54 protein-coding genes and 1 riboswitch (1 of these 55 cut by a window edge) are annotated in these 56,400 nt (G+C 71.4%); of the genes, 40 read left to right on the forward strand and 14 right to left on the reverse strand.

Going from position 1 to position 56,400, the window contains the following annotated elements; translation table 11 throughout:
- From ACGFRG_RS17815 to ACGFRG_RS17900, 18 genes are all read left to right on the forward strand, one after another.
- Positions 1–507, forward strand: partial view of a hypothetical protein gene (locus ACGFRG_RS17815; protein WP_101390352.1) — the 3' portion only. The gene continues 87 nt to the left of window position 1, outside the view; only the last 507 of its 594 coding nucleotides appear in the window; the start codon falls outside the window, past its left edge; its stop codon occupies positions 505–507.
- 285 nt (positions 508–792) lie between these two features.
- Positions 793–1,233: a 30S ribosomal protein S16 gene (gene rpsP / locus ACGFRG_RS17820; protein ID WP_361420273.1), complete on the forward strand. Its 441-nt coding sequence runs from the start codon at positions 793–795 to the stop codon at positions 1,231–1,233.
- A gap of 2 nt (positions 1,234–1,235) precedes the next feature.
- On the forward strand, positions 1,236–1,475 hold the full coding sequence (locus ACGFRG_RS17825; protein ID WP_361420271.1) for an RNA-binding protein: 240 nt from the start codon (positions 1,236–1,238) through the stop codon (positions 1,473–1,475).
- 119 nt (positions 1,476–1,594) lie between these two features.
- Positions 1,595–2,209 carry a ribosome maturation factor RimM gene (rimM, locus tag ACGFRG_RS17830; protein WP_393264825.1) on the forward strand — a complete coding sequence of 205 codons (615 nt, stop codon included), beginning with the start codon at positions 1,595–1,597 and terminating at the stop codon, positions 2,207–2,209.
- Positions 2,209–3,030 (forward strand): tRNA (guanosine(37)-N1)-methyltransferase TrmD, encoded by an 822-nt coding sequence (gene trmD / locus ACGFRG_RS17835; protein ID WP_393264828.1) that lies wholly within the window; start codon positions 2,209–2,211, stop codon positions 3,028–3,030. The genes rimM and trmD overlap by 1 nt, the downstream gene beginning before the upstream one ends.
- 132 nt (positions 3,031–3,162) lie before the next feature.
- Positions 3,163–3,513, forward strand: coding sequence for a 50S ribosomal protein L19 (gene rplS, locus ACGFRG_RS17840; protein WP_361420262.1), 351 nt, complete (start codon positions 3,163–3,165; stop codon positions 3,511–3,513).
- Positions 3,514–3,591: 78 nt separating this feature from the next.
- Positions 3,592–4,374 carry a signal peptidase I gene (gene lepB, locus ACGFRG_RS17845; RefSeq protein ID WP_393264831.1) on the forward strand — a complete coding sequence of 261 codons (783 nt, stop codon included), beginning with the start codon at positions 3,592–3,594 and terminating at the stop codon, positions 4,372–4,374.
- 298 nt (positions 4,375–4,672) lie between these two features.
- Positions 4,673–5,821 carry a signal peptidase I gene (lepB, locus tag ACGFRG_RS17850; protein ID WP_393264834.1) on the forward strand — a complete coding sequence of 383 codons (1,149 nt, stop codon included), beginning with the start codon at positions 4,673–4,675 and terminating at the stop codon, positions 5,819–5,821.
- A 103-nt stretch (positions 5,822–5,924) separates the two neighbouring features.
- Positions 5,925–6,641 (forward strand): signal peptidase I, encoded by a 717-nt coding sequence (gene lepB / locus ACGFRG_RS17855; RefSeq protein WP_393264929.1) that lies wholly within the window; start codon positions 5,925–5,927, stop codon positions 6,639–6,641.
- Between the two features lie 91 nt (positions 6,642–6,732).
- Positions 6,733–7,482 (forward strand): signal peptidase I, encoded by a 750-nt coding sequence (gene lepB, locus ACGFRG_RS17860; RefSeq protein ID WP_393264836.1) that lies wholly within the window; start codon positions 6,733–6,735, stop codon positions 7,480–7,482.
- A complete protein-coding gene (locus ACGFRG_RS17865; protein WP_393264838.1) occupies positions 7,472–8,020 on the forward strand; it encodes an NUDIX hydrolase in 549 nt (182 codons plus the stop codon). The genes lepB (ACGFRG_RS17860) and ACGFRG_RS17865 overlap by 11 nt, the downstream gene beginning before the upstream one ends.
- 56 nt (positions 8,021–8,076) lie before the next feature.
- Positions 8,077–8,385 carry a DUF2469 domain-containing protein gene (locus ACGFRG_RS17870; RefSeq protein WP_003965949.1) on the forward strand — a complete coding sequence of 103 codons (309 nt, stop codon included), beginning with the start codon at positions 8,077–8,079 and terminating at the stop codon, positions 8,383–8,385.
- Between the two features lie 106 nt (positions 8,386–8,491).
- Positions 8,492–8,854, forward strand: a complete 363-nt coding sequence (locus ACGFRG_RS17875; RefSeq protein WP_393264840.1) for a YraN family protein — start codon at positions 8,492–8,494, stop codon at positions 8,852–8,854.
- Positions 8,855–10,471, forward strand: coding sequence for a YifB family Mg chelatase-like AAA ATPase (locus ACGFRG_RS17880; RefSeq protein WP_361420247.1), 1,617 nt, complete (start codon positions 8,855–8,857; stop codon positions 10,469–10,471).
- A 39-nt stretch (positions 10,472–10,510) separates the two neighbouring features.
- Positions 10,511–10,684, forward strand: a complete 174-nt coding sequence (locus ACGFRG_RS17885; protein WP_393264843.1) for a hypothetical protein — start codon at positions 10,511–10,513, stop codon at positions 10,682–10,684.
- A gap of 86 nt (positions 10,685–10,770) precedes the next feature.
- On the forward strand, positions 10,771–11,937 hold the full coding sequence (gene dprA / locus ACGFRG_RS17890) for a DNA-processing protein DprA (protein ID WP_393264846.1): 1,167 nt from the start codon (positions 10,771–10,773) through the stop codon (positions 11,935–11,937).
- Positions 11,938–12,179: 242 nt separating this feature from the next.
- On the forward strand, positions 12,180–13,022 hold the full coding sequence (gene whiG / locus ACGFRG_RS17895) for an RNA polymerase sigma factor WhiG (protein ID WP_361420238.1): 843 nt from the start codon (positions 12,180–12,182) through the stop codon (positions 13,020–13,022).
- Positions 13,023–13,110: 88 nt separating this feature from the next.
- Entirely contained in the window at positions 13,111–13,668 is a 558-nt protein-coding gene (locus ACGFRG_RS17900) for a TetR/AcrR family transcriptional regulator (RefSeq protein WP_393264932.1), read from the forward strand.
- A 69-nt stretch (positions 13,669–13,737) separates the two neighbouring features.
- Here the strand turns inward: ACGFRG_RS17900 and ACGFRG_RS17905 are convergent, their stop codons facing one another.
- Positions 13,738–14,160, reverse strand: coding sequence for a murein hydrolase activator EnvC family protein (locus tag ACGFRG_RS17905; protein WP_393264849.1), 423 nt, complete (start codon positions 14,158–14,160; stop codon positions 13,738–13,740).
- A gap of 534 nt (positions 14,161–14,694) precedes the next feature.
- On the opposite strand from ACGFRG_RS17905, the gene rpsB reads away from it, so the two are divergent.
- The 9 genes from rpsB (at position 14,695) to ACGFRG_RS17950 (ending at position 24,560) form a co-directional block, all read left to right on the forward strand.
- The gene (gene rpsB / locus ACGFRG_RS17910) at positions 14,695–15,591 is read left to right on the forward strand and encodes a 30S ribosomal protein S2 (RefSeq protein WP_361420232.1); all 897 of its coding nucleotides are present in this window, start codon (positions 14,695–14,697) and stop codon (positions 15,589–15,591) included.
- Between the two features lie 119 nt (positions 15,592–15,710).
- Positions 15,711–16,547 carry a translation elongation factor Ts gene (gene tsf / locus ACGFRG_RS17915; protein WP_361420229.1) on the forward strand — a complete coding sequence of 279 codons (837 nt, stop codon included), beginning with the start codon at positions 15,711–15,713 and terminating at the stop codon, positions 16,545–16,547.
- Positions 16,548–16,716: 169 nt separating this feature from the next.
- Positions 16,717–17,496, forward strand: coding sequence for a UMP kinase (gene pyrH / locus ACGFRG_RS17920; RefSeq protein ID WP_188275318.1), 780 nt, complete (start codon positions 16,717–16,719; stop codon positions 17,494–17,496).
- Between the two features lie 117 nt (positions 17,497–17,613).
- Positions 17,614–18,171 carry a ribosome recycling factor gene (frr, locus tag ACGFRG_RS17925; RefSeq protein ID WP_030758692.1) on the forward strand — a complete coding sequence of 186 codons (558 nt, stop codon included), beginning with the start codon at positions 17,614–17,616 and terminating at the stop codon, positions 18,169–18,171.
- Entirely contained in the window at positions 18,171–19,292 is a 1,122-nt protein-coding gene (locus ACGFRG_RS17930) for a phosphatidate cytidylyltransferase (RefSeq protein WP_361420225.1), read from the forward strand. The genes frr and ACGFRG_RS17930 overlap by 1 nt, the downstream gene beginning before the upstream one ends.
- Positions 19,293–19,457: 165 nt before the next feature.
- Positions 19,458–20,573: a 23S rRNA (adenine(2503)-C(2))-methyltransferase RlmN gene (gene rlmN, locus ACGFRG_RS17935; RefSeq protein WP_361420222.1), complete on the forward strand. Its 1,116-nt coding sequence runs from the start codon at positions 19,458–19,460 to the stop codon at positions 20,571–20,573.
- Positions 20,574–20,592: 19 nt separating this feature from the next.
- Positions 20,593–20,702, forward strand: a riboswitch (TPP riboswitch).
- Positions 20,703–20,785: 83 nt separating this feature from the next.
- Positions 20,786–21,883, forward strand: coding sequence for a thiamine ABC transporter substrate binding subunit (locus tag ACGFRG_RS17940; RefSeq protein WP_393264856.1), 1,098 nt, complete (start codon positions 20,786–20,788; stop codon positions 21,881–21,883).
- 53 nt (positions 21,884–21,936) lie between these two features.
- Positions 21,937–23,547: an iron ABC transporter permease gene (locus tag ACGFRG_RS17945; RefSeq protein WP_361420216.1), complete on the forward strand. Its 1,611-nt coding sequence runs from the start codon at positions 21,937–21,939 to the stop codon at positions 23,545–23,547.
- Positions 23,547–24,560, forward strand: a complete 1,014-nt coding sequence (locus tag ACGFRG_RS17950; RefSeq protein ID WP_361420213.1) for an ABC transporter ATP-binding protein — start codon at positions 23,547–23,549, stop codon at positions 24,558–24,560. Before ACGFRG_RS17945 ends, ACGFRG_RS17950 begins: the two co-directional genes overlap by 1 nt.
- Before the next feature lie 149 nt (positions 24,561–24,709).
- Here the strand turns inward: ACGFRG_RS17950 and ACGFRG_RS17955 are convergent, their stop codons facing one another.
- The 5 genes from ACGFRG_RS17955 to ACGFRG_RS17975 all read right to left on the reverse strand — a co-directional run bounded on the left by ACGFRG_RS17955 (position 24,710) and on the right by ACGFRG_RS17975 (position 29,809).
- Positions 24,710–25,627 carry a hypothetical protein gene (locus tag ACGFRG_RS17955; protein WP_361420209.1) on the reverse strand — a complete coding sequence of 306 codons (918 nt, stop codon included), beginning with the start codon at positions 25,625–25,627 and terminating at the stop codon, positions 24,710–24,712.
- Positions 25,628–25,814: 187 nt separating this feature from the next.
- Positions 25,815–26,966, reverse strand: coding sequence for a hypothetical protein (locus tag ACGFRG_RS17960; RefSeq protein WP_361420206.1), 1,152 nt, complete (start codon positions 26,964–26,966; stop codon positions 25,815–25,817).
- Positions 26,948–27,694, reverse strand: coding sequence for an ABC transporter ATP-binding protein (locus ACGFRG_RS17965; protein ID WP_393264860.1), 747 nt, complete (start codon positions 27,692–27,694; stop codon positions 26,948–26,950). Before ACGFRG_RS17965 ends, ACGFRG_RS17960 begins: the two co-directional genes overlap by 19 nt.
- 190 nt (positions 27,695–27,884) lie before the next feature.
- On the reverse strand, positions 27,885–29,264 hold the full coding sequence (locus ACGFRG_RS17970) for an aspartate aminotransferase family protein (protein ID WP_393264863.1): 1,380 nt from the start codon (positions 29,262–29,264) through the stop codon (positions 27,885–27,887).
- Positions 29,249–29,809 (reverse strand): Lrp/AsnC family transcriptional regulator, encoded by a 561-nt coding sequence (locus ACGFRG_RS17975; protein ID WP_361420197.1) that lies wholly within the window; start codon positions 29,807–29,809, stop codon positions 29,249–29,251. The genes ACGFRG_RS17970 and ACGFRG_RS17975 overlap by 16 nt, the downstream gene beginning before the upstream one ends.
- Positions 29,810–30,025: 216 nt before the next feature.
- Between ACGFRG_RS17975 and ACGFRG_RS17980 the strand changes: the two genes are divergently transcribed.
- Positions 30,026–31,489 (forward strand): gamma-aminobutyraldehyde dehydrogenase, encoded by a 1,464-nt coding sequence (locus tag ACGFRG_RS17980; RefSeq protein ID WP_393264867.1) that lies wholly within the window; start codon positions 30,026–30,028, stop codon positions 31,487–31,489.
- A gap of 204 nt (positions 31,490–31,693) precedes the next feature.
- Positions 31,694–32,866: a spermidine/putrescine ABC transporter substrate-binding protein gene (locus ACGFRG_RS17985; RefSeq protein WP_393264935.1), complete on the forward strand. Its 1,173-nt coding sequence runs from the start codon at positions 31,694–31,696 to the stop codon at positions 32,864–32,866.
- Between the two features lie 54 nt (positions 32,867–32,920).
- Here the strand turns inward: ACGFRG_RS17985 and ACGFRG_RS17990 are convergent, their stop codons facing one another.
- The 5 genes from ACGFRG_RS17990 to ACGFRG_RS18010 form a co-directional block, all read right to left on the reverse strand.
- The gene (locus tag ACGFRG_RS17990; RefSeq protein WP_393264870.1) at positions 32,921–34,132 is read right to left on the reverse strand and encodes a serine hydrolase domain-containing protein; all 1,212 of its coding nucleotides are present in this window, start codon (positions 34,130–34,132) and stop codon (positions 32,921–32,923) included.
- Between the two features lie 174 nt (positions 34,133–34,306).
- A complete protein-coding gene (locus ACGFRG_RS17995) occupies positions 34,307–34,978 on the reverse strand; it encodes a response regulator transcription factor (protein WP_361420188.1) in 672 nt (223 codons plus the stop codon).
- A 3-nt stretch (positions 34,979–34,981) separates the two neighbouring features.
- Positions 34,982–36,187 carry a histidine kinase gene (locus ACGFRG_RS18000; protein WP_361420185.1) on the reverse strand — a complete coding sequence of 402 codons (1,206 nt, stop codon included), beginning with the start codon at positions 36,185–36,187 and terminating at the stop codon, positions 34,982–34,984.
- Entirely contained in the window at positions 36,169–36,873 is a 705-nt protein-coding gene (locus tag ACGFRG_RS18005; protein ID WP_361420182.1) for a glycerophosphodiester phosphodiesterase, read from the reverse strand. Before ACGFRG_RS18005 ends, ACGFRG_RS18000 begins: the two co-directional genes overlap by 19 nt.
- Positions 36,874–36,893: 20 nt before the next feature.
- Positions 36,894–37,967, reverse strand: a complete 1,074-nt coding sequence (locus ACGFRG_RS18010; RefSeq protein ID WP_393264874.1) for an adenosine deaminase — start codon at positions 37,965–37,967, stop codon at positions 36,894–36,896.
- A 95-nt stretch (positions 37,968–38,062) separates the two neighbouring features.
- On the opposite strand from ACGFRG_RS18010, the gene ACGFRG_RS18015 reads away from it, so the two are divergent.
- The gene (locus ACGFRG_RS18015) at positions 38,063–38,809 is read left to right on the forward strand and encodes a DUF4190 domain-containing protein (RefSeq protein ID WP_361420176.1); all 747 of its coding nucleotides are present in this window, start codon (positions 38,063–38,065) and stop codon (positions 38,807–38,809) included.
- A gap of 115 nt (positions 38,810–38,924) precedes the next feature.
- On the opposite strand, the gene ACGFRG_RS18020 is transcribed toward ACGFRG_RS18015, so the two are convergent.
- Positions 38,925–39,473 carry an NADAR family protein gene (locus ACGFRG_RS18020; RefSeq protein ID WP_361420173.1) on the reverse strand — a complete coding sequence of 183 codons (549 nt, stop codon included), beginning with the start codon at positions 39,471–39,473 and terminating at the stop codon, positions 38,925–38,927.
- A 181-nt stretch (positions 39,474–39,654) separates the two neighbouring features.
- On the opposite strand from ACGFRG_RS18020, the gene ACGFRG_RS18025 reads away from it, so the two are divergent.
- From ACGFRG_RS18025 to ACGFRG_RS18055, 7 genes are all read left to right on the forward strand, one after another.
- Positions 39,655–41,196, forward strand: a complete 1,542-nt coding sequence (locus ACGFRG_RS18025) for a gamma-aminobutyraldehyde dehydrogenase (RefSeq protein WP_393264938.1) — start codon at positions 39,655–39,657, stop codon at positions 41,194–41,196.
- Positions 41,197–41,273: 77 nt separating this feature from the next.
- On the forward strand, positions 41,274–42,524 hold the full coding sequence (locus tag ACGFRG_RS18030) for a spermidine/putrescine ABC transporter substrate-binding protein (protein ID WP_393264878.1): 1,251 nt from the start codon (positions 41,274–41,276) through the stop codon (positions 42,522–42,524).
- Between the two features lie 62 nt (positions 42,525–42,586).
- Positions 42,587–43,741 (forward strand): ABC transporter ATP-binding protein, encoded by a 1,155-nt coding sequence (locus ACGFRG_RS18035; RefSeq protein WP_361420167.1) that lies wholly within the window; start codon positions 42,587–42,589, stop codon positions 43,739–43,741.
- A complete protein-coding gene (locus ACGFRG_RS18040; protein ID WP_188275340.1) occupies positions 43,738–44,658 on the forward strand; it encodes an ABC transporter permease in 921 nt (306 codons plus the stop codon). The genes ACGFRG_RS18035 and ACGFRG_RS18040 overlap by 4 nt, the downstream gene beginning before the upstream one ends.
- Positions 44,659–45,453, forward strand: a complete 795-nt coding sequence (locus ACGFRG_RS18045; protein WP_361420162.1) for an ABC transporter permease — start codon at positions 44,659–44,661, stop codon at positions 45,451–45,453.
- A 37-nt stretch (positions 45,454–45,490) separates the two neighbouring features.
- The gene (locus ACGFRG_RS18050) at positions 45,491–46,912 is read left to right on the forward strand and encodes an FAD-dependent oxidoreductase (protein ID WP_361420159.1); all 1,422 of its coding nucleotides are present in this window, start codon (positions 45,491–45,493) and stop codon (positions 46,910–46,912) included.
- Positions 46,913–47,082: 170 nt separating this feature from the next.
- Positions 47,083–47,550, forward strand: coding sequence for a hypothetical protein (locus tag ACGFRG_RS18055; RefSeq protein WP_361420156.1), 468 nt, complete (start codon positions 47,083–47,085; stop codon positions 47,548–47,550).
- A gap of 72 nt (positions 47,551–47,622) precedes the next feature.
- On the opposite strand, the gene ACGFRG_RS18060 is transcribed toward ACGFRG_RS18055, so the two are convergent.
- Both ACGFRG_RS18060 and gabT read right to left on the reverse strand, forming a co-directional pair.
- Positions 47,623–48,414, reverse strand: a complete 792-nt coding sequence (locus tag ACGFRG_RS18060) for a phosphatase PAP2 family protein (protein WP_393264883.1) — start codon at positions 48,412–48,414, stop codon at positions 47,623–47,625.
- A gap of 157 nt (positions 48,415–48,571) precedes the next feature.
- Positions 48,572–49,906 carry a 4-aminobutyrate--2-oxoglutarate transaminase gene (gene gabT / locus ACGFRG_RS18065; RefSeq protein WP_393264886.1) on the reverse strand — a complete coding sequence of 445 codons (1,335 nt, stop codon included), beginning with the start codon at positions 49,904–49,906 and terminating at the stop codon, positions 48,572–48,574.
- 321 nt (positions 49,907–50,227) lie between these two features.
- On the opposite strand from gabT, the gene ACGFRG_RS18070 reads away from it, so the two are divergent.
- The 3 genes from ACGFRG_RS18070 (at position 50,228) to ACGFRG_RS18080 (ending at position 56,312) form a co-directional block, all read left to right on the forward strand.
- Positions 50,228–52,606 carry an ATP/GTP-binding protein gene (locus ACGFRG_RS18070; RefSeq protein ID WP_393264888.1) on the forward strand — a complete coding sequence of 793 codons (2,379 nt, stop codon included), beginning with the start codon at positions 50,228–50,230 and terminating at the stop codon, positions 52,604–52,606.
- A gap of 129 nt (positions 52,607–52,735) precedes the next feature.
- Positions 52,736–54,280, forward strand: a complete 1,545-nt coding sequence (locus tag ACGFRG_RS18075; RefSeq protein ID WP_361420144.1) for a PucR family transcriptional regulator ligand-binding domain-containing protein — start codon at positions 52,736–52,738, stop codon at positions 54,278–54,280.
- 586 nt (positions 54,281–54,866) lie between these two features.
- Entirely contained in the window at positions 54,867–56,312 is a 1,446-nt protein-coding gene (locus ACGFRG_RS18080; RefSeq protein ID WP_393264891.1) for an aldehyde dehydrogenase family protein, read from the forward strand.
- Positions 56,313–56,400: the final 88 nt, after the last annotated feature.

Below are 56,400 nucleotides of genomic sequence, written 5' to 3' on the forward strand. Positions count from 1 at the left end.
GCCGCGCCCGAGTCCCTGATCGGAGAGTCGTCGTCCGCCTGCGGCGCCGAGCTCTCCTTCGAGCGACTGCTTCACGAAGCAGTCCACGGCATTGCCGCCGCCCGGGGTGTCCGCGACACATCCCGGGCCGGCCGCTACCACAACCGCAGATTCCTGGCCATCGCCGAGGAGTTGGGCCTCGACCACCCCGAGGAGCCGCATCCCAGCAGCGGATTCTCGCTGGTCGCGCTGAACCCCGAGGCGCGGCGCCGCTACCGGCCGACCATCGAACGGCTCCAGCGCGCCCTGAAGGCCCACACCGTCGCCACGGCCGCCGACACCAAGCGCTCCTTCAGAGGCCCGGCCGCCCGGCACGGCTCCTCCGGCGGCGGCGTCCGCGTCAAGGCGGTCTGCGACTGCGGCCGCAACGTGCGCGTCGTCCCGTCCGTGCTCGCCCAGGCGCCGATCGTCTGCGGCGGCTGCGGCAAGCCGTTCCGCATTCCCGAGGTCGTGGCGGCGGCGAGCTGAGCCGGAGCCTGCCCGCTGGATCCCGCCGGGGACGGACCCGTCGCCGGGCGGGGGCGGCGCGGGCCCGCCGGCCGACGGTGAGCCGCCGGTCGGCCGCCCGGGGGTGCCCCACGGACCCCCGGCGTGCCCGGCGCCGGCATGTGGCACAATGACTAGCTGTACTCGACAGCCGCACAGGAACCCTCTCGCCTCCGGCTGACGCGTCCATCGGGCACTTTGAGTACCGCAACCCCACGTGGCATCCCGTTGTGCCCCACCACGTCAAGACCAGGAGACACCACTCCAGTGGCAGTCAAGATCAAGCTCAAGCGCCTCGGCAAGATTCGCCAGCCGCACTACCGCATCGTCATCGCCGACTCGCGCACCCGCCGCGATGGCCGCGCGATCGAGGAAATCGGTCTGTACCACCCGACGTACAACCCGTCGCGCATCGAGGTCGACTCGGAGCGCGCCCAGTACTGGCTGTCCGTCGGCGCCCAGCCGACCGAGCCGGTCCTCGCCATCCTGAAGCTCACCGGCGACTGGCAGAAGCACAAGGGCCTGCCGGCCCCCGCGCCGCTGCTGCAGCCGGAGACGAAGGAGAGCAAGCGCCGCTCCTTCGACGAGTTCGCCAAGTCCCTTGAGGGCGACGACGCCAAGGGTGAGGCCATCACCCCCAAGGCCAAGAAGGCTGACAAGAAGGCGGACGAGGCTCCGGCCGACGCCGCCGAGTCGACCGAGGCCTGAGCATGCTCGAGGAGGCTCTTGAGCACCTCGTGAAGGGCATCGTCGACAACCCCGACGACGTGCAGGTCGCCTCGCGCAACCTGCGCCGCGGGCGCGTGCTGGAGGTCCGGGTCCACCCCGACGACCTCGGCAAGGTGATCGGCCGCAACGGCCGCACCGCCCGCGCTCTGCGGACCGTCGTGGGGGCGCTCGGTGGCCGTGGCATCCGCGTCGACCTCGTCGACGTGGACCAGGTCCACTGAAAAATCTGGTCGTTTCATTTTGATGCGCCGGCTCGGGCCGGGGAGGGCTTCGGCCAGCCCCGGCCCGCAGTCGTCTGTAGAGCACATGCCGCAGGGCACCGACAGGAGAGTTGAACGACGTGCAGCTGGTAGTCGCGCGGGTCGGCCGCGCCCACGGCATCAAGGGCGAGGTCACCGTCGAGGTGCGCACCGACGAGCCGGAGCTGCGGCTCGCGCCCGGCGCCGTACTGGCCACGGACCCGGCGTCCACCGGGCCGCTCACCATCGAGACGGGCCGCGTCCACAGCGGCCGTCTGCTGCTGCGTTTCGCGGGCGTGCACGACCGCACCGCCGCCGAGGCGCTGCGCAACACGCTGCTCATCGCCGACGTCGACCCGGACGAGCGCCCTGAAGAGGACGACGAGTACTACGACCACCAGCTCATCGACCTCGACGTGGTCCTCGCCGACGGCACCGAGGTCGGCCGGATCACCGAGATCTCGCACCTGCCGTCCCAGGACCTGTTCATCGTGGAGCGCCCCGACGGCACCGAGGTCATGATCCCGTTCGTCGGCGAGATCGTCACCGAGATCGACCTGGACGAGCAGCGGGCCGTCATCACCCCGCCGCCCGGGCTCATCGACGACCGCGCGGAGATCGTCTCCACCCGGGACGCCGAGGCGGAGGCGGCCGCGGCCGCGGCCGAGGCCTCCGAGAAGGCCTCCGCCAAGGACTCCAGCGGGGACGACGCCTGATGCGGCTCGACGTCGTCACGATCTTCCCCGAGTACCTGGAACCGCTGAACGTCTCCCTCGTCGGCAAGGCACGCGCGCGTGGCCAGCTCGACGTCCAGGTGCACGACCTGCGGCAGTGGACGCACGACCGGCACAACACGGTCGACGACACCCCGTACGGCGGCGGCCCCGGCATGGTCATGAAGACCGAGCCGTGGGGCGACTGCCTCGACGACGCGCTCGCGAGCGGCTTCGAGGCGGGCGCGCACGGCCCCGTCATGGTCGTGCCCACGCCCAGCGGCCGCCCCTTCACCCAGGAACTCGCCGTCGAGCTCTCCACCAAGCCGTGGCTGATCTTCACGCCCGCGCGCTACGAGGGCATCGACCGCCGTGTCATGGACGAGTACGCGACCCGGATGCCGGTGTACGAGGTCTCCATCGGCGACTACGTCCTCGCGGGCGGGGAAGCCGCCGTCCTGGTGATCACCGAGGCCGTGGCGCGACTGCTGCCCGGCGTGCTCGGCAACGCCGAGTCCCACCGCGACGACTCCTTCGCCCCCGGCGCCATGGCCAACCTCCTGGAAGGGCCGGTCTACACCAAGCCCCCCGAGTGGCGCGGCCGGGGCATCCCGGACGTCCTGCTCAGCGGCCACCACGGCAAGATCGCCCGGTGGCGGCGGGACGAGGCGTTCCGGCGCACCGCCGAGAACCGGCCCGACCTGATCGAGCGGTGCGAGGCGTCCGCCTTCGACAAGAAGGACCGCGAGACGCTGAGCATCATGGGGTGGCAGCCCACCGCGGACGGTCGATTTTGGCGCAGGCCCCCAGCCGTGGAAGAATAGGCGGCTGCTGTACGCCCGACTGCGCCCCTGCCACAGGGGGACCGTCGCACACCGGGTGGCACAGCTCCCGAACTCTCAACGAAAACCCGCCCGGCGACCTGTGGCGTCGTGCGAAGAAAGCAGACGAAGAACATGTCTCACCTGCTCGACTCCGTCAACGCGGCCACGCTGCGCACCGACGTCCCGGCCTTCCGCCCCGGTGACACCGTCAACGTTCACGTCCGCGTGATCGAGGGCAACCGCTCCCGTATCCAGCAGTTCAAGGGCGTCGTCATCCGCCGCCAGGGCGCGGGCGTCTCCGAGACCTTCACGGTCCGCAAGGTCTCCTTCTCCGTCGGCGTCGAGCGCACCTTCCCGGTGAACTCCCCGATCTTCGAGAAGATCGAGCTCGTCACCCGCGGTGACGTGCGCCGCGCGAAGCTGTACTACCTGCGCGAGCTCCGCGGCAAGGCCGCGAAGATCAAGGAGAAGCGCGACAACTGAGCTCCGGCTCGGGGGTGAGCCACCGCTCACCACACTCGCGTACGGGTCCACAGGACGGGCGGATAGGCTCTGCCCCCGATGGACACCGAAGCACAGCACACGGAGCGCGACCTCCCCTCCACCCCTCAGCCGGGGCCGGAGCGGGGGTCGCGCTCCGCGCGTTTTCCCGCCCTCGCCCGCTACCTGGAAGGGCCCTGGCGCAAGGCCGTGGCCCTGCTCGCGCTGTGCCTGCTCTTCCTGCTCCTGTTGAGCCACTTCGTCGTCCAGCCCTTCGTCATCCCCAGCGGATCCATGGAGCCCACCCTGAAGGTGGGCGACCGGGTGCTGGTCAACAAGCTGGCCTACCGCTTCGGCGGCCATCCCGTACGCGGTGACGTCGTCGTCTTCGACGGCCGCGGCTCGTTCACGGACGAGCCGCCGGAGGGGAACCCGGTGGGCCGGGCCCTTCGTTCAGCGGTTGCGTCCCTGGGACTTCGCGAGTCCGAGGGGAACGTGTACGTGAAGCGCGTCGTCGGCGTCGGCGGCGACCGGGTCGTGTGCTGCGACAAGGGCGGGAGGCTCCAGGTGAACGGGACACCGGTGACCGAGGCGTATGTGTACCCGGGCGACACCCCGTCCCAGGTGCCGTTCGACATCGTGGTGCCCGACGGCACCCTGTTCGTCCTGGGCGACCACCGCTCCCGCTCCAGCGACTCCCGCGACCACCTGGGCTCACCGGGCGGTGGCATGGTGCCGGTCGACCACGTGGTGGGGCGCGTCGACTGGATCGGCTGGCCGGTCGGCCGCTGGGCGGAGGTCCCCGGTTCCGGCGCCTTCGCGCGCGTGGGCGCACCGGGCGGGCCGGGCGGCGCCCATGGGTAACCGGGGGCGCCCGCGATCGGGTGCCCGCTCGACATCCCGCTCGGCCCCGCCGCCGGCCGAGGAGCCGCTGCCCACGGGGACACGGAGTACGTCACGGCTCGCGCCGCCGGTTTCCGAGGCGGCGCCTGCGGCTGAGGGCTACGACATGGGGCTCGCCCCGGCTGCCGAGGGCTTCGGTCCAGGGCCTGCCCCGACGTCCGGTGGCTTCGATACAGGGTCCGTTCCGACGGCCGACCGCTTCGATCCAGCGTCCGCCCCGGCAGCCGACGGCTTCGAACCGGCCGGGCCCGCCGAGCCGTTGACGAGGCCGTCCGAGGCCGGCGGAGGCTACTTCGGCCGCCCCCCGGGTCGGCGGGCCCAGCAGGGCCGGGCCGACCGGCGCAGGCTCGCCCGCAAGGTGAAGCGGCGCCGACGCAGGTCCGCCGTGCGGGAGATACCCCTGCTCGTCGGGGTGGCGCTGCTGATCGCCCTCGTACTGAAGACGTTCCTCGTGCAGGCCTTCGTGATCCCGTCCGGCTCGATGCAGGACACGATCACCATCGGCGACCGGGTCCTGGTCGACAAGCTCACGCCCTGGTTCGGCTCGAAACCGCAGCGCGGGGACGTGGTGGTCTTCAAGGACCCCGGCGGGTGGCTGAAGGCCGAGAAGAAGACCACCGGCGGCAGCGACCCGGTGGTCGTCAAACAGGTCAAGCAGGCCCTGACGTTCATCGGACTGCTGCCCTCCGACAACGAACAGGACCTCATCAAACGGGTCATCGCCGTCGGCGGGGACACGGTCAAGTGCTGCGACGCGGGCGGCAAGGTCACCGTCAACGGCGTACCGCTGGACGAGCCCTATGTGCAGGCGGGCAACCCGCCCTCGACGATCCCGTTCGAGGTGAAAGTGCCGCCGGGCAGGCTCTTCGTGATGGGCGACCACCGCTCGAATTCGGCCGATTCCCGCTTCCACCTCAACGAGGCGTACCACGGGACGGTCTCCGAGGACGGGGTCATCGGACGGGCCGTCGTCATCGCCTGGCCGTTCGACCGCTGGCGGCGGCTGGAAGAACCCGGGACATTCGGCTCGGTGCCGGACGCGCCCGGCAGGTCGGACACCGCGCTCGGTGCTTCGCATAGGGTGTCCTCCCGGGATCCGGCTGCGGATCCCGACAAAGCGCATGAATTCATGTCAATCGATTCGATGTCGAACGAACCGATATCGAACGAAGCGATCCGGCCCCCGAGCCCTGCGGAACTCCCGCTCGTTATGGGAGTGGTGGGCCTGCGTCTGTCATGGCGCGGGCGGTGGCACGGAGTGAGGAGTGGATGTGGGGGATTTGGCGGTCGGCGCACGATCCGGACACGACGAGCCCGAGGAGCGGCCGGACCGGCCCGCCGATTCTCCCGCGCAGGCTCAGGCCGACAGCGGCGGTGGAGGCATCGAGGGCGGCAGCCCGGGCGGTGACGGGGAGCCGGCCGGCGGCGAGGGGCGCAGCCCCAAGAAGCCGCGTTCCTTCTGGAAGGAACTGCCGCTGCTCATCGGCATCGCGCTGATCCTCGCCCTGCTGATCAAGACGTTCTTCGTGCAGGCGTTCTCGATCCCCTCCGACTCGATGCAGGACACCCTGCAGCGCGGCGACCGGGTGCTCGTGGACAAGCTGACGCCGTGGTTCGGCGCCACGCCCAAGCGCGGCGAGGTCGTCGTCTTCCACGACCCGGGCGGCTGGCTGGAGGACCAGAAACCGGCCGAGCCCAATGTGGTGCAGAAGTTCCTCAGCTTCATCGGGCTGATGCCGTCCGCCGAGGAGAAGGACCTGATCAAGCGGGTCATCGCGACCGGCGGCGACACGGTGGAGTGCAAGAAGGGCGGCCCCGTCAAGGTCAACGGCCATGCCCTGAACGAGCCGTACATCTTCCCCGGCGACAGCGCCTGCGACGACATGCCGTTCGGCCCGATCAAGGTCCCCAAGGGCCGGATCTGGGTGATGGGCGACCACCGGCAGAACTCGCTGGACTCCCGCTACCACCAGGAGCTGCCCGGCGGCGGCACCGTCTCCGACGACGAGGTCGTGGGCCGCGCGTTCACCATCGCCTGGCCGCTCAACCGCATCGACTGGCTGGGCATCCCGGGCACCTTCGACCAGAAGGGCCTGAGCGGCATGGCGTCGAGCGCGCCGGTCGCGGCCGGACTGGCCGGTGCCGTGCCGATGGTGCTGTGGCGCCGCCGCAGGCTCACCCGCGCGAGTGACGCGATCGGCCGCGGCGACCTCGGCCGAGAGGGCTGACCCGGCGGGATACCGACAGGTAGGGTGCCGTCCCAGATCGTCGATCTCCGGACCCGCGCGCGGCGCGGGCGGCCGGGGGAGGAGCACTGGGATGAGCGGAACAGGACGTACGGGCGACGGCCGCGGCCGCGGTCTCGGCAATCTGCTGTCGGGACTGGCCGTGGCCGTCGGCTGTGTGCTCTTCCTGGGCGGCTTCGCCTGGGGAGCCGTGGAGTACAAGCCGTACACGGTGCCCACCCAGTCCATGAACCCGACGGTCAAGGCGGGCGACCGCGTGCTCGCGCAGCGCATCGACGGCGGCGATGTGAAGCGCGGCGATGTGGTGATCTTCAAGGACAAGGTCTGGGGCAACGTCCCCATGGTCAAGCGGGTCGTCGGCATAGGCGGCGACACCGTCAAGTGCTGCGATGCGGGCGGCAAGCTGACCGTCAACGGCCAGCCGATCGACGAACCGTATCTGCACGGCACGGCCCCCTCCACCACCAAGTTCAGCGCCACCGTTCCCAAGGACCAGCTCTTCCTCCTCGGCGACGAACGCGATGTCTCGCTGGACTCCCGGGTGCACCTGGAGGACGCGGCGAACGGGTCCGTGCCGCGCTCCGCCGTCAGCGCGCGCGTGGACGCCGTCGCCTGGCCGCTGGACGGCATGCTGAAGCGTCCGACGGGCTTCAAGGCCCTGCCGGGCGGCATCTCCCAGCCGGGCCCGCTGATGCTCGTGGTGGGCGCGATTGTCGCCGGGGTGGTCCTGATCGTCCTGGGAGCGGCGTACGGGCCGGTGGCGCGCCGGTTCGGCGGGCGCGGCGCCGGGAGCCGGCGGGAGGTGCCCGCCGGTGGGGAGTGAGGACCGCGCGGCCCCGGCCTCGGCTTCGGCCTCGGCTTCGTCCGGGGAGCCGCCCGGGGAGCTCCGCAAGGTCGCCCGGGTCGTCCTGCTCGACCCGCAGGACCGTATTCTGCTGATGCACGGTTACGAACCGGACAATCCGGCCGACACCTGGTGGTTCACCCCGGGCGGCGGTCTGGAGGGCGACGAGACCCGTGCCGAGGCGGCCCTGCGCGAACTGGCCGAGGAGACCGGGATCACGGATGTGGAGCTCGGGCCGGTGCTGTGGCGCCGGATGTGCTCGTTCCCGTTCGACGGCCGCCGCTGGAACCAGGACGAGTGGTACTACCTGGCCCGTACGACGCAGACCGAGGCCGCGCCGACCGGCCTCACCGAGCTGGAACGACGCAGCACCAAGGGGCTGAGGTGGTGGACCTCCGCCGAACTGTCGGCGGCCCATGAGACGGTGTACCCGACCAGGCTCGCCGAGCTGCTGCGCACGCTGCTCGACGAGGGTCCTCCGCGTACGCCGGTGGTCCTGGCTCCGGAAATCGTCTAGGGGTCCGGGGCGCTGACGCACAATGGGGGGACCGCACGGCTGAAGGGGAACATGCCATGAGCGCCGAGGACCTCGAAAAGTACGAGACCGAGATGGAGCTGAAGCTCTACCGGGAGTACCGCGACGTCGTCGGTCTGTTCAAATACGTGATCGAGACCGAGCGGCGTTTCTACCTCACCAACGACTACGAGATGCAGGTGCACTCGGTCCAGGGTGAGGTGTTCTTCGAGGTGTCGATGGCGGATGCCTGGGTCTGGGACATGTACAGGCCGGCCAGGTTCGTCAAGCAGGTGCGGGTCCTTACGTTCAAGGACGTGAACATCGAGGAGCTCAACAAGAGCGACCTCGAACTTCCGGGCGGCTGATCCCACTCGTTCGGGTGGCGGGGTTATCCACAACGGCCGGGTTGTCCACCAAGATCCACTCGATGGCGGCGGGTGCGTGACAGTCGGTACCGGAGGTGGTGCCGAAATGAACGCACAAGGAGCACTCGGACAGTACGGCGAAGACCTGGCCGTCAGGCTGCTGACCGACGCCGGAATGACCGTGGTCGCCCGCAACTGGCGGTGCGGCAGGGCCGGAGAGATCGACATCGTCGCCCGCGACGGTGACGCGCTGGTGGTCTGCGAAGTCAAGACCCGCAGAGCCGGCGCGTTCGAACACCCCATGGCGGCCGTCACCCCCGCCAAGGCCGAGCGGCTCAGACACCTGGCCGAGCGATGGCTCGCCGACCACGGCGGACCGCCACCCGGCGGCGTCCGCATCGACCTGGTCGGCGTCGTGCTGCCCGACCGCGGCGCACCCCGAGCCGAGCACGCGCGGGGGGTGGCCTGAATGGGATTCGCCCGCACCTGCTCCGTCGCGCTCGTCGGAGTCGAAGGCGTCGTCGTCGAAGTCCAGGCCGACCTCGAACCGGGCGTCGCCGCCTTCACCCTCGTCGGCCTGCCCGACAAAAGCCTCAGCGAAAGCCGCGACCGCGTCAGAGCCGCAGTCGTCAACTCCGGTGCCGACTGGCCCCAGAAGAAACTCACCGTCGGCCTCAGCCCCGCCTCCGTCCCCAAGGGCGGCAGCGGCTTCGACCTCGCCGTGGCCTGCGCGGTCCTCGGCGCGGCCGAGCGCATCGACCCCCGCGAGCTCGCCGACCTGGTGATGATCGGCGAGCTCGGACTCGACGGCCGGGTGCGCCCCGTGCGCGGCATCCTGCCCGCCGTCCTCGCCGCCGCAGAAGCCGGATACCAACAGGTCGTCGTGCCCGAACAGACAGCGGCCGAAGCGTCCTTGGTGCCCGGCATCTCCGTCCTCGGCGTACGGAGCCTGCGCCAGCTCATCGCCGTCCTCACCGACGAACCCGTGCCCGAGGAGGAACCCGCCGAGGAGGGCAGACCCGACGCGATGCTCGCGGGCCTGGTCGTCCCAGGCGCGGGCGTCGGCACCGGCCTGTCCGCCGAAGCCGACACCAGCCCGCCCGACCTCTCCGACGTCGCCGGACAGCACGGCGCCCGCACCGCCCTGGAAGTCGCCGCGGCCGGCGGCCACCACCTGATGCTGTACGGACCGCCCGGCGCGGGCAAAACGATGCTCGCCGAACGGCTGCCCGGCATCCTGCCGCCGCTCACCCGCCAGGAATCCCTCGAAGTCACCGCGATCCACTCGGTCGCCGGCATCCTCCCGCCGGGCAAACCCCTGGTGCGCAAAGCGCCCTACTGCGCGCCCCACCACTCGGCGACCATGCAGTCCCTGGTCGGCGGAGGCAACGGCCTGCCACGGCCCGGAGCGGTCTCCCTCGCCCACCGGGGCGTGCTGTTCCTCGACGAGGCACCGGAGTTCACGGGCAAGGCCCTGGACGCCCTGCGCCAGCCCCTGGAAGCCGGTCACGTCATCGTCGCCCGCAGCGCGGGGGTGGTGCGCCTGCCCGCCCGCTTCCTGATGATCCTCGCCGCCAACCCCTGCCCCTGCGGACGCCACACCCTGCACGGAGCGGGCTGCGAATGCGCTCCCTCCATGATCCGCCGCTACCAGTCCCGGCTGTCCGGACCGCTCCTGGACCGCGTCGACCTGCGCGTCGAGGCCGAGCCGGTCCGGCGCGAGGACCTGCTCGCCCAGGGCGGGCGCGGCGAATCCACGGCGGTGGTCGCCGAACGCGTCCAGGCCGCCCGCGAACGGGCCACAGCCCGGCTCGCGGGCACCCCCTGGACCACCAACAGCGAAGTCCCCGGACACGAACTGCGCACCCGCTGGGTGACCGCCCCCGGGGCGCTGGCCGCGGCGGAACGCGACCTGGAACGCGGCCTGCTCACCGCCCGGGGCCTGGACCGCGTCCTGCGCGTCGCCTGGACCATCGCGGACCTCTGCGGCAAGGACCGCCCGGACGAAGGCCACATCGGGCTCGCCCTGGAACTGAGAACGGGCATCTCGCGGGGTGCGCCGATGCCGGTGGGAGGCGCGGGGTGAACCGGGAGGCGGCCTTGTCGGAGTGGCGGGGGAGGGGGGATGCGGTGGACGCGGGGGTGGTTGGTGGTGGCGGTGCCGGTGGAAGCGGGGGTGGCGGTGGTCGTGCTGGCGGTGCCCATGCCGGGGGCAGCGCCGGTGGAGTTGGCGGTGCCCGTGCCGGTGGCGGCAGAGGCGCCCGTGCCGGTGGCGGCAGAGGCGCCCGTGTCGGTGTAAGCGGAGGCGCCGGTGGAGGTGGCGGTGGTGGAGGTGGCGGTGGTGGCGGTGGAGGCGCTGCGGCCGAGCCGGTTGGCGCTGACGCCGTGACCGTCGGCGCGGTCGACGGTGAGCGGCTCGCGCGGGCCGCGCTGACCAGGGTCATCGAGCCGGGTGACGAACGAGGTGGCCGCTGGCTGCGTACCTACGGCGCCGCAGAGCTGATGCGGCGCCTCACCTCCGCCGAGGATCCCGACGACCCCTTGACCGGAGCCGGCACCGCGCGGCTCGCCACCTACCGCAGACGCGCGGCCGCCGCCGACCCCGAGCGGGACCTCGCCGCCCTGGCCGACGCCGGCGGGCGGTTCGTCTGCCCCGAAGACAGCGAATGGCCCGGGCAACTCGACGACCTCGGGGACGCCCGGCCCGTTGGGCTCTGGCTGCGGGGCCCGGCCGACCTGCGGATATGGGCACTGCGATCGGTCGCGGTGGTCGGCGCCCGCGCCTGTACGCCCTACGGCGCCCACATGGGAGCCGCCCTCGGCGCCGGGCTCGCCGAAAAGGGCTGGGTGGTGGTGTCCGGTGCGGCCGCGGGCGTCGACGGCGCGGCCCATCGCGGCGCCCTCGCCGCAGGCGGCGCCACCGTCGCCGTACTCGCCAGCGGAGTCGACGTCGTCTACCCGCGCGGCCACACGGAGTTGATCGGCCGCATCGCCGAACAAGGCGTCCTCGTAGCGGAGTTGCCGCCGGGCGACCACCCCACGCCGAGCCGGTTCATCCTGCGCAACCGCGTGATCGCCGCGCTCACCCGGGGCACGGTCGTCGTCGAGGCCGCGTACCGCAGTGGATCCCTCGCCACCGCCCGCACCGCGCAGCGGCTCGGCCGCCACACCATAGGGGTGCCCGGACCCGCCACCAGTGGACTCTCGGCCGGAGTGCACGAACTGCTGCGCGGCGAGGCCGTCCTGGTCACCGACGCCGCCGAAATCGTCGAGCTCGTCGGAGAGATGGGTGAGCTCGCCCCGGCGCGCCACGGTCCCGTCCTGCCCAGGGACCTCCTCGGCCCCGCCACCGCACGCGTGCTCGACGCCCTGCCGGGCCACGGCGAAGCCCCCGTACGAGACATCGCCCGCGAAGCCGCCACCACCGAGGACGAAGCGCTCAACCGGCTCTACGAACTCCACTCGCTGGGGTTCGTCGAACGCGAAGGCGACCGCTGGCGGTTGACGTCAAGCTCGCTCCGCCTGCCGGGCGCGCGGCGAGGCGGTGCTTGACCTGGAGCATTCGGGTGAAAAGGTAAGGCCGATGACCACCGAGGGCCGCACCGCAGCGCTTTCGGGGCCGACGCACCCGGCGACGGCCCCGATCCGCGCCTGCCACCCGCCGCCCCCACCGCGCAAGGTCTACCCACCCGGCGTTCGCGCACCGCGACACCCCGGTCACGCTACGCTCACGAGGGCCCCGCATCAGAAACAGCTTCCCGCACACGTCACAGCAGAACGGCTCAAGGCAACGAATGCCCCAGCACACCTCCGGGTCCGATCGCACGGCAGCTCCCCCGGCTGCCCGCGCCGGTGGCACCGTGCGACCACCGGCGCCCTCGTCCGTCGACGAACTGTGGCGCTCGTACAAGAACAGCGGCGACGAGCGCCTGCGCGAGCAGCTGATCCTGCACTACTCACCGCTGGTGAAGTACGTCGCGGGCCGGGTGAGCGTGGGGCTGCCCCCCAACGTCGAGCAGGCCGACTTCGTCTCCTCCGGGGTCTTCGGACTCATCGACGCCATCGAGAAGTTCGACATCGAGCGGGCCATCAAGTTCGAGACGTACGCCATCACCCGCATCCGCGGCGCGATGATCGACGAACTGCGCGCACTCGACTGGATCCCGCGCTCCGTACGGCAGAAGGCCCGCGCCGTCGAGCGCGCCTACGCCACCCTGGAAGCGCAGCTGCGCCGCACCCCCTCGGAGAGCGAAGTCGCCACCGAGATGGGTATCGCCGTCGAGGAACTGCACGCCGTATTCAGCCAGTTGTCCCTCGCCAACGTGGTCGCGCTGGAAGAACTGCTGCACGTCGGTGGTGAGGGCGGCGACCGGCTCAGCCTCATGGACACGCTGGAGGACACCGCTGCCGACGACCCCGTCGAGGTCGCCGAGGACCGCGAGCTGCGGCGCCTGCTCGCCCGTGCCATCAACACACTTCCCGAACGCGAGAAGACGGTCGTCACCCTCTACTACTACGAAGGGCTCACCCTCGCCGAGATCGGCAACGTCCTCGGAGTCACCGAGAGCCGGGTGAGCCAGATCCACACCAAATCCGTACTCCAGCTGCGGGCCAAACTGGCCGACGTCGGCCGCTGACCACCGCCCCCGGAATCCTGCCCGCCCCCATCCGCTCCCAGCGGCCCAGCCGTACAGTGGACCGGTGCCAAGGATTCGAGCGGCCTCAGTGGCCGAGCACCGCACCATGCAGCGCGCCGCACTGCTGGACGCCGCCCGCGCCCTGCTGTCCGAGGGCGGCACCGAAGCCCTGACCTTCCCGGCCCTGGCCGAGCGCACCGGGCTCGCCCGGTCCTCCGTGTACGAGTACTTCCGCTCCCGGGCCGCCGTGGTCGAAGAGCTCTGCTCCGTCGACTTCCCGCTCTGGGTCGCCGACGTCGAAGCCGCGATGCGACAGGCCGTGGGACCCGAGGACAAGGTCGCCGCGTACGTACGCCGCCAGCTCGAACTCGTCGGCGACCAGCGCCACCGCGCCGTCGTCGCCATCTCCGCCAGCGAGCTCGACGCCGGCGCCCGCGAGAAGATCCGCGCCGCCCACGGCGGCCTCATCGCCATGATCGTCGAAGCCCTCGCCGAACTCGGCCACGCCCAGCCCCGCCTCGCGGCCCTGCTGCTCCAGGGCGTGGTCGACGCCGCGGTGCGCCGCATCGAACTGGGCGCGGCGGAAGACCCGGCGGCCATCACGGACGCGGCGGTGGGGATGGCACTGCGGGGCGTGGTCGGCTAAACCGGCCTCCGGGGGGCCTCCCCCCCCCGCCCCCCCCCGCCCCCCCTCCCCACCCCCCTCACCCCCGAATCACCCCACCCCCACCCCCACCCCGAACACCGGCAACAGCCGCACATGCCCCCGCCGGATGAGGAGCAGCGGGTTCAGATACGCCTCCCCCCGCCTCAGCCCCCAGTGCAGGCATCCCTCGGCGCAGTGCCACGGGCCCGCGTCCAGGACCGCGACCGGCTGGCCGGTGTTCACTCGTTCGCCCGGCTGGACCAGCGCCCGCACCGGCTCGTACGTGGTGCGCAGCGGTGGGCTTCCGGACCCGTCCAGCGTGATCGTCAGTACTCCTTGCCCCGCGACGGGGCCTGCGAAGGTCACCCGGCCGGGGGCCACCGCACGGATCTCCGTGCCCGGCGCTGCCGCCAGGTCGACGCCCCGGTGGCCGGGGCCGTACGGCGTCGCGGGTGGCTCCCAGCCCCGTATCACCACGGGTGGACCGGGCACGGGCCACGATCCGCCCCTGACAAGACCAGCCGACATCACCCCGGCCGCCACCGGCGCCGAGCGGCCAGGCTCAGCCACCAGCGCCGAGCCGACAGGCCCGACCACCGGCGCCAAGCGGCCAGGCCCGGCCACCGGCCCGACCGGAGTCCTCGGCGCCCCGGGGCCTACCGACGCCACAGATGTGGCGATCAACGCGAGTAGTGATGCGCAGTACGTGCGGTACATGGGAAAAGGATCGCGGCTCGTGCCGAATCAGGATGATCATGGGTCGGATCTGTGGATAACCAGGCGGTTGTGGACAGCGCCGTCACCCGGCACTGCCACGGTCCCGTACACTTCTTGTGGCGATCCGGGTCACCGGGTCGACTTCGCACGCCCCGCCAGTGGTCCACCTCTGAGTCATCAGTGGTCCGGATCGCAGGCCGCGCCTCTCGGTCCTTCGCCTCTCAACGGTGCAGGGCACGGCGCATCGGGGCGTCAGGCGCGGCAGCCGACCGGCGGCCGCGGTAACCGAGTACCTCAAGGAGTACGGCCATGGCCGTCGTCACGATGCGGGAGCTGCTGGAGAGCGGCGTCCACTTCGGTCACCAGACCCGTCGCTGGAACCCGAAGATGAAGCGCTTCATCTTCACCGAGCGCAACGGCATCTACATCATCGACCTGCTCCAGTCGCTGTCGTACATCGACCGCGCCTACGAGTTCGTCAAGGAGACCGTCGCGCACGGCGGCTCCATCATGTTCGTCGGCACGAAGAAGCAGGCCCAGGAGGCCATCGCGGAGCAGGCGACTCGCGTGGGCATGCCCTACGTGAACCAGCGCTGGCTCGGCGGCATGCTGACCAACTTCTCCACCGTCTACAAGCGTCTGCAGCGCCTCAAGGAGCTTGAGCAGATCGACTTCGAGGACGTCGCGGCCTCGGGTCTCACCAAGAAGGAGCTCCTGGTCCTCTCGCGTGAGAAGGCCAAGCTGGAGAAGACCCTCGGTGGTATCCGCGAGATGTCGAAGGTTCCCAGCGCCGTCTGGATCGTCGACACCAAGAAGGAGCACATCGCCGTCGGTGAGGCGCGCAAGCTCCACATCCCGGTCGTCGCGATCCTCGACACCAACTGTGACCCCGACGAGGTCGACTACAAGATCCCGGGCAACGACGACGCGATCCGCTCCGTCACCCTGCTCACCCGCGTGATCGCCGACGCCGTCGCCGAGGGCCTCATCGCCCGTTCCGGCGTCGCCACCGGTGACTCGAAGCCGGGCGAGAAGGCCGCCGGCGAGCCGCTCGCCGAGTGGGAGCGCGACCTGCTTGAGGGCGACAAGAAGGCCGACGACGCCGAGGCCCCCGCGGCCGAGGCCGTCGAGGCCGAGAAGCCGGCCGAGGCCGCTGCGGAGGCTCCGGCCGCCGAGGCGCCGGCCGCGGACGCCGAGCAGGCCTGACCTTCGGGTCCACGCTTCGGCGGTGACGGCGGGGGCACACGCTGTGCCCCCGCCGTCACCCCGTAGCCCCGTAGATCTTTCAGACTTCGAGTCAGACTTCGAGAGAGAAACACAGACTCATGGCGAACTACACCGCCGCTGACGTCAAGAAGCTCCGCGAGCTCACCGGCGCCGGCATGATGGACTGCAAGAAGGCGCTGGACGAGGCCGAGGGCAACGTCGACAAGGCCGTCGAGGCGCTGCGCATCAAGGGCCAGAAGGGCGTCGCCAAGCGCGAGGGCCGTTCCGCCGAGAACGGTGCCGTGGTCTCGCTGCTCGCCGAGGACAACACCTCCGGTGTCCTCCTCGAGCTGAAGTGCGAGACGGACTTCGTCGCCAAGGGCGACAAGTTCCAGGCCACCGCCGCCGCCCTCGCCGCGCACGTCGCCGCGACCTCCCCGGCCGACCTGGAGGCGCTGCTCGCCTCCGAGATCGAGGCCGGCAAGACCGTCCAGGCGTACGTCGACGAGGCCAACGCCAACCTCGGCGAGAAGATCGTCCTGGACCGCTTCGCGCAGTACGCCGACGGTTTCGTCTTCGCGTACATGCACCGCACCATGCCCGACCTGCCGCCGCAGATCGGTGTCCTGGTCGAGCTGGACAAGGCCGACGCGGACGTCGCCAAGGGCATCGCCCAGCACATCGCCGCCTTCGCGCCGAAGTGGCTGTCCCGTGAGGACGTCCCGGCCGAGGTCGTCGAGACCGAGCGTCGTGTCGCCGAGGAGACCACGCGCGCCGAGGGCAAGCCCGAGGCCGCCCTCCCGAAGATCGTCGAGGGTCGCGTCAACGGCTTCTTCAAGGACGCCACCCTCCTGGGCCAGCCGTACGCGCTGGACAACAAGAAGTCGGTCCAGAAGGTTCTGGACGAGGCCGGTGTCACCCTGAAGCGCTTCACGCGCATCAAGGTCGGCATCTGAGTCCGTCCAGCGATCGACGGAAGACCCGGCTGGGACCAGCTAGGGTCTGAGGCAGTCGTCGGCCGCGCTCGCGACGGACGACCGCAGATCTGACGAGGAGGCCATTGCCGCTCAGGGACACAGCACCCACCGGCAATGGCCTTCTTCGTATGTGTACGAGGAGATCCCCATGAATCAGGGCGCGGACGCCGCCACCCAGGCTGACCACAAGCGCGACGACGGCAAGGTCACCGGACGCTTCATGCTGAAGCTCTCCGGTGAGGCGTTCGCCGGCGGAGGGGGTCTCGGTGTGGACCCCGACGTCGTGCACGCGATCGCCCGCGAGATCGCCGCGGTCGTACGGGACGGCGCGCAGATCGCCGTCGTCATCGGCGGCGGAAACTTCTTCCGCGGCGCAGAGCTGCAGCAGCGCGGCATGGACCGGGCCCGCTCCGACTACATGGGCATGCTCGGCACCGTCATGAACTGCCTCGCCCTCCAGGACTTCCTGGAGAAGGAGGGCATCGACTCCCGGGTCCAGACCGCCATCACGATGGGCCAGGTCGCGGAGCCGTACATCCCGCTGCGCGCCGTGCGCCACCTGGAGAAGGGGCGCGTCGTCATCTTCGGCGCGGGCATGGGCATGCCGTACTTCTCCACCGACACCACCGCCGCACAGCGCGCCCTGGAGATCGACGCCGAGGCCATGCTGATGGGCAAGAACGGCGTGGACGGGGTCTACGACTCCGACCCGCGGGTCAACCCGGACGCCGTGAAGTTCGACGCGCTGGAGTACGGCGAGGTCATCACCCGCGACCTGAAGGTGGCGGACATGACCGCCATCACGCTGTGCCGCGACAACAACCTCCCCATCCTCGTCTTCGAACTGCTCGCCGAGGGCAATATCGCGCGTGCGGTCAAGGGTGAGAAGATCGGCACTCTCGTGAGCGACCAGGGCACCCGGGCCTGACCGGGGGATGGACAATCCCCTGACGGTCGGACACCGTGCAGGGAAAGACGCGGGTTTACGCAGGGCCATGAGCTCGCTGAGAACTCCCGGCCCACTCAAGACATGCAGGAGCAAGTGGTGATCGAAGAAATCCTCCTCGAGGCCGAGGAGAAGATGGAGAAGGCCGTCGTGGTCGCCAAGGAGGACTTCGCCGCGATCCGCACCGGGCGTGCGCACCCGGCGATGTTCAACAAGATCGTGGCGGACTACTACGGCGCGCTGACGCCGATCAACCAGCTGGCCTCGTTCTCGGTGCCGGAGCCGCGCATGGCGGTGGTGACCCCGTTCGACAAGAGCGCGCTGCGCAACATCGAGCAGGCGATCCGCGACTCGGACCTCGGCGTCAACCCGAGCAACGACGGCAGCATCATCCGGGTGAACTTCCCGGAGCTGACCGAGGAGCGCCGCCGCGACTACATCAAGGTCGCGCGCACCAAGGCCGAGGACTCCAAGGTCTCGATCCGCTCCGTGCGCCGCAAGGCCAAGGACGCCCTCGACAAGCTCGTCAAGGACAAGGAGTCCGGCGAGGACGAGGTCCGCCGTGCGGAGAAGGAGCTCGACGACACCACCGCGAAGTACGTCGCGCAGGTGGACGAGCTCCTCAAGCACAAGGAAGCCGAGCTGCTAGAGGTCTGATGAACGACTCTTCCTGGGGGGCTCCGCCGACCCCTGAGCACTGGGGGCCGTCCGACCAGGGGCCTTCCCGGGAGGTGGCTTCGGCGGGTCCTGCCTACGATGCGTATGACGCCCCGTCCCGGACGCAGCCCATGCCCATCGTGCCCGACGCGGGGCCGGCCGCCGAAGGCCGCGAAGCACGTGACCGGGGGACCGCTCGGCTGAGCGGGCCCCTGTTCCGCGAAGAGACGCCGCAGGAGCCCATGCCCAGCTCGGTACCACCTTCGACTCCGCAGCAGCCGCAGCGGCCCGCGCAGCCGGAGAAGAAGCGGGCCGGACGTGATCTGCGGGCCGCGATAGGGGTCGGCGTCGGGCTCGGCGCGGTCATCCTGGCCTCGCTGTTCGTGGTCAAGGCAGTCTTCGTCGGTGTGATCGCGCTGGCGGTCGTCGTCGGGCTGTGGGAGCTCACCTCCCGGCTCGACGAGCGCAAGGGCATCAAGGCCCCGCTGGTGCCGCTCGCGGTCGGCGGTGCGGCGATGGTCGTCGCCGGTTACGCGCGCGGTGCCGAGGGCGCCTGGGTCGCGATGGCGCTGACCGCGCTCGCGGTGCTGGTGTGGCGGATGACGGAGAAGCCCGAGGGCTATCTCAAGGACGTCACGGCGGGCGTCTTCGCGGCGTTCTACGTGCCGTTCCTGGCCACGTTCGTCGCGATGATGCTGACCGCCGACGACGGGCCGTGGCGGGTGTTCGTCTTCCTGCTGCTGACCGTGGTCAGCGACACGGGCGCGTACGCGATCGGCTGGCGGTTCGGCAAGACCAAGCTGGCGCCGCGCATCAGCCCCGGCAAGACCCGCGAGGGCCTGGTCGGCGCGGTGACGTTCGCGATGGCGGCGGGCGCGCTGTGCATGCAGTTCCTCATCGACGACGGCCAGTGGTGGCAGGGCCTGCTCCTGGGTCTCGCGGTCGCGGCCAGCGCCACGCTCGGCGACCTCGGGGAGTCGATGATCAAGCGGGATCTCGGCATCAAGGACATGGGCACGCTGCTGCCCGGCCACGGCGGCATCATGGACCGCCTGGACTCCCTGCTGCCGACGGCACCGGTGGTGTGGCTGCTGCTGGTCGTCTTCGTCGGCGGCGGCTGAGCCGCCCCGGTACTCTGGAGGGGCGCGCCGTATGACGGCGCGCCCCTTTTCCGCCCCGCACACCGCGGGGGTGATCCTGTGAGGTCTCCCGGCTCCGGCAGCGTCCTGCCGCCCGCTGTGCATCAGCGGAGGTCGCCGACCTCGTCGTACTGAGGAGTACCGCTCATGGCCCCCCGCCCCGCTCCGGGAGAACTGACTTTCGTGGCCCCCCGCGGAGCGAAGCGGCCGCCGCGGCACCTCGCCGACCTCTCGCCCGCCGAGCGCAAGGAAGCCGTCGCCGCGATCGGCGAGAAGCCGTTCCGTGCCAAGCAGCTCTCGCAGCACTACTTCGCGCGGTACGCGCACGACCCGGCCCAGTGGACCGACATCCCGGCGGGCGCGCGCGCCAAGCTCCAGGAGGAGCTGCTGCCGGACCTGATGTCGGTGGTGCGGCACATCTCGTGCGACGACGACACCACCCGTAAGACGCTGTGGCGGCTGCACGACGGGACGCTGGTGGAGTCGGTGCTCATGCGCTACCCGGACCGGGTCACCATGTGCATCTCCTCGCAGGCGGGCTGCGGCATGAACTGCCCGTTCTGCGCGACCGGCCAGGCGGGCCTGGACCGCAACCTGTCGACCGCCGAGATCGTGCACCAGATCGTCGACGGCATGCGCGCCCTGCGCGACGGCGAGGTCCCCGGCGGACCGGCGCGCCTGTCGAACATCGTCTTCATGGGCATGGGCGAGCCGCTCGCCAACTACAAGCGGGTCGTCGGCGCCATCCGCCGCCTCACCGACCCGGAGCCCGACGGCCTGGGCCTGTCCCAGCGCGGCATCACCGTCTCCACCGTCGGCCTGGTCCCCGCGATGCTGCGCTTCGCCGACGAGGGCTTCAAGTGCCGCCTCGCCGTGTCGCTGCACGCCCCGGACGACGAGCTGCGCGACACGCTGGTGCCGGTCAACACCCGCTGGAAGGTCCGCGAGGTCCTGGACGCGGCCTGGGAGTACGCGGAGAAGTCGGGCCGCCGCATCTCCATCGAGTACGCGCTGATCCGCGACATCAACGACCAGGCCTGGCGGGGTGACCTGCTCGGCCGCCTCCTCAAGGGCAAGCGGGTGCACGTCAACCTGATCCCGCTGAACCCGACGCCCGGCTCCAAGTGGACCGCCTCGCGGCCCGAGGACGAGAAGGCGTTCGTCGAGGCGATCGCCGCCCACGGCGTGCCGGTGACCGTCCGCGACACCCGTGGCCAGGAGATCGACGGAGCGTGCGGCCAGCTCGCCGCGTCCGAGAGGTAGTCTGGGCTCGAAAATCTGCATATTCCGACAGGGGAGCGCCACAGCGCTGAGAGTGCGACACCGTCAGGTCGCAGACCCTCTGAACCTTGCCCAGGTCATTCTGGGTAGGAAGTTCGGTCATCACTCAAGCTGTTGCGCCCTGCCCACCGGCCGCCCGTCCGGGCCCGGTGGGCAGGGCCGCGTCTCTTCCTGGTCATGTCCAGGAGGAAGAAATGAGCAGTACCAAGAAGCTGGCGGCCGCCTCGCTCGCCGCCGCCCTCGGCGTCAGCACGCTCGCCGCGTGCGGCGGCAAGTCCGACAGCGGCTCGAAGTCCGACGGCGGGACCAGGTCCAAGACGGTGACGCTGGTCAGCCACGACTCGTTCGCCGCCTCCGACGCCGTGCTCAAGGAGTTCACGGCGCAGACCGGCTACACGGTCAAGGTCCTCAAGAGCGGCGACGCGGGCGCCGCCCTCAACCAGGAGATCCTCACCAAGGGCTCGCCGCGCGGCGACGTCTTCTTCGGCGTGGACAACACCCTGCTCTCGCGCGCCCTCGACCACGGGATCTTCACGCCGTACCAGGCCAAGGGCCTGGACCGGGTGGCCGCCGACGCCCAGCTCGACAAGGACAAGCACCGGGTCACGCCCATCGACACCGGTGAGATCTGCGTCAACTACGACAAGAAGTACTTCGCGGACAAGAAGCTGACCCCGCCGAGCTCCTTCGACGACCTGATCAAGCCCGAGTACAAGAACCTGCTGGTCACGGAGAACGTCGCCACCTCCTCGCCCGGCCTCGGCTTCCTCCTCGGCAGCGTCGCCAAGTACGGGGACGACGGCTGGCAGGACTACTGGAAGAAGCTGAAGGCCAACGGCGTCAAGGTCGACGACGGCTGGGAGCAGGCCTACAACCAGGACTTCTCCGGCTCGGCCGGCGGAAAGAAGGCCAAGGCGGAGCGGCCGCTGGTCGTCAGCTACGCCTCCAGCCCGCCCGCCGAGGTCGTGTTCGCCAAGCCGCAGCGCACCGAGGCCCCCACCGCCGTCGCCACCGGCACCTGCTTCCGCCAGACCGAGTTCGCGGGCCTGCTCAAGGGCGCCAAGAACGAGGCCGGCGGCAAGGCGCTCCTCGACTTCCTGATCACCAAGAAGTTCCAGGAGGACATGCCGCTGAACATGTTCGTGAACCCGGTGGTCAAGGACGCGGCGCTGCCCGAGGCCTTCACCAAGTTCGGCGCCGCCTCCACCGAGAAGCACGACGTGGCCCCCGACAAGATCTCCAAGAACCGTGAGCAGTGGGTCAAGACGTGGTCCTCGCTCGTGCTGAAGTAGTACGCGCCCCACGCGCGAAGAGGGCGCGGGCGAACGCGGTGCGGCTGGGTCTGATGGCCCTGCCGCTCGCGTTCTTCGCGCTCTTCTTCGCCTGGCCCGTCGCCGCCATCGTGGGGCGCGGGCTGCGGGTGGACGGCGTCTGGCAGTTCGGCCGGATCGGCGAGGTGGTCACCGAGCCGGACATCGGGCACGTCCTGTGGTTCACCACCTGGCAGGCGCTCGCCTCCACCGCCCTCACCCTGCTGATCGCGCTGCCCGCCGCCTATGTCTTCGCGCGCCTCGACTTCCCCGGGCGCCAGCTGCTGCGGGCGGTGGTGACCGTCCCCTTCGTGCTGCCGACCGTGGTCGTCGGCACCGCGTTCCTGGCGCTGCTCGGCCGGGGCGGACTGCTCGACGAGCTGTGGGGCGTGCGCCTGGACACGACGGTGTGGGCGATCCTGCTGGCGCACGTCTTCTTCAACTACGCCGTCGTCGTGCGCACGGTCGGCGGCCTGTGGGCGCAGCTCGACCCGCGTCAGGAGGAGGCCGCCCGTGTGCTCGGCGCCTCCCGCTTCGCCGCCTGGCGCCAGGTCACACTGCCCGCGCTCGCGCCCGCCGTGTCGGCGGCCGCCCTGATGGTCTTCCTCTTCACCTTCACCTCGTTCGGCGTCGTCCAGATCCTCGGCGGCCCGACCTTCTCGACCCTCGAAGTCGAGATCTACCGCCAGACCGCCGAACTGCTTGACCTGCCGACGGCGGCGGTGCTCACGCTCGTCCAGTTCGCGGCGGTCGGCGCGATCCTCGCCGTGCACGCGCGCACGGTGCGGCGCCGCGAGAGCACGCTGAAGCTGGTGGACCCGGCGCAGACGGCCCGGCGCCCGCGCGGCGCCGGACAGTGGACGCTGCTCGCCTCGGTCCTCGCGGTCATCGCCCTGCTGATCCTGCTGCCGCTCGGCGTCCTGGTCACCCGCTCCCTGGACACCCCCGACGGCTACGGCTTCGGCTACTACCGCTCCCTCCAGTCGGTGGGCAGCGGCGGCACCTTCCTGGTGCCGCCGCTCGAAGCCGTCTGGAACTCCGTGCAGTACGCGCTCGCCGCCACCGCCATCGCGGTCGTCGTCGGGGGCCTCGCGGCCGCGGCCCTGGCGCGGCGCGGCGGACGCCTGGTGCGCGGTTTCGACGCGCTGCTGATGCTGCCGCTCGGGGTGTCGGCGGTGACCGTCGGCTTCGGCTTCCTGATCACCCTGGACAAGCCGCCGCTCGATCTGCGCACCTCCTGGATCCTGGTGCCGCTGGCGCAGGCACTGGTCGGCGTGCCGTTCGTCGTACGGACCATGCTTCCCGTACTGCGGGCGGTGGACGGGCGGCTGCGCGAGGCGGCGGCCGTGCTCGGCGCCTCCCCGCTGCGCGCCTGGCGCGAGGTGGATCTGCCGCTGGTGCGGCGGGCGCTGCTGATCGCGGCGGGGTTCGCGTTCGCCGTCTCGCTCGGCGAGTTCGGCGCGACGGTCTTCATCGCGCGCCCCGACCGGCCGACCCTGCCGGTCGCGGTTGCGCGCCTGCTCGGCCGGGCCGGAGACCTCAACTACGGCCAGGCGATGGCCCTGAGCACGATTTTGATGGTGGTGTGCGCGGTGGCCCTGCTGGCCCTCGAACGCCTACGTACGGACCGGACCGGAGAGTTCTGATGCTGAAGCTGGACGGGGTGACGGTCCGGTTCGGCGAGCGGGCGGCGCTCGACGCGGTGGACCTGGAGGTCGCCGACCACGAGACGGTGTGCGTGCTCGGCCCCAGCGGCAGCGGCAAGTCGACGCTGCTGCGGGTCGTGGCCGGGCTCCAGCCGGTGGACGGCGGCCGGGTGCTGCTCGGGGGCGCCGACCAGAGCGGTGTGCCGGTGCACCGGCGGGGCGTGGGCCTGATGTTCCAGGACCACCAGCTGTTCCCGCAGCGGGACGTGGCCGCAAACGTGGCGTTCGGCCTGCGCATGCGCCGGGTCGGGCGCGCTGAACAGGCGCGGCGGGTCGCGGAGTTGCTGGACCTGGTCGGGCTGCCCGGGGCCGGGCGGCGGGCGGTGGCCGCGCTGTCGGGCGGCGAGCAGCAGCGGGTGGCGCTGGCGCGGGCACTGGCGCCCGAGCCGCGGCTGCTGATGCTGGACGAGCCGCTCGGCCAGCTGGACCGTACGCTGCGGGAACGTCTCGTCGTAGAACTCCGTTCCCTGTTCGGGCAGTTGGGTACGACCGTGCTCGCGGTCACGCACGACCAGGGCGAGGCGTTCGCGCTCGCCGACCGGGTCGTGGTGATGCGCGAGGGCCGTATCGCCCAGACCGGCACGCCGCTGGAGCTCTGGCGGCGGCCCGCGTCCGAATTCGTGGCGCGCTTCCTCGGCTTCGAGAACGTGGTGGCGGCGACGGTGTCGGGGCGGGTGGCGCGCACGGAATGGGGCGAGGTCCCGGTCCCCGTCGGCTCCCCGCAGGGCGAGGCCCGCCTCCTGGTCCGCCCGGCGGGCGTGCGGGTCGCCTCGGACGGGCTGCGGTGCGAGGTGCTGGCGCGTACGTTCCGGGGCAACCACGTGGCGATACGGCTGCGGCCGGAGGCCGGGGCGGTACTGGAGGCGGAGTGCCCGCTGCGGGAGGCGCCGGAGGTGGGGGACCGGGTGGGGGTGTCGTTCCTGGCGGACGAGGTGGTGGTGTTGCGGGGGTAGGTCCCGCCCCGCGGCAGGGGGTGGGCCCCGCCTCGCGAGGCCGGGTCGGGGCTGTGTCGGGGCAGGTCCCGCCTCGCGAGACCGTGTCGGGGCCTTGCCCGGGGCAGGTCCCGCCCCGGCGCCACCGCTTTGGGGCCGAGCCCCCGGTGCTATCCCACCCGTTCCGGCACCGGGACCGGTGCCGATGTGTCCGGCTCCGCCCCGTGCGCCCCCTCCGAGCCGAACCAGGCCACCGCCACCGCGCCCGCAACCGCCAGGACGAAGCCCAGGACGGCCATCCAGGCGAAGCCCGCGCGGGAGGCGTCGCCCAGCCACAGGACGCCTATCGCGCCCGGGAGAACCGTTTCGCCGACCACCAGTGCCGCCGTCGCGCCGTTGACCGAGCCGATCTGGAGGGCGACCGTGTGCAGATACATGCCGCCGCACCCGGCGATCAGGATCGCGTAGAGGGCCGGGTCGGCCAGGAGTTTGCCGAGGTCGAAGGGGTCGACGCCGTTCAGGACGCGTACGCCCACGCCCAGCGCGCCGAAGCCGAGCCCGGACAGCAGACCCGCCAGGATCGCGGCGCGCGCGCCGAGCAGGCGTACCGCCACCGCGCCGCCCGCCATCAGCACCACCGACACCACCAGCAGCCACCAGTGCGTGGCGAGGGGGGTATGACCGCTGCCCTCCGCGCCCGCCGCCGTCGCCAGGAGCACCAGCGCCGAGCACACCACGGCTATCGAGCCCCACTCGGCGCGGCTCAGCCTGATCCCGAGCAGCTTCACGCTCAGGACCGCCGTGATCACCAGGTTCGCGCTGATGACGGTCTGGGAGAGGAAGAGGGGGAGCAGGCGGGCCGCCAGGGCGCCGAGCGCGAAGCCCACGAAGTCCAAAGCCGTGCCCACCATGAACTCCCACGTCATCGCCGCCTTCGCGGTCGACGACAGGCTGGGGCCGCCGTGCTGGGTGCGGGCCGTCGCCGCCGCCTCGCGGCGCGCGGACTTGCGGGACCCGACGGCTTGCAGGACCGAGCCCGTGCCGTAACAGATCGAGGCCGCGATCGCGGTCAGTAGGCCGATCAGCACCAAAAGCTCCGTTCCAAGGGGTTACGTCCTGCTCACCAGGCAGACGTCACCCGTGCGCCGGACGTTGCCTTGAGATCGTCTTGGTGATCCAGGCGTTATACGGGCGCGATGGGACGCGGGTGCGTGCGGTTACGCGCCCAGCCGCGTCAGCGCGTCCGGCGCCTCGTCCGCAAGCCCGTAAGCGCCCTCACCCCGTCAGCGGCAGCGCCGCCAGTTCCGCGATTCCCCAGGTCAGGGGGGCGAACACGGTCAGGATCGCGGCCGCTCGCAGGGCCGCCGACGCGCGCAGTACCTTCGCCGGGGTGCCCAGGCGCAGCATCGCCGCCGTGGTCTCGCCGCGGGCGTGCTTGGACTCCAGGGCGGCGGTCAGCAGGGTCGCCACCGTGCAGCTGGTGACCAGGGCCGCGCCCAGGCCCGTCAGCGGGCCGAACGGATGCGGCCCGGCCTCGTCCCCGTACAGCACCGACGCGGCGATCATCGCGGACGCCACCGCGCACACCACGCCCAGCGGACGTCCGATCCGGCGGGCCTCCGCCATCAGGACGCGGCCCGCGAGCAGCCGCGCGGCTCCCGGGCGCGCGCACTGCAGCAGGCGGCCGCACAGATGGGTGAGGGCCGGGCCCGCCACCGCCAGGCCGAACGCCGTGAGGAGCCAGCCGACCAGTACCCCGGCCGGGCTGGAGTCGGGGTGGCCGGGCAGCGGGATGGCCGAGCTCGGGGTGCCACGGCCCGCCCAGCTCTCGACCGCGAGGCCCGCCGTGATCAGGGTGATCCCCCAGGGCAGGCCGAGCGGTACGGTGCTCGCGCGGCGCTCGTCCCGGCTCTTCGCGGTGCTCTCCTTGCGCGTGCGCAGCGCCAGACCGGCGGCCGCCGACGCGGTCACCGGCAGGATCGCGAGCAGGGTGAGGGCCGCGGCGGGCGGCAGCGGCCGGTCCGCTTCGAGCAGCCCGGCGGCTGCTCCGTCGAAGGGCAGCCCGGTGATGTCGCCGCGCAGATGGAGGTAGGCGCCGAGCGCCACGGTGGAGCCGAGCGTGCAGGACACGGCCGTCGACGCGGCCGCGATCGCGGCCAGTTTCCCGGGGCCGAGGCCGACCGCCGACAGGCCGGTGCGCGGGCGCGTACTGGGGTCCGTGCGGGCCACCGCGACGGCGAAGTACACGGTCGCGGCGAGCGGCACCGCGCACCACAGCAGCCGCAGCAGCGAACCACCAGGGTGGGCGACCGCGTAACCCAGGGTGCACAGGAACAGGAAGCCGACCCCCGCCGACGCCGCGGCCACCAGCAGACGGCGCAGCAGGACCAGCGGATGGCTGCCGCGGGCTAGACGGAGAGCGAGCACGCGGCGCGGCCCTCCGCGTCGGGGGCGCCGGTGACCCCGGCCGCGGTGACCCGGCGGCCGTCCAGGAGCCACACCGTGCGGTCGGCGAGCGCCGCGACGTCCGGGTCGTGGGTGGCCAGGACCGTGGTGATGGCGTGCGAGCGCGCGGCCGCCGTCAGGGTGCGCAGCACCTGGGCCCGGTCGGCGCGGTGCAGCGTCGCGGTCGGCTCGTCGGCGAACAGCACCGCCGGTGAGGTGACCAGCGCGCGGGCGATCGCCACGCGCTGGCGCTGCGCGGTGAGCAGGGCGTACGGGCGCTTACGGGCGCACGCCCCGATGTCGAGGCGTTCCAGCCACTCCAGCGCGGCCTTCTTCGCGGTGCGGTGCGAGATGCCGCGCAGCAGCAGCGGCAGGGCGGCGTTCTCCCACGCCTTGAGCTCCGGTACCAGCGCGGGTTCCGGGTCGATCCAGCCGAACCGGTCGCGGCGCAGCCGTTCGCGGGCGAGCGCGCCGAGGGTGTGGACGGGTGCGCTGTTGAACCACACCTCGCCCTCGGTGGGGACGATCTGGCCCGACAGGGCGCGCAGCAGGGTGGTCTTGCCGCTGCCGCGCGGGCCGCCGACGGCCAGGATCTCGCCCTCGCGGATCCCGATGGAAACCCCGGTCAGGGCGGGCGAGCCGCCGTGGGAGTGGTGCAGGGATCGTCCCCAGAGCACATCGTTGTCCGGCGGGGCCACCATGGCGTACACCTCGGTTCAGATCAGATTTCCTCGTTCCCCCGTACGGGGGAACGAAGGCAGGGCCGATCGGTCACTGGGCACCGTAGGGACTCAGGGAGCACGGGGGCGCACAGCACGCGGCCCGGTCGCGCCATCTCACTCGGATGGGCGCGGCCGGGCCGGTGCGTTTCGACGAATCGCGGGGACGATCCGGGTACCGCTACAGCTTCGTCCAGGCCTCGGTCAGCACCTGGCGCAGCACGCCCTCGATCTCGTCGAAGGTCCCCTGGTCGGAGATCAGCGGCGGGGCCAGCTGGACCACCGGGTCGCCCCGGTCGTCGGCCCGGCAGTAAAGGCCGTTCTCGAAGAGCGCCTTGGAGAGGAAGCCGTACAGGACGCGCTCGGTCTCCTCCTCGTTGAAGGACTCCTTGGTGTGCTTGTCCTTCACCAGCTCGATGCCGTAGAAGAAGCCGTTGCCGCGCACGTCGCCGACTATCGGCAGGTCGTGGAGCTTCTTGAGGGTGTCGAAGAAGGCGCCCTCGTTGTCGAGCACGTGCTGGTTGAGGCCCTCGCGCTCGAAGATGTCGAGGTTGGCCAGGCCCACGGCCGCGGAGACCGGGTGGCCGCCGAAGGTGTAGCCGTGCAGGAAGGTGTTGTCGCCCTTGTAGAACGGCTCGGCGATCCTGTCCGAGACGATGCACGCGCCGATCGGGGAGTAGCCCGAGGTCATGCCCTTGGCGCAGGTGATCATGTCCGGCACGTAGTCGAACTTGTCGCAGGCGAACATCGTGCCGAGGCGGCCGAAGGCGCAGATGACCTCGTCGGAGACGAGCAGTACGTCGTACTTGTCGCAGATCTCGCGGACCCGCTGGAAGTAGCCGGGCGGCGGCGGGAAGCAGCCGCCCGCGTTCTGCACCGGCTCCAGGAAGACCGCGGCGACCGTGTCCGGGCCCTCGAAGAGGATCTCCTGCTCGATCTGGTCGGCGGCCCAGCGGCCGAAGGCCTCCGGGTCGTCGCCGTGGATCGGGGCACGGTAGATGTTGGTGTTGGGCACCTTGTGCGCGCCGGGGACCAGCGGCTCGAAGGGGGCCTTCAGGGCGGGCAGACCGGTGATGGACAGGGCGCCCTGCGGGGTGCCGTGGTAGGCGACCGCACGCGAGATGACCTTGTACTTGGTGTGGTTGCCGGTGAGCTTGTGGTACTGCTTCGCCAGCTTCCACGCGGTCTCGACGGCCTCGCCGCCACCGGTGGTGAAGAAGACCTTGTTGAGGTCGCCCGGCGCGTAGTTCGCGAGGCGCTCGGCGAGTTCGACGGCCTTGGGGTGGGCGTAGGACCACACCGGGAAGAACGCCAGCTCCTGCGCCTGCTTGTAGGCGGTCTCGGCGAGTTCGTGACGGCCGTGGCCGGCGTTGACGACGAACAGGCCGGAGAGACCGTCGAGGTACTTCTTGCCCTTGTCGTCGTAGATGTAGGTGCCCTCGCCCCGCACGATGGTGGGAACGGGCGCGTTCTCGTACGACGACATGCGGGTGAAGTGCATCCACAGGTGGTCGTAGGCGGTCTGGCTCAGGTCCTTGCTCACGGCTATCGGGTTCCCCACATATAGGTCTGCTTCTTCAACTTGAGGTAGACGAAGCTCTCGGTGGAGCGCACGCCGGGGAGGGCGCGGATCCGCTTGTTGATGACGTCCAGCAGGTGGTCGTCGTCCTCGCAGACGACCTCCACCATCAGGTCGAAGGAGCCCGCGGTCATCACCACGTACTCGCACTCGGCCATGGCCGTCAGGGCGTCGGCCACGGGGTCGAGGTCGCCCTCGACGTTGATGCCGACCATCGCCTGGCGCCGGAACCCCACGGTGAGGGGATCGGTGACGGCGACGATCTGCATCACGCCCTGGTCGAGCAGCTTCTGCACGCGCTGGCGCACGGCCGCCTCGGACAGGCCCACGGCCTTGCCGATCGCGGCGTACGGGCGCCGCCCGTCCTCTTGGAGCTGCTCGATGATCGCCAGGGAGACGGCATCGATCGACGTTCCACCGCTGCGACGCGGAGCGTCTCCTTGAGGGGCGGTGGTCGGGTGACGGGCGGGAGATCCGTTCCCGGTTCTGGGGTCTGCGCTTCGACTGGCCACGGAGCCACTGTGCACCCCGACTCGTCTGTCCCGCAACCCCAAAGCGATGAAATTCGTTGTTCCGTGACCTCACAGGAACTGAATCCGAAGTTGCCGGGGGTCGGGTCTGTCGAAATGGTCGCCCGGGCGACTAGGGTGGCCGGGGAGGGGTGTCTCACTCCTCGGACAAGGAACATCAGGCAGGAGATCGGACGAAGGCGTCCGATCCCATCGGACCGGGAGGCCGGCAACGTGACCACCGAACTGCGGCAGCTGCGCAAACTACGCAATTACATTGCCGGAGAGTTCAGGGACGCCGCTGACGGGCGGACCATCGAGGTGGTCAACCCGGCCACGGGCGAGGTGTACGCCACCTCGCCGCTCTCCGGCCAGGCGGACGTCGACGCCGCCATGGCCGCCGCCGCCGCGGCCTTCCCGGCCTGGCGCGACACCACCCCGGCCGAGCGCCAGAAGGTCCTGCTGAAGATCGCGGACGCCTTCGAGGAGCGCGCCGAGGACCTGATCGCCGCCGAGTCGGAGAACACCGGCAAGCCGCTCGCGCTCACCGCGAGCGAGGAGATCCCGCCGATGGTGGACCAGATCCGCTTCTTCGCGGGCGCGGCCCGGCTGCTCGAAGGCCGCTCGGCCGGCGAGTACATGGAGGGGATGACCTCGATCGTCCGCCGTGAGCCGGTCGGCGTCTGCGCGCAGGTCGCGCCGTGGAACTACCCGATGATGATGGCCGTGTGGAAGTTCGCCCCGGCGCTCGCCGCGGGCAACACGGTCGTCCTCAAGCCGTCGGACACCACGCCCGCCTCGACCGTGCTGATCGCCGAGATCATCGGCGGCGTGCTGGAGGAGCTCGGCCACCCCAAGGGCGTCTTCAACGTCATCTGCGGCGACCGCGACACCGGCCGCGCCATGGTCGAGCACCCCACCCCCGCGATGGCCTCCATCACCGGTTCCGTACGGGCCGGCATGCAGGTCGCCGAGTCGGCGGCCAAGGACGTCAAGCGCGTCCACCTGGAGCTCGGCGGCAAGGCCCCGGTCGTCGTCTTCGAGGACGCCGACATCGCCAAGGCCGTCGAGGACATCGCGGTCGCGGGCTACTTCAACGCCGGTCAGGACTGTACGGCCGCGACCCGCGTCCTGGTGCACGAGTCCATCCACGACGAGTTCGTCACCGCGCTCGCCAAGGCCGCCGCCGACACCAAGACCGGCCGGCCGGACGACGAGGACGTGCTGTACGGCCCGCTCAACAACGCCAACCAGCTGAAGCAGGTCACCGGCTTCATCGAGCGCCTGCCCGCCCACGCCAAGGTCGAGGCGGGCGGCCACCGGGTCGGCGACAAGGGCTACTTCTACGCCCCGACCGTCGTCTCCGGCCTCAAGCAGGACGACGAGATCATCCAGAACGAGGTCTTCGGCCCGGTCATCACCGTCCAGTCCTTCAGCGACGAGAAGCAGGCCCTGGAGTACGCGAACGGCGTCGAGTACGCGCTCGCCTCCTCGGTCTGGACGAAGGACCACGCCCGCGCGATGCGCATGTCCAAGTACCTGGACTTCGGCTGCGTCTGGATCAACACGCACATCCCGCTGGTCGCGGAGATGCCGCACGGCGGCTTCAAGAAGTCGGGTTACGGCAAGGACCTGTCGGCGTACGGCTTCGAGGACTACACGCGCATCAAGCACGTGATGACGTCGTACGAGGGCTGATCCCCCCATGCGGTTGCCTCGCGCCCCTTCAGGGGCGCGGGGAACTGCGCGACCAGCCCCCACGGTCCGCAGCCGAAAGCCGCCCACTTCCAGCGGAACGGCTCCGGTCGACACCTTGTCGGGCCAGCCGCGTACGGGTGTACGCAGCGTCCATTGCCCCGTACACGCAGGTCCGGGCATCCTGCCGGGGTGCCAGCGACCCCCATGAACAACCTCTCCCGCCGCCACCTCCTGCGTGTCCTGGGCGGCGGAGCCGCAGCCGCCGCGCTGGCGGGCTGCGGTGTGCCCGCGGCGTACGTCGGACCCGGTGAGCGCGCGGCCCGTGACCGCTCGGCCGCCGAGCACCGGCTGACCTTCGCCAACTGGCCGCTCTACATCGACACCGACGAGCACGACAAGTCGAAGCGGCCCACCCTCGAAGCGTTCACCAAGGCGACCGGGATCTCCGTCACGTACACCGAGGAGATCAACGACAACGACGAGTTCTTCGGCAAGATCAGCCCGGCGCTGATGAACCATCAGGCGACCGGCCGGGACATCATCGTGGTCAGCGACTGGATGGCGGCCCGGTTCGTCCGGCTCGGCTGGGTGCAGGAGATGGACCGCTCCCACCAGTCGAACGTCGCCAAGTACCTGGATCCGCAGCTGACTTCGCCCGCCTTCGACAAGGGGCGGCTGCACAGCGTGCCCTGGCAGTCCGGGATCACCGGCATCGCGTACAACAAGAAGAAGCTCGGCCGCGAGATCAAGCACACCGCCGACCTGTGGGACCCGCGCCTCGCGGGCAAGGTGACGCTGTTGTCGGGCCTCGACGAGTCGTTCGCGCTGCTGATGCAGGGCGACGGCGTCGATGTGACGCGCTGGACCGCCGACGACTTCCACCGGATGTGCGACCGGGTCGAGAAGCAGGTGCGCAAGAAGCAGATACGCCGCTTCACCGGCAACGACTACATCAAGGACCTGTCCACCGGCGATGTGCTGGCCTGCCAGGCGTACTCGGGCGACGTGATCCAGCTCCGGGCGGACAACCCCGACATCGAGTTCGTGGTGCCCGAGGAGGGCGCCGAGCTGTGGGCCGAGTCGATGATGATCCCCGACCTGGCCGCGCACAAGGCCAACGCGGAGGCGCTGATCGACTACTACTACGACCCGCATGTGGCGGCGGAGCTGGCGGTGTGGGTCAACTACGTCTGCCCGGTCCCGGCCGCGCGCGAGGTGCTGGCCGCCTCCAAGGACAAGGACCGGGCCGAACTCGCCGAGGACCCGCTGATCTTCCCGGACGCGACGATGCGCCAACGGCTCGCCATCGCCCGGGACATCACCTCCGAGGAGCGGGTGGAGTTCGCGAAGAGGTGGAACTCGATAGTGGGGCTGTAGAGGCGGCAGGGGCCCGCGAGGGGACCGGCGCCCGTGTGAAGCGGGGGCGGTGGGTCAGGAGGCGTCCGGGGTGCCGAAGGCCGCGATCATGAGCCGCTGGGCCGTGCGGTTCATGTCCGTGCCCTTGGCGTCCGTGGAGTTGACGCTGTAGACGAGGGTCCGCGTCAGCTCGCCGGTGGGGGACACGGCGCCCCCGATCAGGGTGGTGTAGCCCCAGCGCCCGCCCGTCTTGCCCCACACGTCACGGCCGCCCATCCGCAGCGTCGTCAGGCCCGCGCTGTAGGAGGCCCGCTTGCCCGTCTTCATATCGCGCACCGACGCGTCCGGCAGCGTGAACATCTCCTTGAGCAGCGGCCCGCGCACCACATGGCCGGTGAACAGGGCGCGGGTGAAGCGCTCCAGGTCGGCGGTGGTCGAGATCAGATCGCCCGCCGCGAAGGTGTCGCCCTCGCCCCACACCGACACGTCCCGCAGCTGCGAGGAACCGTCCGGCGCGGTGAAGACCTGGTAGCCGTGGTTGTGGCGGCCCCGGATCGTGGTGGCGGCGCCGGTGACGGAGGTGTCGGCGAGGTGGAGCGGCCGCAGGATGCGGCGCGAGAGCTGCTGGGCGAACGATTCTCCGGTGACGCGCTCGATCAGCAGACCGGCGACCGTGTAGCCGATGTTGTCGTAGTGCTGCTTGGTGCCGGGCGCGAAGTCCGGCTTCTGCGCGGTCGCCTCGCGCACCACGTCGGCCGCATCGCGGCTCTCCAGACGGTGCGCGTACCAGTAGTCCAGGCCGTCGCCGCCCGAGCCGACGGACGGGATACCGCTGGTGTGGTTGAGCAGCTGGCGCACGGTGACCTTGTCGTACGCCGCCGGGATCAGATCGGGCAGATAGCCGCGGACCGGCCGGTTCAGGTCGACCCTGCCCTCGCCCGCCAGCTGGAGCACCACGGCCGCCGTGAAGACCTTGGTCACCGAACCGGCGCGGAAGCGGGCGCCGGGGTCGGCCGGGCGGTTGGTCTCGATGTCGTGCACGCCCGTGCTGCCGCGCCAGGTCCCTTCCGTGCCCCCGACCCGTACGAGCGCGGCGGTCGCGTCGGCGCCGGGCCTGCCCGCGTCGGCTATGGCCGCCTTCAGGGCGGCGGTGTCGAGGGAGCCGGTGTCCCGGTGGCTCGCGGCCGGAGCCTGGGCGGCGGCCGGGGAGGCGGCGGTGGCCGGGCCCGCGGCGATCCCCAGGACCAGGGCGGTGGCGATCAGCGTGGTGCGGGTACGGGCGTTCATGGCGTGGCCTCCGTCGGCGGGTCGGTCGTCGTGCTGACGGATTCCATCCTGCTGATCACGGCCGTACGGGGGATCGCCTTGGCGAGCGGTTGTGGGGGACGGGTTTCCTCCCCTGCGCGGGGGAGTACCGGGCGCGAGCCTCCTCCTGGCGGGGGAGGCCCGCGCCTCGGGCTCTCAGGGTCCGGCCGGTGTCCCCGCCGCGATCAGGCCCGTCTCGTACGCGCAGATCACCGCCTGGATACGGTCGCGCAGCCCCAACTTCGCCAGCACATTGCCGACATGGGTCTTCACCGTGTGCTCGGAGACGGTGAGCTCGGCCGCGATCTCGGCGTTGGACAGACCGCGCCCGAGCAGCACCAGCGTCTCGCGTTCGCGCGTGGTCAGGACGTCGAGGCGACCGGAGGCCGGTGCGGGCGCGGCCGCCGGGCGGGAGGTGTACTCGGCGATGAGCCGTCGCGCCACCGACGGCGCCACCAGCGACTCGCCGGCCGCCACCACCCGCACCGCGTGCACGAGATCGTCCCGCCGCACGTCCTTGAGCAGAAACCCGCTGGCCCCGGCGTGCAGGGCCGCGTACACATACTCGTCGGAGTCGAACGTGGTCAGCATGACGGTCCGGCAGGCGCTCTCGGCGCTGATGGCGCGGCACGCCTCGATGCCGTCGGTGCCGGGCATCCGGATGTCGAGCAGGGCGACGTCCGGGCGCAGCCGGCGTACGGCCTCCACCGCGCTCGCCCCGTCGCCGACTTCGGCCACCACCTCGATGTCGTCCTGGACGCCCAGGATCAGGGCGAACCCGCTGCGGACGAGCTCCTGGTCGTCGGCGACGACTACGCGGATCGTCACTCCTCACACCTCCGTGTTCAGCAACAGGGCACCCGTCCTCGGGGTGTCGGGCGCGGGGTGGGGGAGGCTCGCCCGGACCCGGAACCCGCCGTCCGGGCCCGCGCCCGCCCACGCCGTGCCGCCATGCGCGGCCGCGCGTTCGGTGATGCCGATCAGACCGTGGCCCGTGCCGGGACCGGAGGCGGCGCCGGGGCCGCGCCCGTCGTCCGTGACGGTGAGCGTCAACTCGTCCTCCTCGTAGGCGAGGTGGACCGAGATGCGGTCCGCCCGCGCGTGTTTCACCGCGTTCGTCAGCGCCTCCTGCGTGATCCGGTACAGCGCCGTCTCCAGATCCGGCGGCAGCGCCCGGGGTGCGCCCGTCGTCCCGTACGTGACATCCGGGCCGCCCGACGCCACCCGGCCGATCAGGTCGGGCAGTTCCGCCAGGCCCGGCTGCGGGCGGCGCGGGGACTCCGGGGCCTCGCGCAGCACGCCCAGCATCCGCCGCAGCTGCACCATCGCGTCCCGGCCGGTCTCCGAGATCGCCTCGAACGCCGCCTCGGCCCGCTCGGGCGCGGCCCGCACCGCCAGCGGCCCCGCCTCGGCCTGGACGATCATGATGCTGACGGCGTGCGACAGGATGTCGTGCATCTCCCGGGCGATACGGGCCCGTTCCCGCGCCGCGGCCTGCTCGGCCTCGATGCGGTTGGCCCGCTCCAGCTGCGCGGCCCGCTCCTCGACGGCCGCCGTGTACGCCTGACGGGTGTGGGTGAGCCGGCCGAACGCGTACGCCGCACCGAAGACGAGGAAGCTGAACAGCATCTCCCTGACGTCCTGGGTGTTCAGCGCGACCGACGGCGCGATCAGCGCCGCCACCAAGGCCGCCACCCACAATCGCTGTCTGAGGGGACAGAGCGCGGCGACCGTGTAGAGCGCGATCAGACCGGCGTACGGCAGCGGCTGACCCGGCCCGTTCAGCGTGAGCTTGTAGAGCGAACCCGCCGTCAGGACCGCCAGCATCACCCGCACCGGCGCCCGGCGCCGCCACACCAGCGGCAGCACCAGCAAGGTGGTCATGCCGTAGTCCGCCGAGGTCGCCGGGGGCAGCCCGGCCGGGCGCTCGGTCAGGAACGGGATCGTCACCGCGGCCTGCACCAGCAGGGCGAGACCGATGTCGACCACCCATGGGTTCGCCGACCGCAGCCGTGCGGTCAGCCGTCCCCCGTCCAATCCGTACCCCCCGTCAGGACCGCGCGCAGCGCGTCCACCCGATTCGTCGTGATCGAGTCCACGCCCCGCTCGATCAGTTTGCGCATGGTCCGCCGGGTGTCGGCGGTCCACACGGAGACCAGCATGCCGTCGCGGTGCACACGCGCGGCGAGCTCCGAACTCATCAGTCCGAAGCGGTAGTTGAGCCAGCGCGGCTTGACCGCCGCGATCAGCTCCGGGCGCGGCGGCGCCAGCGTCGTCCAGGTGAGCGCGATCTCGGCCGACGGGTCGGCGGCGCGCACCTTCAGCATGGCGTCCGCGCCCGCGCAGTAGTAGACGCGCTCGCTCGCCCCGCACTCCTGCACCATGGCGACCACCGCGCGCACGCACGCCTCGGTCGCGCCCGGCAGATCGAGCATCACCCGGTGCGCGCCCGCCGCCATCAGGGCCGCGCGCAGCGTCGGGATGCCGCCCCGGCTCAGCTCGCGCACATCCTCGTACAGCAGGGAGGAGAGCGGCCGGTCGTGCCCCCACAGCCGGTCCAGCGTGTCGTCGTGCAGCAGCACGGGAACGCCGTCGCGGGTGAGACGGACATCGAGCTCGACCGCGTCCGCGCCGCGCTCGATCGCCGAGTGGATCGAGGGGAGCGTGTTCTCGCGGACGCGGTACGGGTCGCCGCGGTGGGCCACGACAGTCACGGTGCGCATGGGCCCATTGTTGTCGCGCGTTACGGGACCGGCCACTTCATCGTGTACGCGTCGATCTCGGCGGCGAGCTTCGCCTTGCCGGCCGGATCCAGGAAGGATGCCTCGACGGCGTTCTTGGCGAGGTCGGCGACGCCCCGCTCGTCCAGCTCCAGGAGGCGGGCGGCGACCGCGTACTCGTTGTTCAGGTCGCTGCCGAACATCGGCGGGTCGTCGCTGTTGATCGTGACGAGGACGCCGGCCTGCACCATCTCCTTGATGGGGTGCCGGTCGATGTCGGTGACGACACGGGTGGCGAGGTTGGAGGTCGGGCAGACCTCCAGGGCGATCCGGTGGTCGGCGAGGTGCTTCAGCAGATCCGGGTCCTGGGTGGCGCTGGTGCCGTGGCCGATGCGCTCGGCCCGCAGGTCGTTCAGGGCGTCCCAGATGGACTGCGGTCCGGTGGACTCGCCCGAGTGCGGCACCGAGTGCAGCCCGGCGGCGATGGCCTGGTCGAAGTACGGCTTGAACTGGGGGCGCGGGACGCCGATCTCCGGGCCGCCGAGGCCGAAGGAGATCAGACCCTCCGGGCGCAGCCGGTCGGAGGTGGCCAGCCGGGCGGTCTCGGCGGCGGCATCGGGACCCGCCTCGCCCGGGATGTCGAAGCACCAGCGCAGCACGGTGCCCAGCTCGCGCTCGGCCGCCGTGCGGGCGTCCTCGATCGCGTCCATGAAGGCGCGCTCGTCGATGCCCCGGCGGGTGGAGGAGAACGGGGTGATGGTCAGCTCGGCGTACCGGATGTTCTGCCGGGCCATGTCCCGGGCGATCTCGTACGTGAGAAGCCGCACATCTTCCGGGGTGCGGATCAGGTCCACGACCGACAGATAGACCTCGATGAAGTGCGCGAAGTCGGTGAACGTGAAGTAGTCGGCGAGCGCCTCGGGGTCGGTGGGGACCTTCGAGTCGGCGTGCCGGGCGGCGAGTTCGGAGACGATGCGGGGCGAGGCCGAGCCGACGTGGTGCACATGGAGCTCGGCCTTGGGCAGGCCCGCGATGAACGCGTGCAGGTCGGTCATGGTTTCCTCCGCAGCTGGGGCGCTTCGCTCTTCGGGGATCATGTTAGGCGGGGCGGACCCCGCGTCCCAGGCCGGATCCACCGGTCCGGCCCCGGGGCGCGAGCTTTAGCATGTCGGAACCACGATGGGGGAGGCCCATGTCAGACCACCGCGATCAGTCGTCCCGGGACTCCGAGCCCGTGGACCCGTGGGCACCGCCGGAGCGCAAGGTCGAGCTGGACAAGCCGGGGCACGGCCGGACCGTGAGCGACCAGCCGCCGACCGGCCAGGGCGCGCCGGGGCAGGCCGTGCACAACCAGCCGACGGTCACGTCGATGCCGGCCGCCCCCTCCGACGCGACGCCCGCGTCCGGTTACGCCCCGCCCACCACGCCGGTGGGCCCTGCGGGGCCCGTCGGCGGCCAGGGGTGGGCCGGTCCCGTGCCGCCGCCCCCGACCGCGCCGGGCGGCCCCGGCCAGGCGGTCCCGGGCAGCTACGGCTACCCGGCCTACCCCGGATACCCCGACTATCCCGGGTACGCCTACGGGCACCCCGGCTGGACCGGCATGGGCGCCCCGCTGAACGGCTTCGGCACCGCCGCGATGGTCCTCGGCATCCTCTCCGTGGTCCTCTTCTGCCTGTGGGGCCTCGGCATCATCCTGGGCATCCTCGCGCTGATCTTCGGCTTCCTCGGGCGGGGCCGGGCCAAGCGCGGCCAGTCCACCAACGGCGGCCAGTCCCTGGCCGGGATCATCCTGGGCGCGGTCGGCATCGCGGTCAGCGGTGTCTTCCTCGGCCTGATGATCTGGGCGGTGGCCCACAACCACCACAACAACGACGACTCGTCCACGGCGGACGACCCGTTCGCGACGTCCCTGATGGTGGGCGAGGGCGAGGCGGTCTAGGAGGCGGGTCCGGCGCGGGGCGCCTTCGCGGCCTCGGGTGCCTTCACGGTCCCGGAGGCCATCAAGGGGCGCGGGGAACTGCGCGACCAGCCACAGCCGACCCGCACCCGACCAACTACTCCGCGCGCAGCGCCTCACGGGCATCCATGAGGGCGAAGCCCAGAAGGTTCAGCCCGCGCCAGCGCGAGGGGTCATCGGCCGCAGGCGCGTCCGCGGCGAGCCCGATGCCCCAGATCCGGTCCAACGGACTCGCCTCGACCAGCACGCGGTCGCCGGTGGACAGCAGGTACTCCCGAAGCGCCGCGTCGGACCGGAACTTGTGGACGCTTCCCGCCACCACGATCCCGTACCGCTCCCGCTCCCACACCGCGTCGTCGTAGCCGCGGACCAGCCGCCCCGCCTTCTTGGCCACGGCCGCAGAGGTGGCCTCAAGCGCCGCCCGCTCGGCCTCCGCGTCGCCGAACAGCCGCGCCTTGGACGCCATCATCCAGTGCTCGGCCGTCGCGTACTCGACGCCGTCCACGGTGAACGGCGACGGCCACCACTGGCTGAAACAGCTCGGTCCCAGGCTCCCGTCCCGCCGGGGCGTGTGCCCCCAGAAGTGCAAGAACTTGACCCTCTCACCATCCTTGACCTGCGCGATCAAATTGTCGATCTTCTCCATGCACGCGAGTCTGGCATGCGCCACTGACACTCCGTACGGGTATTTACAGCCGGACGCGACACATGGTCGACAGATTCCGTCGCGTAACCAAAAGGCAACAACGGAATCACTTGTTGGCGAGATGCCGCTCTGTCAGGATCGGCACTCAAATCGAGCTGGAGCTACGGAGACCGTGAGCGAGATGGGCAACAGCAGCAGCGGCGAGAGCAGCAGCGAGCGCGTGGGCCGCTTCCCGGCGCAGGACCGTTTCGAGGCAGGCGCGCAGTACATCGCAGGGCGGCTGCGGCCGGGCACCTCCGGGCGCGAGCAGCAGGTCGTGGACCCGGCGACCGGCGAGGCGGTGTACACGTACGAACTGGCGGGCACCGCCGATGTGGACGCGGCCGTGGCGGCCGCCAAGAAGGCGTTCCCGGGCTGGGCGGGGGCGACCCCGGCCGAGCGCTCCGACGCGCTGCACCGCTTCGCCGGTGTCCTGGCCGAGCGCGCCGAGGAGTTCGCGCAGGCCGAGTCGTTGCAGTGCGGCAAGCCGATCAAGCTGAGCCGGGAGTTCGACGTTCCGGGCACGATCGACAACACCGCCTTCTTCGCCGGTGCGGCCCGCCACCTCCAGGGGCAGTCGGCCGGCGAGTACTCCGGTGACCACACCTCGTACGTACGCCGTGAGGCCATCGGTGTCGTCGGGTCCATCGCGCCCTGGAACTATCCGCTCCAGATGGCCGCCTGGAAGGTGCTCCCGGCGATCGCGGCCGGGAACACCATCGTCCTCAAGCCCGCCGAGATCACCCCGCTGACCTCGCTGCTCTTCGCCGAGGCCGCGACCGCCGCCGGGTTCCCGGACGGCGTCGTCAACATCGTCTGCGGGGCGGGCCGGGACGCCGGGGAGCATCTGGTCGGGCACCCCGACGTCGTGATGACCTCGTTCACCGGCTCCACCCCGGTCGGCAAGCGGGTCGCCGAGATCGCCACCGGCACGGTCAAGCGCCTGCATCTCGAACTCGGCGGCAAGGCCCCCTTCGTCGTCTTCGACGACGCGGACCTCGAAGCCGCCGTCCACGGAGCGGTCGCCGCCTGCCTCATCAACTCCGGCCAGGACTGCACCGCCGCCACGCGCGCGTATGTGCAACGGCCGCTCTACGACGCCTTCGTGGCCGGGGTCGCGGACCTCTTCGCGACCGTCCGCGTCGGCGACCCGTTCGATTCGGCGACCGATCTCGGCCCGCTCATCAGCCATGTCCACCGCGACCGGGTGGCGGGCTTCGTCGAGCGGGCCCGCGCCTACGCGCGCGTGGTCACCGGCGGCGCGGCGCCCGAGAACCCCGGCGCCTTCTATCTCCCGACCCTGATCGCCGACGCCGCCCAGGACAGCGAGGTCGTCCAGTCGGAGATCTTCGGGCCGGTCCTCGTCGTGCTGCCCTTCGACGGTGACGACGAGGGCATCGCGCTCGCCAACGACACCCCGTACGGCCTGGCCGCCTCCGCCTGGAGCCGGGACGTCTACCGGGCGGGCCGGGCGACGCGGGAGATCAAGGCGGGCTGTGTCTGGGTCAACGACCACATTCCGATCATCAGCGAGATGCCGCACGGCGGCTTCAAGGCGAGCGGCTTCGGAAAGGACATGTCGGCGTACTCCTTCGAGGAATACACGCAGGTCAAGCATGTGATGTACGACAACACCGCGGTCGCCGCGAAGGACTGGCACCGCACGATCTTCGGGGACCGATAACCATCCGTTTGCGGCTTGGCCGCGTGCCGGGCGCCTGACCAGCGGCCGTCACCTCCACCCGGAAGGGCATACAGCGCATGGAGCAGTACGAGCCGGACCGCCTCTCCGCGGCCCAGGCGGCCGCCATACGGCGCTCTCTGACCAGCGGCCGGGGCGCGCTCACCCGCCGCTCGGTGCTGCGCGCCACCGGATTCGGCGCGCTCACCGTCGGTTCGCTCGCGGGGCTCACCGCCTGCGGCATCCCGGCCGCCAAGCGGTCGGACGGCACGGCCTCGGCGTCCCACGACCACTCGGCCACCGAGAAGGAGATCAACTTCTCCAGCTGGACCGAGTACATCGACGTCAGCGACGACAAGAAGCACCGGCCGACGCTGGAGGCGTTCACCAAGCGCACCGGGATCCAGGTCAAGTACACCGAGGACATCAACGACAACGTCGAGTTCTTCGGCAAGATCAAGCCGCAGCTGGCGGCGGGCCAGGACATCGGCCGCGACCTCATCGTGCTCACCGACTGGCTGGCCGGGCGGCTCATCCGGCTCGGCTGGGCGCAGAAGCTCGACGCGTCCCTGCTGCCGCACGCCTACGCCAACCTCTCCGCCTCCTTCCGCAGCCCCGACTGGGACCCGGGCCGGGCCTACTCGTATCCCTGGACCGGCATCCCGACCGTCATCGCGTACAACTCCAAGGCGACCGGCGGCAAGAGGGTCGACTCCATCTCGCAGCTGCTCGACGACCCCTCCCTGAAGGGCCGGGTGGGCTTCCTGACCGAGATGCGCGACACGATCGGGATGACCCTGCTCGACATGGGCAAGGACCCGGCGAACTTCGCCGACGCCGACTTCGACGCGGCGGTCGGCCGGCTCCAGAAGGGCGTCGACACGAAGCAGATCCGGCGCTTCACCGGCAACGACTACACCGGCGACCTGGACAAGGGCGACCTCGCCGCGTGCGTGGCCTGGGGCGGCGACATCACCCAGCTCCAGTCCGACAACCCGGACATCAAGTACGCCGTCCCGGCGGCCGGTTACATGCTCTCCAGCGACAACCTGCTCATCCCGGCCAACGCCCGCCACCAGGCCAACGCCGAGCGGCTGATCGACTACTACTACGAGCCGCCGGTCGCGGCCAAGCTCGCCGCGTTCATCAACTACGTCTGCCCCGTGGACGGCGTACGCGAGGAGCTGGCCAGGATCGATCCGAAGCTGGCGGAGAACACGCTGATCCTCCCCGACAAGGCGATGGCCGCCAAGGCCCACTCCTTCCGCTCGCTCAGCAGCGCCGAGGAGACCGCGTACGAGCAGAAGTTCGGCAAGCTCATCGGCGCGTGACAGCGGCGCCCGCCCTCCCCCCACTTTCCCCTCAGCCCTCTCCACCCCTGGGATCGCAACCCATGACTGACGACAAGAACGACGGCGGCGACGTCCGCCTCACCGGGATCAGCAAGACGTACGGCTCGTTCACCGCTGTCCATCCGCTCGAACTCACCGTCCCGCAGGGCTCGTTCTTCGCCCTGCTCGGCGCCTCCGGATGCGGCAAGACCACCACCCTGCGCATGATCGCCGGCCTGGAGGAGCCCACCACCGGGACCGTCTTCCTCGGCGACAAGGACGTCACCGACCTGCCGCCGTACAAGCGGCCGGTGAACACCGTCTTCCAGTCGTACGCGCTCTTCCCGCACCTCGACGTCAGCGAGAACATCGCCTTCGGGCTGCGCCGGCGGGGCATCAAGTCGGTGAAGAAGCAGGTCGACGACATGCTGGAGCTCGTCCAGCTGGGCGACTTCGCCAAGCGCAAGCCGCACCAGCTCTCCGGCGGCCAGCAGCAGCGCGTGGCGGTCGCCCGCGCGCTCATCAACCACCCCCAGGTGCTGCTCCTGGACGAGCCGCTCGGCGCCCTCGACCTCAAGCTGCGCCGCCAGATGCAGCTGGAGCTCAAGCGCATCCAGACCGAGGTCGGCATCACCTTCATCCACGTCACCCACGACCAGGAGGAGGCCATGACCATGGCCGACACGGTCGCGGTGATGAACGGCGGGCGCGTCGAGCAGCTGGGCGCCCCGGCCGACCTCTACGAGAACCCCAGGACCACGTTCGTGGCGAACTTCCTGGGCACCTCCAACCTCATCGAGGCCGAGGTCGTCGCCACCAGGGGCGAGGACGTCGTCGTCACGGCGGGCGGCGCCAAGCTGACGCTGCCCGGCGGGCGATGTTCGGCCCCCGCCAAGGACGGCGGCAAGATCCTCGTCGGGGTGCGCCCCGAGAAGATCTCGCTGGCCCACCGGGACGACGAGTCCGCGATAGCGGACGGCCGCAACCGCGTCCCGGGCACGATCGTCGACTCCTCCTTCATCGGCGTCTCCACGCAGTACGTCATCGACTCCCCGGCGGGCTCCGGCCTCGCGGTCTACGAGCAGAACATCGAGCGTGACACCCGCCTGGTGCCCGGCGCCGAGGTCGTCCTGCACTGGAACCCGGCGCACACCTTCGGCCTCGATGCGGCGCAGGCGATCGACGCGGGCGTGGAGAAGGTCGAGGGCGCCGCGTGAGCGCCCTGACCGAGGCGCCCCCGGCCGCCGACCTCCCCGTACGCAAGGCGTCGGCGCGCAAGCGCCTGGTGCCCTACTGGCTGCTGCTGCCCGGCATCCTCTGGCTGATCGTCTTCTTCGCGCTGCCGATGGTCTACCAGGCATCGACCTCGGTGCAGACCGGCTCCCTGGAGAAGGGCTTCCAGGTCACCTGGCACTTCCAGACCTACTGGGACGCCTTCAAGGAGTACTACCCGCAGTTCGTGCGCTCCCTGCTGTACGCGGGCACCGCGACCGTGCTGTGTCTGCTGCTCGGGTATCCGCTCGCGTATCTCATCGCCTTCAAGGCGGGCCGCTGGCGCAATGTGATCCTGGTGCTGGTCATCGCGCCGTTCTTCACCAGCTTCCTGATCCGCACGCTCGCCTGGAAGACGATCCTGGCCGACGGCGGACCGGTGGTGCACGCGCTCAACACGCTGCATGTGCTGGACGTGACGAACTGGCTGGGCTGGACCGAGGGCAACCGCGTGCTCGCCACGCCCATGGCGGTGGTCTGCGGACTCACGTACAACTTCCTGCCGTTCATGATCCTGCCGCTCTACACCTCGCTCGAACGGATCGACCCGAGGCTGCACGAGGCGGCCGGCGATCTGTACGCGACCCCCGCGACCACCTTCCGCAAGGTGACGTTCCCGCTTTCCATGCCGGGTGTCGTCTCGGGCACGCTGCTCACCTTCATCCCGGCGAGCGGCGACTACGTGAACGCCGAACTGCTCGGCTCCACCGATCAGAAGATGGTCGGCAACGTCATCCAGTCGCAGTTCCTGCGGGTCCTCGACTATCCGACGGCCGCCGCCCTCTCCTTCATCCTGATGGCGATCGTCCTGGTCATGGTCACCGTCTACATCCGCCGAGCCGGGACGGAGGACCTGGTCTAAATGCGCTGGCTCCGACGCAATGTGATCGTGATCGCGGGACTGCTGACCCTCGCGTACTTGATCCTGCCGAACGTCGTCGTGATGGTGTTCTCGTTCAACAAGCCGAACGGGCGCTTCAACTACTCCTGGACGCGGTTCTCCACCGACGCCTGGCAGGACCCCTGCGGCGTCGCCGACATGTGCGGCTCGCTCTCGCTCTCGCTGCAGATCGCGACCTGGGCGACGGTCGGCGCGACCGTGCTCGGCACGATGATCGCGTTCGCCCTGGTCCGCTACCGGTTCCGGGCGCGCGGCGCGATCAACTCGCTGATCTTCCTGCCGATGGCGATGCCCGAGGTCGTGATGGCCGCCTCGCTCCTCACGCTCTTCCTCAACCTGGGCGCGCAGCTCGGCTTCTGGACCATCCTCATCGCGCACATCATGTTCTGCCTGAGCTTCGTGGTGACGGCGGTCAAGGCGCGCGTGATGTCGATGGACCCGCGCCTTGAGGAGGCCGCGCGCGATCTCTACGCGGGACCGGTCCAGACGTTCGTCCGGGTCACCCTGCCGATCGCCGCCCCCGGAATCGTCGCGGGCGCGCTGCTCGCCTTCGCGCTCTCCTTCGACGATTTCATCATCACCAATTTCAACGCGGGCTCCACCGTGACGTTTCCCATGTTCGTCTGGGGATCCGCCCAGCGGGGCACGCCCGTTCAGATCAATGTCATCGGTACGGCGATGTTCGTCATCGCCGTGGTGGTGGTCGTCGCCGGCCAGCTCGTCGCGAACCGGCGCAACAAAGGTGCAAAAGCCTAAGCAACAACTGCCGAACCCTTCGAGGGAGTTGGAAATCATGGCCGCAACCCGAGCCATGAGCAGTGCCGCAGCCCAATCACTCACGGACGCCCAGCCCGTCCCCTTCTGGCTGGAGGACCCGGGCAGGCCCGGTGCCCACCCCGCGCTCGCGGGCGACGAGCGGTGCGATCTGCTCGTCGTCGGCGGCGGCTACAGCGGACTGTGGACCGCGCTCCTGGCCAAGGAGCGCGACCCGCAACGCGATGTCGTGCTCATCGAGGGCAAGGAGATCGGCTGGGCCGCGTCGGGCCGCAACGGCGGCTTCTGCGCCGCCTCCCTCACCCACGGCCTCGGCAACGGCCTGGCCCGCTGGCCCGACGAGATGCCCACCCTGGAACGGCTCGGCGCGGCCAACCTCGACGCCATCGAGGCGGCCGTCGCCCGCTACTCACTGGACTGCGACTTCGAGCGCACCGGCGAGATCGACGTGGCCACCGAACCGCACCAGCTCGACGAGCTCCACGAGATGTACGAGGAGGCGGTGGGGCTCGGCTTCGAGGGCCTGGAACTCCTGGACCGGGACGCGATGCGGGCCGAGGTCCACTCGCCGACCTTCCTCGGCGGCCTCTGGGACCGGCGCGGCGTCGCCATGCTCCACCCCGCCAAGCTGGCCTGGGGCCTGAAGCGCGCCTGTCTGGAACTGGGTGTACGGATCTACGAGCACACCCCCGGCCTCGACCTGGTGTCGGCGGGACCGGGCATGGCGGTGCGCACCCCGTACGGACGCATCCGCGCCCGCCGGGTGGCGCTCGGCACCAATGTGTTCCCGTCGCTGGTCAAGCGGGTGCGCGCGTACACCGTGCCGGTCTACGACTACGCGCTGATGACCGAGCCGCTGAGCGCCGGGCAGCTGGCCTCGATCGGCTGGAAGAACCGGCAGGGCCTGGGCGACTCGGCCAACCAGTTCCACTACTTCCGGCTCACCGCCGACCACCGCATCCTGTGGGGCGGATACGACGCGGTGTACAAGTACGGCGGGAAGGTGCGGGCCGAGTACGACGACCGGCCCGCCACCTATCTGAAGCTGGCCGAGCACTTCTTCGACTGCTTCCCGCAGCTGGAAGGGCTGCGTTTCAGCCACACCTGGGGCGGCGCGATCGACACCTGCTCGCGCTTCTCGGCCTTCTTCGGCACGGCCCACGGCGGCAAGGTCGCCTACGCCGCCGGATACACCGGCCTCGGCGTCGGCTCGACCCGCTTCGGGGCGGACGTGATGCTCGACCTGCTCTCGGGCGAGCGCACGGAACGCACGGAGCTGGAGATGGTCCGCAAGAAGCCCCTCCCGTTCCCGCCGGAGCCGGTCGCCTGGGCAGGCATCGGCATCACCAAGTGGGCCCTGGCCAGGGCGGACGCGAACGGCGGCCGCCGCAACCTGTGGCTGAAGGCGATGGACAGGGCGGGCCTGGGCTTCGACAGCTGAGCGGGTTGCCACCTACCCCGCCCCCCCCGTGGAGCGCCCGGCGCACAACCGGCGGATCTTGACGCGCCAAATTCACTACCAACAAGTAGCGAAACCCGCGTCATAGCCGAGCCCCACCCCGCTCTCCACCCGTGACCGCATCACCGCGCTCACGGAAGGAAGACCGGGAGATGCATGGCTCGGGAGCCAAGACAGCAGTGGAATGGCTGGCATCGGTCGCGCCGGATCCCGACGCCTGCCGGTGGGAGTGGGAGCGCAACCCCCTGGGGGTCGCGCTCCTCCCCGCCGGCAGGCGCTGGGACGTACTGATCCTGCCGGGCGAGCTGGGGCACCCCACGCTCGACGTACTGACCCGCCTCATCGACCACCCCGGGCCCGTCCTCGCCGACTTCGGCGACGCGCGCCTGGGGTTCTTCGTGCCGCCGGGCACGGCCGCGCGCTGGCTCGGCACCGGGGTGCGGGGGGCCGGTCAGGGCACCTGGATCGTGGTGCCGTACCCCGGGCGGGTCTCCGGCGGGGTGCGCTGGCTGATCCCGCCGGACGGCTCGGGCAACCTCACCGACCCTTCGCTGCTCGAACTCGCGATGCACGAGGCCGCGGCCAGGATCGCGGGGGAGGGGCGGGAGGGGTGGACCTGAAGGGGACGGCAGGGCACTGCCGACCGACGCGGACCAGCGGACCAGCGGTTCAACGGTTCGACGGCGGGCAGTTCACCGGGAACTTCGACGCATACCCATCGAGGCGACGATCAGCAGCACCCCGCACAGGCAGCCGCTGGCCAGCACGTCGAGCGGCCAGTGGTAGCCGTGCAGCACCAGACCCGTGCCGGTCGCCGCCGTGAGGACCCCGGCGACGACGGGCAGCACCCAGCGCCTGCGTACGTGCGAGGTGAGGAGCAGCGCCGAGACGCCGTACGCCACCATCGCCGTCGCCGTGTGGCCCGACGGGTAGTAGCCGGTGTCGCTGGTCAGCGGGCCCGCGCGGTCGGTCCAGGTCTTCAGCGGGACGACGAGGGCGGGCACGACCGCCATGGTCAGCGCCGCGATCAGCGCGGTCGCCCGGGCGCCGCGCCACAGCGCGTAGCCGAGAGCGAGCGCGAGCACCGGAAGGGCGACGGGCATGCTGCCCAGATCGGCGAGGACCTGCGCCAGGGGCTGGGGGCCGCGCCCCGCGAGATGGTGGTCCAGGCGCTCGTCGAGGCGGCGCAGCGGGCCGTCGGCCACGACCTGCCAGGTGATCACCGCGAAGAGGGCGGTGAGGGCCGCGAGAGCGGAGAAGAGGAAAGCCGGCCGCCCCGGAACAGGGGGGGAGGTTCCGGGACGGCCGGTTCGACCGGTGTGCCGTGCGCCCCGGGGGGTGTGGGGCGTACGGCCATCCGATCGGTGAGGAATTCCGGAGCCAGAGGCTCCAGCGGTGTGCGCGAGGGCACGACCAGAACGAGGCTGGGGATGCGCCGCCCTGGAGCCGTCCGCAGTCTCCTGCGGGCGAGGTGTTTCTCTCATCTGCAGAAACCGTACGGCACGGAAGCGGGGGACCGACAGCCGGAACTCCATCCCGCCATCGGCCCCCCACACCTTCTTCACAGGCTCTGGCCGCGGCTGCGCTCAGCGCGTCCCCGGCCCGTCATCGGAGCGCCTTCAGAGCACCCTCCGAGCGTCCTCAGAGCGCCGAAAAAGCCTGCTCGATGATGTCGAGGCCCTCGTTGAGCAGGTCCTCGCCGATGACCAGCGGCGGCAGGAAGCGCAGCACGTTGCCGTAGGTGCCACAGGTCAGGACCAGCAGGCCCTCCGCGTGGCAGGCCTTGGCCAGCGCGCCGGCGGCGGCCGCGTTCGGCTTCTTGCCGTCCCGGTCCTCGACCAGCTCGATGGCGATCATGGCGCCGCGGCCACGGATGTCGCCGATGATGTCGAACTTCTCGGCCATGGCGGCGAGGCGGCCCTTCATGACCTCCTCGATGCGCTTGGCCTTGCCGTTGAGGTCGAGCTCGCGCATGGTCTCGATCGCGCCCAGCGCACCGGCGCAGGCCACCGGGTTGCCGCCGTAGGTGCCACCGAGGCCGCCCGCGTGCGCGGCGTCCATGATCTCGGCGCGGCCGGTCACGGCGGAGAGCGGCAGACCGCCCGCGATGCCCTTGGCGGTGGTGATCAGGTCCGGGACGATGCCCTCGTCCTCGCAGGCGAACCACTGGCCGGTGCGGCAGAAGCCGGACTGGATCTCGTCCGCGACGAAGACGATGCCGTTGTCCTTGGCGAACTGGGCGATCGCGGGCAGGAAGCCCTTGGCGGGCTCGATGAAGCCGCCCTCGCCGAGCACCGGCTCGATGATGATCGCGGCGACGTTGTCGGCGCCGATCTGCTTGCTGATCATGTCGATGGCCTGCGCGGACGCCTCGGCGCCGGCGTTCTCGGCACCGGTCGGCCAGCGGTAGCCGTAGGCGACCGGGACGCGGTAGACCTCGGGCGCGAAGGGGCCGAAGCCGTTCTTGTACGGCATGTTCTTGGCGGTCAGCGCCATCGTCAGGTTCGTACGGCCGTGGTAGCCGTGGTCGAAGACGACGACGGCCTGGCGCTTGGTGTACGCACGGGCGATCTTGACCGCGTTCTCGACGGCCTCGGCGCCGCTGTTGAACAGCGCGGACTTCTTGGCGTGGTCGCCCGGGGTCAGCTCGGCGAGCTGCTCGCAGACCTCCACGTAACCCTCGTACGGCGTGACCATGAAACAGGTGTGGGTGAAGTCCGCGAGCTGGGCGGCGGCGCGGCGCACGACGGCCTCGGCGGAGGCGCCGACCGAGGTCACGGCGATGCCGGAGCCGAAGTCGATCAGGCGGTTGCCGTCGACGTCCTCGATGATGCCGCCGCCCGCGCGCGCGGTGAAGACGGGCAGCACGGAGCCCACGCCGCCGGCCACCGTCTCCAGACGGCGGGCCTGCAGCTCCTGCGACTTCGGGCCGGGGATGGCGGTGACGACGCGGCGCTCCTGCGGAATCGCGCTCATGAGGGGCTCCCTGGATGATCGGGGGTGTTTGCGGACGCGGGGTGTTTTGGACGCTTCCTTGGCTTTCTTCGCAGGCTAGGGGGCGGGGGCAGGTGCTGGCATGCTCCGTTGGGGAGTGGTGCGGTGGATTCGTTGTCCTTGGCGGACATAGCGGGGCGCCGCTACGCGGATGCGTTGTCGTTCGGCTGCGGGCCGTCTTGGGTTGCTCGCGCAGTTCCCCGCGCCCCTTTTGTGGGCGCGGTAACGCTCGTGTGGCCACAAGTCCGCTTAGATTGGGCTGGACTTGGTTACGGACCTGGCTGGTCAGGGGGCAAGGGGCCGATGGACACCGAAGGTACGCACGACGCACGCGGCATCGAGGCGCGGCCGGTGCCGCGTCCGGCCGCGCCGCCGCCCGTTCCGGCGCTGCCGCCCGCGTTTCCGCCGCAGCCCGCCCGGCCGCCCGCCGTACGCCCGTCGCTGGTGGAATGGCTGCGCACCCCGCGTGCGGCCGCCGAGCCGGGGCTGTGGCGGTACGGGCACCGGCCCCGGGCCCAGGACGACGCGCACCGGGTGCCGGACCGGGCGCTGATCAGCGGCGCCCTGGTCGCGCTGCTCGCGGCGGTCCTGGTGTGGTCGCTGTGGCGCAACGGGTACGTGCCGCGCAGCCGGGTCCCCCTTGAGCTGTTCACGCCGACGGACTGGTGGGTGGGTCTGCACCGGCGGCCCCCGGCGGCCCTGACCGCCCTCGCCGCGTACAACAGCCTGGTCGCCGGTGCGGTGATCTACGGGTTCGGGCATCTGGGCAACTGGCGCGAGATCTTCCGCCGGTACGCGGTGGAGCACCCGCAGCCCGCGCGCGCGGTGCGCACCGCGCTGGTCGCCGGGGCCCTCGTATGGTTCCTGATCTGGGCGGACGACTATCTGCCCTTCTACTCGCTGGCCATCGGCGTGGTGCCGCACTCGTGGATCTTCAGCGACGACCCGGTGGCCACCAAGGACGCCATCGACACGACGACGACCGTCTACCACGTAGTGGTAGCGGTGGCCGTGTTCTGGTTCTGCGGGCGGGCGGGCGACTGGCTGGGGCTGTGGCGCGAACGCACCGGCCGTGCCCCGGTCCGCAGCGGTTCTGCCGCGACCGCCGCACCCGCCGAGAGCCCCGCCGACTGGCCGCAGCTGCGCGCGGCCGGGCAGTCGGCGGCCGCCGACCGGCTGGCCGCCGACGCCGACAGCGGCCGGATGAACGACGTGGACTGCGCCCGTATCCGGCGCGCCTGGACGTCCGTCGTGGCCGACCCGGGCCGGCTGGCCGCGTTCACGGACGCGGTGCTGCGCGACGGGGCGCGCGCGTGCCTGCACCCGTCCGGGGAACGCGACCTGCCCGCCCGGACCGCCACCCACGACCTGCTCACCGCACAGGTGCGGCTCGGCCGGTTCGCGGAGCTGGAGAACAACCCGCCCGCCCGCCGGGGCGCGGGCGCGGCCCTCGACCCGGCGGCGCTCGGCACCTCGCTGCTCGCCCTCGGCCCCTCCGGCGCGGGCAAGACCCGCCATCTGGTGCGGCCCGTCGTCGAATCCCTGGCCCTCCAGGCGCTCGCCGGACAGGCCGCCGTGGTCGCGGTCGGCGCGGCGGGCACCCCGCTGGGCGCCGACGAGGCGTACGACGTGATCGTGCGGCCGGGCGACCCGCAGTCCGAGTACGACCTCGACCTCTACGGCGGCACCGACGACCCGGACGAGGCCGCCGCGCTGCTCGCCGAGGCCTGCGCCGGGGATCTGCCGGACGCCGACGTGCGGCGGGCGGCGACCGCGCTGGCCCAGCTGCTCGGGCCGTACCGGGCCGCGTACGGCCGGTTCCCCACGGTGGCGCAGCTGCGCGAGCTCCTGGACGGCTCGGGCGACACGTTCGCGGCGCTGCGCGCCGATCTGGACCGCGCGGCGCACCCCGCGCTCCACCGCGAGCTGGAGGCGCGCGCACGACAGGCCGACATCCCGGGCGAGCCGGGCCTGGTCCTCGCCGACCGCCTCGCGTGCCTGGACCGGCCCGCGTTCGCCGCCTTCTTCGACACCACCGGCCACACCCGGCCGTTCTCGCTGCGCGCTCTGGAGCACCCCGTACGGGTGAGGGTCGATCTGCCCGAGCGGGCGCACCCGGAGGCCGCGCGGCTGCTGAACCGGCTGCTGCTCGCGCAGTTCACGACGAGCGCGGCCGCCCGCCGGGACCGCTCGCTCTTCGCCTGCCTGGTCATGGACGACGCCACGCACGCGGTGACCGCCGGTTCCGTACGGGCGGTGCAGCGGCTGCGGCAGGCCAACGCCGGGGTGCTGCTCAGCCTGCGGGCGCTCGCGGACGTGCCCGAGCGGCTGCACACCTCGCTGCTCGCGGCGGTCGGCTGCCATATGGCGTTCCGGGGCGTCACCACCTGGGACGGGCAGCTGCTCTCCCAGCTGTGGGGCACCGAGTGGATCGAGACCACCGAGGTCGCCCGGCACGCCGTCTTCGCGGATCAGCCGCTCACGCGCGCGATGCACGCGCTGCGCAAGCTGGCCACCGGGAAGCCGGTGACCCGGGACGCGGTCACCGTGCGCAAGGTGGAGCGGGAGCGCTGGTCGGCGTCGCAGCTGGCCCACCAGGTGCCCGCCGGGCACGCGGTCCTGTCGCTGAGCGACGTACGGGGGGAGCACGCGCCGCCGCTGCTCGTGGATCTGCGGGGCTGAAGCGTACGTACCCGTTTCCGGGGGCTCGGGCGGGGGCCGTGACCCCGCCGTCCTGGCAGAATCGGGGTGCGCCGTTCATACGGGACGGCGTATTTCCCCTGCCTCCCCCCGAAGGTCGTCGAAGGCCCCATGCCGCCCACCCTCGCCTCCCTCGTCCAGCACTCGGCGCTGAAACTCACCGTGCGCGCGGGCGAGGACCGGCTCGACACGCCGGTGCGCTGGGCGCACGTCAGTGAACTGGCCGACCCCGTCCCGTACATGGAGGGCGGCGAGCTGCTGCTCATCACGGCGATGAAGCTGGACGCCGAGGATCCGGAGACGATGCGGCGCTATGTGCGCAGGCTCGCCGGAGCGGGGGTCGTCGGGCTCGGCTTCGGTGTCGGCGTCACCTACGACACGGTGCCGGACGCGCTGCTCGACGCCGCGCGGGCGCAGGACTTCCCGCTGCTCGAAGTGCCGCGCCGGACCCCGTTCCTGGCGATCTCCAAGGCGGTCTCGGCGGCGATCGCGGCCGACCAGTACCGGGCGGTGACGGCGGGCTTCGAGGCCCAGCGCGAGCTGACGCGCGCGGCGCTCGCCGAAGGCCCCGCCGAACTCCTCGCGCGGCTCGCGGCGCATGTGGACGGGTGGGCGGCGCTGTACGACACCTCGGGCGCGGTGGTCGCGGTGCAGCCCGAGTGGGCGGGGCGGCGGGCGGCCCGGCTCACCGCCGACGTGGCCCGGCTGCGCGACCGGCCCGCGCCCGCCAGCGCCGTGGTCGGCGGCTCGGACGACCGCTCCGACGACCGCGTCGAGCTCCAGTCGCTGGGGACCGGGCGGCGGGCGCGGGGGGCGCTCGCGGTCGGTACGGGCGCGCCGCTGGGCACGGCCGAGCGGTACGCGGTGCACTCGGCGGTGGCGCTGCTGACGCTCACCACCGAGCGCTCCCGGGCCCTGCAGCAGGCCGAGCAGCGGTTGGGCGCGGCGGTGCTGCGGATGCTGCTCTCCGGGCAGCAGGACCATGCCCGGGCGGTCGCCGGTGACCTCTACGGCGGCCTGCTCGACGCCCCGTTCCGGCTGGTCATCGCGGAGGCCGAGGGGGAGTCGGCCGACCTGGCGGTGCTCGCCGACGCGATGGAGTCGGCGGCGTCGCGCTCCGGCGAGGGGGTGCTGGCCGTGCCCGAGGGCGAGCGCCTGGTGGTCCTGGTGGCGGACGGCGGCGACGCGGTGGGCGCGTGCGCGGGGTTCGAGCCGGAGGAGGGCGCGGAGGTCGTGATCGGCCTGTCCGCGCCGGCCGGGCCGATCGCCGCGGCGTCCGCGTACAAACAGGCCGAACAGGCGCTCTCGGTCGCCCGGCGGCGGGGCCGGCGCCTGGTGGAGCACGAGGAGCTGGTGGCCGGTTCGCTGGTGCCGCTGCTCGCGGACGACGCGGTACGGGCGTTCGCGGACGGGATGCTGCGGGCGCTGTACGAGCACGACGCGACGGGCCGGGGTGATCTCGTGGCGTCGCTGCGGGCGTGGCTGTCGCGGCACGGCCAGTGGGACGCGGCGGCGGCGGACCTGGGCGTCCACCGGCACACCCTGCGGTACCGGATGCGCCGGGTGGAGGAAATCCTGGGCCGCTCCCTGGACGACCCGGACGTCCGCATGGAGCTGTGGCTGGCCCTGAAGGCGACGACGCCGCCGGAGGCGTAGCTCTCCCCACCCCGCCCCTTCCCCTAAACCCTCCGGGGGTGGGTGGGGGTGGAGGGGGGAGGGTTGTTCCCGGGGGCTCCGCCCCCGGCCCCCAGCGGGGCTGCGCCCCTGCCACCCCCCAGCGGGGCTGCGCCCCTGCCACCCCCCAGCGGGGCTGCGCCCCTGCACCCCTTCGGCGGCTGCGCCCCGGACCCCCTTGGCGGGTGCGCCCCCCCGGCCACCGCACCCCACTCTGTGGCTGCGCCCCTTTTGGGGGCGCGGGGAACTGCGCGAGCAACCCAGCACGCTCCGCAGACGAAAACGGGTTCCGGGGCGGAGCCCCAAGCGGGGTGCAGGGGGCGCAGCCCCCGCGAAGGGGTCCGGGGGCGGAGCCCCCGGGAGAACCACCTTCACCCCCACCCACCCCCGGAGGCCACGCGGCGGAGCCGCACATGTCACAGGGGGGAAGGGGCGGGGTGGGGGTCCTCCAAAGCGGTGTACATTCGCCGCCCACCACTCCACCCCGGACAAGCCCCGACTCGCCGCCCCCGGCCTACGGTGGGAGAAAACAAGCAGACCCCCAACCTCGGAAGGGCCGGGATTCGTCATGACTTCCACCCACGCCTTCTGGCTCGCCGGCCGCCAGGCCACCGGTGCGGACAGCTTCGACGTCACCTCCCCGTGGGACGGCCGACTCGTCGGCAAGGTGAGCGTGCCGACCGAGGACCAGGTCGAGGAGGCCGTCGCCGCCGCCCACGCCGTGGTCGACGAGTTCGCCGCGACCCCGGCGCACGTCCGCGCCGCCGCCCTCGACCACGTATCGAAGCGGCTCGCCGAGCGCACCGAGGAGATCGCGCAGCTCATCTCCGCCGAGAACGGCAAGCCCATCAAGTGGGCCCGCGGCGAGGTCGGCCGTGCCGTCTCCGTCTTCCGGTTCGCCGCCGAAGAGGCGCGGCGCTTCAACGGCGGCGAGGCCCAGCGCCTCGACACCGACGCGGGCGGCCAGGGCCGCCTCGCCCTCACCCGCCGCTTCCCCAAGGGCGTCGTCCTCGGCATCGCGCCGTTCAACTTCCCGCTGAACCTGTGCGCCCACAAGGTCGCCCCGGCCATCGCCGTCGGCGCGCCGATCATCCTCAAGCCGGCCCCGGCCACCCCGCTCTCCGGTCTGATCATCGGCGAGCTGCTGGCCGAGACCGAGCTGCCCGCCGGTTCCTGGAGCATCCTGCCGGTCGCCAACGACCGCATGCCCGCCCTCGTCCAGGACGAGCGTCTGCCCGTCATCTCGTTCACGGGTTCCGACAAGGTCGGCTACGCGATCATGGACTCGGTGCCGCGCAAGCACTGCACCCTGGAGCTCGGCGGCAACGGCGCGGCCGTCGTCCTCGCCGACTTCGCCTCCGAGGAGGACCTGGACTGGGCGGCGACCCGTATCGCCACCTTCTCCAACTACCAGGGCGGCCAGTCCTGCATCTCCGTGCAGCGCGTGATCGCGGACGCCGCCGTCTACGAGCGGCTGCTGCCGAAGATCGTCGCGGCCGTCGAGGCGCAGGTCACCGGTGACCCGTCCGACTCCGCCACCGACGTCGGCCCGCTGGTCAGCGAGGACGCCGCCAAGCGCGTGGAGTCCTGGGTCGAGGAGGCCGTCACGGCCGGCGCGAAGCTGCTCGCCGGCGGCAAGCGCGACGGCGCCGCCTACGCCCCGACCGTGCTCGCCGAGGTCCCGGCCGACACCACCCTCGCCTGCGAGGAGGTCTTCGGACCGGTCCTCACCGTGCAGAAGGTGTACGGCGAGGCCGAGGCGTTCGCGGCCGTCAACTCCTCCAAGTACGGCCTCCAGGCGGGCGTCTTCACGCACAACGTGCAGACCGCCTTCCGCGCCCACCGCGCCCTGGAGGTCGGCGGCGTCATCGTCGGCGACGTCCCCTCCTACCGCGCGGACCAGATGCCGTACGGCGGCGCCAAGGCCTCCGGCGTCGGCCGCGAGGGCGTCCGCTACGCGATGGACGACTACACGTACGAGCGTGTGCTGGTCCTGACGGGTCTCGCCCTCTAGGACGTACGAGCGAAACGGCCGGAGCCCGCTGTCGGACTCCGGCCGTTTTCGTGTCCCGGGGGTGGTCGGGCGGCGCGGAATCGGGTAC

Origin of the sequence: Streptomyces sp. NPDC048696 (assembly GCF_043198895.1) — a bacterium.
GTDB lineage: Bacteria > Actinomycetota > Actinomycetes > Streptomycetales > Streptomycetaceae > Streptomyces.

What these genes read in the sequence shown, in the direction of transcription:
- ACGFRG_RS18010 (WP_393264874.1), bottom strand. Translation starts at nt 37,967, where the DNA reads ATGATCCCCGAAGAGCGAAGCGCCCCAGCTGCGGAGGAAACCATGACC.
- ACGFRG_RS18015 (WP_361420176.1), top strand. Translation starts at nt 38,063, where the DNA reads ATGTCAGACCACCGCGATCAGTCGTCCCGGGACTCCGAGCCCGTGGAC.
- ACGFRG_RS17940 (WP_393264856.1), top strand. Translation starts at nt 20,786, where the DNA reads ATGAGCAGTACCAAGAAGCTGGCGGCCGCCTCGCTCGCCGCCGCCCTC.
- rpsB (WP_361420232.1), top strand. Translation starts at nt 14,695, where the DNA reads ATGGCCGTCGTCACGATGCGGGAGCTGCTGGAGAGCGGCGTCCACTTC.
- ACGFRG_RS17950 (WP_361420213.1), top strand. Translation starts at nt 23,547, where the DNA reads ATGCTGAAGCTGGACGGGGTGACGGTCCGGTTCGGCGAGCGGGCGGCG.
- rplS (WP_361420262.1), top strand. Translation starts at nt 3,163, where the DNA reads ATGTCTCACCTGCTCGACTCCGTCAACGCGGCCACGCTGCGCACCGAC.
- ACGFRG_RS17990 (WP_393264870.1), bottom strand. Translation starts at nt 34,132, where the DNA reads ATGAACGCCCGTACCCGCACCACGCTGATCGCCACCGCCCTGGTCCTG.
- ACGFRG_RS17985 (WP_393264935.1), top strand. Translation starts at nt 31,694, where the DNA reads ATGAACAACCTCTCCCGCCGCCACCTCCTGCGTGTCCTGGGCGGCGGA.
- ACGFRG_RS17825 (WP_361420271.1), top strand. Translation starts at nt 1,236, where the DNA reads ATGCTCGAGGAGGCTCTTGAGCACCTCGTGAAGGGCATCGTCGACAAC.
- lepB (WP_393264836.1), top strand. Translation starts at nt 6,733, where the DNA reads ATGAGCGGAACAGGACGTACGGGCGACGGCCGCGGCCGCGGTCTCGGC.
- gabT (WP_393264886.1), bottom strand. Translation starts at nt 49,906, where the DNA reads ATGAGCGCGATTCCGCAGGAGCGCCGCGTCGTCACCGCCATCCCCGGC.
- pyrH (WP_188275318.1), top strand. Translation starts at nt 16,717, where the DNA reads ATGAATCAGGGCGCGGACGCCGCCACCCAGGCTGACCACAAGCGCGAC.
- ACGFRG_RS17875 (WP_393264840.1), top strand. Translation starts at nt 8,492, where the DNA reads ATGAACGCACAAGGAGCACTCGGACAGTACGGCGAAGACCTGGCCGTC.
- ACGFRG_RS17945 (WP_361420216.1), top strand. Translation starts at nt 21,937, where the DNA reads ATGGCCCTGCCGCTCGCGTTCTTCGCGCTCTTCTTCGCCTGGCCCGTC.
- ACGFRG_RS18025 (WP_393264938.1), top strand. Translation starts at nt 39,655, where the DNA reads ATGGGCAACAGCAGCAGCGGCGAGAGCAGCAGCGAGCGCGTGGGCCGC.
- ACGFRG_RS18030 (WP_393264878.1), top strand. Translation starts at nt 41,274, where the DNA reads ATGGAGCAGTACGAGCCGGACCGCCTCTCCGCGGCCCAGGCGGCCGCC.
- ACGFRG_RS18060 (WP_393264883.1), bottom strand. Translation starts at nt 48,414, where the DNA reads ATGAGAGAAACACCTCGCCCGCAGGAGACTGCGGACGGCTCCAGGGCG.
- lepB (WP_393264831.1), top strand. Translation starts at nt 3,592, where the DNA reads ATGGACACCGAAGCACAGCACACGGAGCGCGACCTCCCCTCCACCCCT.
- ACGFRG_RS17880 (WP_361420247.1), top strand. Translation starts at nt 8,855, where the DNA reads ATGGGATTCGCCCGCACCTGCTCCGTCGCGCTCGTCGGAGTCGAAGGC.
- ACGFRG_RS18005 (WP_361420182.1), bottom strand. Translation starts at nt 36,873, where the DNA reads ATGCGCACCGTGACTGTCGTGGCCCACCGCGGCGACCCGTACCGCGTC.
- ACGFRG_RS18045 (WP_361420162.1), top strand. Translation starts at nt 44,659, where the DNA reads ATGCGCTGGCTCCGACGCAATGTGATCGTGATCGCGGGACTGCTGACC.
- trmD (WP_393264828.1), top strand. Translation starts at nt 2,209, where the DNA reads ATGCGGCTCGACGTCGTCACGATCTTCCCCGAGTACCTGGAACCGCTG.
- ACGFRG_RS18070 (WP_393264888.1), top strand. Translation starts at nt 50,228, where the DNA reads ATGGACACCGAAGGTACGCACGACGCACGCGGCATCGAGGCGCGGCCG.
- ACGFRG_RS18050 (WP_361420159.1), top strand. Translation starts at nt 45,491, where the DNA reads ATGGCCGCAACCCGAGCCATGAGCAGTGCCGCAGCCCAATCACTCACG.
- ACGFRG_RS18020 (WP_361420173.1), bottom strand. Translation starts at nt 39,473, where the DNA reads ATGGAGAAGATCGACAATTTGATCGCGCAGGTCAAGGATGGTGAGAGG.
- ACGFRG_RS18075 (WP_361420144.1), top strand. Translation starts at nt 52,736, where the DNA reads ATGCCGCCCACCCTCGCCTCCCTCGTCCAGCACTCGGCGCTGAAACTC.
- ACGFRG_RS17885 (WP_393264843.1), top strand. Translation starts at nt 10,511, where the DNA reads ATGCGGTGGACGCGGGGGTGGTTGGTGGTGGCGGTGCCGGTGGAAGCG.
- rlmN (WP_361420222.1), top strand. Translation starts at nt 19,458, where the DNA reads ATGGCCCCCCGCCCCGCTCCGGGAGAACTGACTTTCGTGGCCCCCCGC.
- ACGFRG_RS17870 (WP_003965949.1), top strand. Translation starts at nt 8,077, where the DNA reads ATGAGCGCCGAGGACCTCGAAAAGTACGAGACCGAGATGGAGCTGAAG.
- ACGFRG_RS18035 (WP_361420167.1), top strand. Translation starts at nt 42,587, where the DNA reads ATGACTGACGACAAGAACGACGGCGGCGACGTCCGCCTCACCGGGATC.
- ACGFRG_RS18080 (WP_393264891.1), top strand. Translation starts at nt 54,867, where the DNA reads ATGACTTCCACCCACGCCTTCTGGCTCGCCGGCCGCCAGGCCACCGGT.
- ACGFRG_RS17930 (WP_361420225.1), top strand. Translation starts at nt 18,171, where the DNA reads ATGAACGACTCTTCCTGGGGGGCTCCGCCGACCCCTGAGCACTGGGGG.
- ACGFRG_RS18055 (WP_361420156.1), top strand. Translation starts at nt 47,083, where the DNA reads ATGCATGGCTCGGGAGCCAAGACAGCAGTGGAATGGCTGGCATCGGTC.
- tsf (WP_361420229.1), top strand. Translation starts at nt 15,711, where the DNA reads ATGGCGAACTACACCGCCGCTGACGTCAAGAAGCTCCGCGAGCTCACC.
- whiG (WP_361420238.1), top strand. Translation starts at nt 12,180, where the DNA reads ATGCCCCAGCACACCTCCGGGTCCGATCGCACGGCAGCTCCCCCGGCT.